Origin of the sequence: Bacteroides uniformis (assembly GCF_025147485.1) — a bacterium.
In the GTDB taxonomy this organism is placed as follows: domain Bacteria; phylum Bacteroidota; class Bacteroidia; order Bacteroidales; family Bacteroidaceae; genus Bacteroides; species Bacteroides uniformis.
Genome location: NZ_CP102263.1, coordinates 3676323 through 3733993 on the forward strand (window position 1 = coordinate 3676323; position 57671 = coordinate 3733993).

Genomic DNA, 57671 nt, shown 5'->3' on the forward strand with positions numbered 1-57671 from the left:
GCCCATGTCGGTCCTCTATTATATCGAGCAGGATGGGTCGTTCCTTGGCATCAAGGTTCACAAGGAAGAGGTCATCCAATATGAGCAGCGTGCTCCGTTCGATTCTCTTGAGTTCCGATTCCAGTGTGCCTTTTACTTTTGCCACCTTAAGCGTACCCATAAGTTTCGGAGCATTCGCATAATATGTCCGTATGCCCTTCTTGCAGGCTTCATACCCCATTGCTGTGGCAAGGAAGCTCTTCCCGGTACCGGATGACCCTGTGATGAAGAGGTTCTGTCCCTTGCGGATGAACTCCAGCGATGCAAGCCGCTCCATCTGATTGCGGTCAAGGCCACGCGGGATTGCATAGTCTATCTGCTCGAGGCAGGCCTTGTAGCGGAACGCCGCCCCGCGTATAAGGCGTTGGATGGCTGCATTGGCACGGTAGTCCCATTCCCTGGCAAGTAACATGTGCAGGAAAGAGTCGATTGTCATTGTTTCTGCCATAGTGGAGGTTAGGCTTTCAGTGAAGGCGGCGGCCATGCCGTGCAGCTTCATACGGTTCATCAGTTCGATTGTCAACGTGTTGCGGTCTTTTTCGACAGCTATCGGTGCGGTAAGATTATTTGTTTCCATTGTTGTCTCTATTTAAATGTTTTAATTGTGCGAAGTAGGCTGCTCCGCGGATGTTTTTGTGGATAGATGTTACGGGGACCTCATCGTCAATGTCGTCTTTTGACAGGAAGTCTGCATCATCCCCGCGTTCAAGGATCCGCCTTATCTCCTGATATCCGTATAGGCGCAGTTGCGTGGCGCATGCGCTTGCCGCCACCAACCGTTCCAGCCCGAAGGTCTTCTCCAACGCCATGATGCCTCTGCATGAACGGAACGCCGCGGGAGGATACTTCTTGAGTTCCGCCACCTTGCGCAGATACAGCAGCAGGACGTTATCTGTCTGGCCGGCCCGTTCGTAAATCTGTTCCAGATCCTTTTCATAACTTCCATGACGTCCGGGCAGTCCGTGGGCATCCTTGGTCGTATAGGAGTATGGCGTGTCATCGCGCTGGTGTGTGGTCACCAGACGCAGGCCATGATATATTTCCAGCGTGTCCGCATCATAGACAATCTCGACACGTTTGCCTATATACTCTTTCGGTACGCTGTAATGGTGAAGCCTGAAGGTGACATAGCCGTTACGCATTACTGTTGCGGAGCGTCGCTCTTTCATCTGATGGCGTATGGCGGGAAGCGGGCGGAGGCAGTCGGACTCAATCTGCTCGAACTGTTCCCGTCTGGACTGGGGACGCCCGCTCATCCTGCGTCCGTTGAAGGCCGAGAGCGATTCGGATATGGCCGCATTCAGAGACTCCAGCGAGTGGAATACAAGACCCTCGATGTCAGCGTAGACGGATCGGTAAAGTAGCTTCACGGCATTCTCCACCAAGGCCTTGTCCTTTGGATGACGTACCCGTGTGGGGTATACGGTACATCCGTAGTGTTCGGCAAATGCCGCAAACTCCTCGTTGATTACCGGCTCGTTACGGTCGCTGCGGGTTACCGCCGATTTGAGGTTGTCTGGTACGATCGCCATCGGAACCCCGCCGTAAAAATGAAGCGCGTTCTCACACGCCTTAATCAAGTCCTGTCTTGACTGGGACCAGACCGCCTCACAATAGGTATAGTGGCTGCACGGAAGTATGGCCACGAACACTTCAACGCTGCGACATTCACCGCTTTCACTGTCAACGACTTCCAGTTTGTCACCGGCGAAGTCGATATACATCTGGTCTCCGGCATAATGCTCGACATGGCCTACGACATGTGTCACCATACGGTAACGCATGAGATAGTTGCCGAAACTGGCATGTCTGTATCCGTCAGGATGGGTCTCGCGGTACTCTTCGTACAGGGTTTTCACTGTTACGCCTCGGCGGCTAAGCCGGGCAGCATACTCAGGAAGGAGTGCCTCAAGCTCAAGCTGGCGTTGTGACGGTTCCCTGTTACGGCCAACACCTTCAGAGAACATTTCCTGGATGCGAGCGGAAGGCATGGCGGCCAACTCCTTTATCGGTATACCACACTCTTGAAACAGGCGCACATATCTGCGCACCGTGTTGCGGGAAAGCTCAAAGCTCCTGCTTATCTGCTTTATCCCCATCCCCAATGCGTAACATTGGAGGATGTTTGCTATCTTTGTTGTCATAGTAGAAATGATTTTATCCCACCGGTCAAGACGGGAATCAAATCTACGAAAAATCCCCTGCCGGGCATTGCCAAGCAGGGGTATTTTTATATTGGAATCAAGGGGGTAGGATTATTTTAGCACAAGGGGGCAGAATCGCTTGGTTTTAGGGGGCAGCTTACACTGGATTTTCCAACATAAACATTTACTCTATCACCTGACCAACCACACCCAAGATTCACTTCCTCCGGAAGAAATACAACTGATTATAAATGAGGAAATAATGAAAAGCCTGGATGCGCCAAAGGATGTATTGAAGCAAATGCTTATCCAGCGATACTATGCCGGAAGAGCACAAGACAACGTTCCGCAGCCTTTTCCCATTTATACATCGGAAGGGTGGAAAATTAAAGAAAGCACTATTCTGGAATATGTGTATTGTCTGCTGGACGTGGGCGTATATGATGGAGGAATTATCTTCTGTTGCATGAAGGCATTGCTCCGTCAGAATGATAAGGAAAACGCCCAACGGCTGCAAGAGCAAGCAATCAATAAAAAGGTTTTTATCAATTACGATTCATATTGTATGTTGAAAAAGTTAGGAGCCGTCATTCCCAAACCCTACCTATTTGTCGAACATTATCCAATTATGAAGGACATATGCTATCAAATGCGGGAACGCGGCATGACCTTCGAAGAAGCCGAAAGCCGTATAAAAGAGATGGAAGATGATTTACATATTTCCATTGCACGCACACAAATCTACTGGAACAATGTCATCAGCCGCATGGCCAACAACAGAACAAACAAAAAACTGGTGCTTCAGAATACTCTGAAATTCATCGATGAACACCATGTGCCGATGAGTCCGGAAATATATTACTCCCTTTTACACACAATCACTTCCATTGAAGACTATACAAAAGTCAAAGGTTTATATAAAGGCGAATTGAATATAGGACATATCTTCGTACTTCTAAAGAAGATTCCAGAATTTGCCAAATATAGAATTGCCGAATGGGCATTTGTCGCCTGCTTGCGTCAGGAGTTTGATGAATGGTATGACATTCTATGTTCCATCAGTGAGAAAGAGCAGGAGAAAAGAATTAAAATCATGTTACAGTCCGAGCGCTACAAGCAACTGCAAGTCATCACCCCCAAAGGGTATCTTAACCAGACTTTCTTGTTCTGGTGGACTATCCGCTACGCCGTCTCAGAGACTGAAGAGCAACGGAAGGCAGAATTGGATACCCTTGTCACAATGATACCCAACCCCTTTGTACCTCAGTATCCGAAAATGATAGAGAAGTTCTTTATACCTTATCCGCAAGACTTGCTTGAAATCATTCGAGAATATATAGGCCGGATTATTTCATCCGAGCCGCAATAGCCAGCAATACCCCGAGCACCACACCCAATATCGCTGCAAACAGCACCCGCATTTCTCCCGGCAGGAGGAATGTGATGGTGTGTGCCGGATACCAGAAGAAAGGAATTGTTTTCTTGAAGACAAAATTCCATTGTGCATCCCAATTCAGATGCGTAATGATGCGGGTCATCGGGATAGGAGTGAGGAGGCTGCGAGGCGAACCGCCACAATCCAGGATATGCGTATCCGTAATCTTATGGAATGTCATGAATACCGGAGCGAAAATGGTATTCATAGCAACTGAAATGGCGAGGGCTATCCATAATTTGTCCAGGCAGAATTCTCCGTTTATAATGGCGGCGGCATTTGCCATTCCCATATATTCCATAAATTGCGGCACACCTTTGGAGAAGATTATCATGGCCGCATTGATACCCATTCCCAGCAGTCCCCACACTACGGCACGCGGCAGTACGCCAAATCCTTTTCGGTTATAGACTCCGGCACTGATACGAAGTCCCAGCATCTCACCCAGTGTAGCAAGAATTCCGAATTTAACGAAACTCATTACCATGCCATGTGCAGCGTTGAAAGACTTATACCAATTGTAGATGGATTCACTCACAAAGAATGGCAGGAATATTATCACCAGAACAAAAATAAAGAGGAAGTCTTGTTTTTTCATACAAAAGTCATGTTTTTCATAAATAATGTGGCAAACATACTAAAATTATTCTAATTTAAAAGCAAATAAGTAAATAAAAGAAGTTTTACCAAACAGAACAAAGTGTTTCCCTTAACCGAACAGTGTGTTTCATTAAAGAGAACACTTCGTTTCCCTTAAAAGAACAGTTTGTTTCGATAATGAAAACACTTTGTTTTCTATAGCTAAAACAAAGTGTTCAGCACTGTGAACTAACGAACTATCCCATTAGCTTCCTCAGAAGCCCATATCATAGTCTCGGCACAAAAAAAGTGGGATTCAGAGAAACCTCTGATCCCACTTCATCATAGTAAGCAACGGATAGTTATTTCTTATCCTTCATATATTCATCCGCTTTCTCCTTGGCACGTGCCACGCGCTTGGCTGTATCCGGATGAGAAGAGAACATCTTCTGGAACTTGGATTCCTTCGGTGCCTCCGCTGAAAGTTCAAGCAATTTGTTCAAAGCATTGTACATGGCATACGGATCGAGATTATTCTTGATGCAGAATTCAAAGCCGTAATCATCCGCTTCCGTCTCCTGCTTCTGGGAGTATTGAGCACCTGCCAATGCCTCGGCCATGGCACCCAGTTCAGAATCACTCAATTTGGATACCGTAGAACTTGCCGCACCGGCAGCATTCTTCACAGCCGAACGAAGGTAAGCATTCTTCATCGCATCTTTGGAATCCGTATGGATGACGTGACCTATCTCGTGGCCGACAACTGCCATCACTTCATCATCCGTCATGATGTCCATCAGTCCGGCACAGATGCGTACACTACCATCACCGCACGCAAAGGCATTCACATCTATTACTTCATAAACACCGAAGTTCACCTTCAAGCCGTCCACTTCCTTGATATTTCCGGTCAGCTTCTCCAGGCGCTTGCCGTAATCCGTATCGGGCTTTGTCAGCGGATTGTGCGTATCCATCCATTCCATATATTCCTTGCTCATCGCTGCAATGTCAGCATCGGACAATGAAATGGCCTTGACGGCATCTGTACCAGCTTGGACAACTTTGTTCACATTGATTTTCTTTCCACCGATTTTGAACTGCGCATAGGCAGTGGTGGTACAACTCATTCCACATACTACAGCAGTAATGATGAAGAAGTTCTTTTTCATGTACTTTACGATTTAATTTTAATCCTACTTCGCTTTGTCTATAAAAAAAACCGCCTAATCATTATTAAACGGTTTTCCGAATATCTGTTTAAATCAAGTTTACTTGATGATACCCAATTCCTTGAAACATTTAGTCAATTTTTCTACAGCATAATCCACTTGTTCGACCGTATGGGTAGCCATCAACGCTACACGCACCAGTGTATCTTGTGGAGCACATGCAGGTGGAATAACGGGGTTGATGAAGATACCTTCGTCAAAAGCCAGCTTCGTTACTATAAATGTCTTCTCTGTATCACGCACATAGAGAGGAATGATAGGAGATTCTGTCTCACCGATTTCGAAGCCTGCATCGCGGAACTTCTTCAAGGCATAGTTAGTGATGTCCCACAGACGTTGGATGCGTTCAGGTTCGGACTTGATGATGTGAAGCGCCTCGCGGGCTGCAGCCGTAGCAGCAGGTGTGCTACTTGCCTGGAATATATAGGAACGGGCATTGTGGCGCAGCCAATTGATTACCGCCTTGTCTCCAGCAACAAAACCACCGATGGAAGCCAATGACTTGCTGAATGTACCCATAATCAGGTCTACATCTTCGGTAACACCGAAATGGTCGCACACACCACGGCCTTGTTTTCCGAATACACCCAAGCCGTGAGCTTCGTCCACGTAAATGCTGGCGTTGTATTTCTTCTTCAGGCGGACAATTTCGGGCAGATTGGCCAAGTCACCTTCCATGGAAAATACTCCATCCACAACAATCAGCTTTACAGCATCCAGTTCGCATTTCTGGAGTTCTTTTTCCAAAGCCTCCATATCGTTATGCTTGTACTTCAACTGAGTGGCAAATGCAAGACGGCGGCCATCTACAATGGAAGCGTGATCACGGTCATCACAAATAATATAATCCCCACGGCCTACAACGGCAGGAATAATACCTTCGTTTACAGTAAATCCGGTAGAAAAACAGAGTGCTTCATCTTTTCCTACGAATTCAGCCAATTCCTTCTCCAGTTCAACATGTATATCGAGTGTTCCGTTCAGAAAGCGGGAACCTGCACAACCGGTGCCATATTTTTCTGTGGCAGCTATCGAGGCATCAATGATACGCTTGTCATATGTCAGTCCCATATATGCATTAGAGCCGAACATCAGAACCTTTTTACCATCCATCATTACCTCTGTATCCTGATGGCTGTTAATTGTGCGGAAATAAGGATATACGCCTTTTGCCATAAACTGCTGCGGCAGGTCGTATTTCGCAAATTTGTCTTGTAGTAAACCCATGAAATATCTTTTATATAATGAATATTTAATTCTATTAAATACAAGTCTTAAAAAACAGGGGGCAAAGATAGCAAAATATGTCGGTATATGTTCTATTTACATTAAAAAAACTACTTATACTTATTTTAAAAAGAATTATGTGGTTAATTTTTCAGATATTTATATTACTTTTGCCAGTTGGAAAACCTGCATAGCAACAACCCTTGCATGAACGAAAACAAGAAGAAAATAGCATTCATCATAAACCCCATATCCGGCACTCAGAGTAAGGAGCAGATACTGAAGTGGCTCGATGAAAAGCTGGATAAGGAAAGGTATGCACAAGAAGTGATTTATACCGAACGGGCAGGCCATGCCGTAGAGATAGCGGCACAGAAGGCACAAGAAGATGCACATGCCGTCATCGCCATAGGAGGAGACGGCACCATCAATGAGATAGCTCGCTCACTGGTACATACAAAAACCGCTTTGGGCATCATTCCCTGCGGTTCCGGCAACGGACTTGCCCGCCATCTGCAGATTCCGATGGAGCCGAAAAAGGCCATCGACATCATCAATGACGGACTGATAGACATCATTGACTACGGAAAAATCAACGATGTGCCTTTCTTCTGCACCTGCGGCGTGGGATTCGACGCATTTGTAAGCCTGCAATTCTCCAAGGCGGGAAGGAGAGGACCACTCACTTATCTGGAAAAGACTCTGCTCGAAAGCCTGAAGTACCGTCCGGAAACCTATGAACTGGAAATGGACGGCAGCACCCTGCGATACAAGGCGTTCCTAATAGCCTGCGGAAACGCATCGCAATATGGAAACAATGCGTATATTGCCCCACAAGCCACCTTGAACGACGGACTGCTGGACGTCACCATACTCGAGCCGTTCACTGTGCTCGATGTACCGTCGCTCTCTTTCCAGCTCTTCAACAAGACCATTGACCAGAACAGCCGGATTAAGACGTTCCGTTGCCAGACACTCCGTATTCACCGTTCTAAACCGGGGGTAGTCCACTTTGACGGCGACCCGATGATGATGGGAGAGAATGTAGATGTAAAGATTATGAAGAAAGGACTGCAGGTCATTGTTCCCCGGGATGCGGAAAAAGACACTTCGAATGTCTTGCAGCGGGCACAAGACTATATCAACGGACTGAAACAAATTAATGATGCTTTTGTGGAAGACATCGCCCATAAAAACAAGATGATACTGGATAAAGGCAAAAGGCAATTCAAGAAACTGACAAAAATGTAATGTTGTAAAAAAGGTACTAAAGGAGTTTCTGAAAATAACTTTCCCCTTTTGATGCGCCATATAATATGTTTTATGTATTTTTGCAAAGCCAAAATAGTAAATAAGTAAATCGTCAAACAGTAAATAAAAAGATGTATAGATCACACACCTGCGGAGAACTCCGTATCTCCGATGTTAACAAGCAAGTGACGCTGGCAGGTTGGGTACAGCGCAGCCGTAAGATGGGAGGCATGACTTTCATTGACCTCCGCGACCGTTACGGAATTACCCAATTAGTGTTCAACGAAGAGGTGAATGCCGAACTTTGCGAGCGTGCCAACCGCTTGGGCCGTGAATTCGTAATCCAGGTTAAAGGTACCGTAAACGAACGTTTCAGTAAAAACCAGCATATCCCGACGGGAGACATTGAAATCATCGTATCGGAACTGGATGTTCTGAACTCATCGCTGACCCCTCCCTTCACCATCGAGGAAAATACGGACGGTGGCGACGATATCCGCATGAAGTACCGTTATCTAGACCTGCGCCGTGCCAATGTACGCAGCAATCTGGAGCTTCGCCATAAAATGACAATTGAAGTACGCAAATACCTGGACAGCCAGGGATTCATCGAAGTGGAAACTCCGATTCTGGTAGGCTCCACACCCGAAGGTGCACGCGATTTCGTCGTTCCTTCACGCATGAACCCGGGACAATTCTATGCCTTACCTCAAAGCCCGCAGACACTGAAACAGTTGTTGATGGTTTCCGGTTTCGACCGTTACTTCCAGATAGCCAAATGCTTCCGTGACGAAGACCTGCGTGCCGACCGCCAGCCGGAATTCACACAGATTGACTGCGAAATGTCTTTTGTGGAGCAGGATGACGTCATCAACCTCTTCGAAGGCATGGCCAAATATCTGTTCAAGGAAATCCGTGGCGTAGAGATGAACGAGCCGTTCATGCGCATGCCATGGGCAGACGCCATGAAATATTACGGCAGCGACAAGCCCGACCTCCGTTTCGGCATGAAGTTCGTGGAACTGATGGACATCATGAAGGGACACGGATTCCCGGTATTCGACAATGCCGCCTACATCGGCGGTATCTGCGCAGAAGGCGCCGCACACTATACCCGCAAACAGCTGGATGTACTGACCGAATTCGTGAAAAGACCGCAAATCGGTGCCAAAGGTATGGTATACGCGCGCGTAGAGGCAGACGGCAACGTAAAATCAAGTGTCGACAAGTTCTATGCGCAGGAAGTATTGCAGGAGATGAAGGCTGCTTTCAACGCCAAGCCGGGTGACCTGATTCTGATTCTGAGCGGTGACGATGCCATGAAGACCCGCAAGCAACTGAACGAGTTGCGCCTTGAAATGGGTAACCAACTGGGATTACGCGACAAGAACAAGTTCGTCTGCCTTTGGGTGGTTGACTTCCCGATGTTTGAGTGGAGCGATGAAGAAGGCCGCCTGATGGCTATGCACCACCCGTTCACTCATCCGAAAGACGAAGATATTCCTTTGCTGGATACAGACCCGGCAGCTGTCCGTGCAGATGCATACGATATGGTGTGCAACGGTATTGAAGTGGGTGGAGGTTCCATCCGTATCCACGATGCACAGTTGCAGGCCAAAATGTTCGAGATTCTCGGATTCACTCCGGAGAAGGCTCAGGAGCAGTTCGGCTTCCTGATGAATGCCTTCAAATACGGTGCACCTCCTCACGGTGGTCTGGCATACGGTCTGGACCGTTGGGTCAGCATCTTCGCAGGTCTCGACAGTATCCGCGACTGCATTGCATTCCCCAAAAACAACAGTGGACGCGATGTAATGCTGGATGCACCTTCAGTTATTGACCAGAAGCAGCTGGACGAACTGAATCTGATTGTTGAAGTGAAAGAGTAAAAGCAGGTACAGAGTAGGAGAGTGAAAGAGTCTGCACGCATTTTTCGTTTTGCGGTAATCGGCACGCTGAATGCCTTGATTATGGCTGTTACCGTTTGGGTAATGATGGACGAACTGGACATCAACTATATGCTCTCCAATGTAACCGCATATATACTTGCACAGATACACAACTTCATCTGGTGCAAGTACTGGATATTCCCTACAGAAAAAAAGAGCAACACTTGGCGACAAGTGCTGCTCTTTTCCATAGCTTTCGGAATGGCTTACGGAGCGCAATTCCTTTTCCTCATAGGGCTGGTGGAGGGACTGGACTGCAATGAATACCTTGCCCAGTTCCTGGGATTATTCATCTACGGAAGTGTCAATTTCCTGATGAACAAACGGGTGACATTCCGTTAGTTCTCCCCCAGAGATCCCCGTCGTTATCAGTCAAGAAATCGTTTTGTCAATCCGGCATAGGCATCAATTCTGCGGTCGCGCAGGAAAGGCCACCAACGGCGTACATTTTCCGAGCGTTCCAAGTCCACCTCTACAACGATATTTTCCGGCCGTTCGTTTCCTGCTTGGGCCAGGAACTCGCCTTGCGGTCCGGCCACAAAACTATTTCCCCAAAACAAGATACCATTGGTCTGCATGGAAGGATCCGGCTCATGTCCCACACGGTTCACTGAAACAACCGGCAAGCCGTTGGCCACAGCATGTCCACGCTGGGAGATAATCCAAGCATTGAGCTGACGCGCCTTTTCATCATCCGTATCACTGCTTTCCCAACCGATAGCCGTAGGATATATTAGTATTTCAGCTCCCTTCAGCGCCATCAGACGTGCTGCTTCCGGATACCATTGGTCCCAGCACACCAAAACTCCCAATTTGCCCAAAGATGTCTGAATAGGTTCGAAGCCTATATCACCGGGAGTAAAATAGAATTTCTCATAATAGGCGGGGTCATCAGGAATATGCATCTTCCGGTATTTCCCGGCAATGCTGCCGTCACGTTCAAAAACAACCGCTGTGTTATGATACAATCCGGGAGCGCGTTTCTCGAACAGAGAAGTGACCAGCACAATATCGTTGGCAGCAGCCAACTCTGAATAGAATCCCGTAGAAGGACCGGGAATCGGTTCTGCCAAGTCGAACAACTGCGTGTTTTCCGTCTGACAGAAATACAGAGAGTTATGCAGCTCCTGCAAAACAACCAATTGAGCCCCATGCGCCGCACATGCCTCTATACTTTTGGCCAAATTCATTAAATTAGTCCTGAGGTCCTTGGTATTGGCCTGCTGGATAATACCTACTTTTATTTTTCTTGTCATCTTATTCTATGGTTTATTGTTTTACTATGTATAATCGACATTACTTCAACACCCCTACGGGATATTGCATGGTAACACAATGCAAAGAGCCGTGTTGCTTAATCAAAGCACGGCAATCTATCCCGATAATTTCATAACCGGGAAAAGCCTCCCGCAACACTTCCCCCGCGCGGGCATCATTCTCCGGCTGGCGATAGGTGGGGTAAAGCACTGCATCATTCAGAATCAAGAAATTAGCGTAAGTGGCAGGAAGCCGTTCCCCTTCCTCTTCTATCTTATCGGCCATGGGCAAAGCCAGCAAACGGTAAGGTTCCCCCTTCAACGTACGGAAAGTCTTCAGTTGCTCCTCCATGCGATGCAGTTCTTCGTAATGCTCATCATCCGCATCCTTGCATTGTACATAGGCTATCGTGTCGGCAGGGCAGAAACGGGCCAGCGTGTCTATATGACTGTCCGTATCGTCACCTGCCAAATAACCGTGGTCCAGCCAAAGAACACGTTGCAGGTGAAAAACGGAACGAAGATATTCCTCAATTTCCACCCGGTTCATCTGTCCGTTCCGGTTAGGCGAAAGCAGGCATTCGGAGGTGGTGAGCAACGTACCCATGCCGTCACTTTCGATGGAACCGCCTTCAAGGACAAACCCCAAGCGATTTACATACTTTCCTTTCATCACTTCCGACTCCACCGCACGACGCGTAATCAAATTATCCTTATCGGATGCAAACTTCAATCCCCACCCGTTGAACTTAAAGTCGAGCAGAGATACACCGTCAGCATCCAGTAGGGTGATGGCTCCATGGTCGCGTGCCCAAGTATCATTCGTCTCACACTTCAGGAAACGGACATTTTCCATATTCACCCTGCCGAGAATCTGTTTCTTCACCTCATCCGGTTCTGGGGTTACAATCAGCAATGTCTCCCGGGCGGCTATTTCGTGGGCAATGGCTACAAAACATTCCTGCACTTCGTCCAACATATAGGTCCAGTCTGTACCCGCATGGGGCCATGTAAGCTGTATGCCGCTTTGCAAAGCCCATTCGGCAGGCAAGTGGGGAGCACGTGTCTCTACCTGAAAAGTCATATTCTTGCCAAAACGCACCTGACAGTCCTTCTCTGCGGCACCACCCAGCGGCAGTCCTACAAAATATCCCATATTATTTATCTTTTCTAATTCGTTACTTTTTAAGTTAGCAGAGAGAGGGAGAATAAACCTTAGGTTTAGAATTGCCAAACCTCTACTTCAGACTTCTAAACCTCTACTCTATGATTGTAAACCTCTACTCGTCAATTATCACTTATCTTCCTTCGGTTTCCGGTCGAAGAATGGATTCTTGGAGGATGCACTCACCGGAATGGCAAAGACAGTCTTGCATCCTTTCAGCCAATCCAAACGCTGAGCGGCAAGTCCGGCAGAAAACATGACACGGGTATCCACCCTCAAATCGGCAGCCATGGCACAAGCCGAACCTACAGCTATCCCTACATCCACCGTATTCAAAGCACAAGGTACTCCCTCCGGACGACCGGCACAAGTGGGAAAACCGCAGTGTCCGCAATTCAAACCTTGCGTCTGCTCGCGCGTACCTATTATAATTACACATTCAGCCTGCAAAATGTTGTCCGCATCACGGAGAAAGAACTTCATACCGTGCTCTTCAACCATAGCGACCATCTTTTCAGACAGCTTCTTAATGTCTTCACCCGTAACCAGCGCAGCTTCAATCACATCAATACCTTTTCCTTTCGGTGCCGTGCGCGCAGCAGTCAGCATTTGCCTTGCCACGTCAAGCACATGTTCGTGGCGGCAATCCCGTTCATTCTGTATCATAGTCTTTCTTTCCTGAATTAATTAGTGCGTCAAAGATAGCACAAATATTTTTTTGCACTATCTTTGCGATACAGAAAGATTAAAGGAACACCATGCTGCAAATAGAAAATGCCAGTATCGCCTACGGCAACGATATACTTTTCTCGGGTTTCAACCTGCAATTGGAAAGGGGAGAGATAGCCAGTATCTCCGGCCCTTCGGGATGCGGAAAGTCGTCACTGCTGAATGCCATACTTGGATTTACTCCGTTAAAAGAAGGACGCATCGTCTTGAACGGCATTCTGCTGGATAAAGGAAACGTCGACGTTGTCCGTAAGCAGACTGCATGGATTCCACAAGAACTGGCATTGCCGCTGGAATGGGTAAAGGACATGGTACAATTGCCCTTCGGTTTAAAGGCAAACCGGGGTACACCCTTTTCTGAAACCCGTTTATTTGCATGTTTCGAGGATTTGGGTCTGGAACAAGAGTTATATTACAAACGGGTGAACGAAATATCCGGAGGCCAACGCCAACGGATGATGATAGCCGTAGCCTCAATGATTGGCAAACCACTGACCATTGTCGATGAACCGACTTCCGCTCTCGACTCCGGTTCCGCGGAAAAAGTACTCTCTTTCTTCCGCAGGCAGACAGAAAATGGAAGTGCCATACTGACCGTATCCCATGACAAAAGATTCGCCAACGGATGTGACCGACATATAATCATGAAATAACATACACACTATTGGGAACCATAGATATATCATACCTCAGCCTGGGCATCGGATTATTGCTATTATTAATACCGCTGTTTTACATCTGGAAGTTCAAGACCGGACTGTTGCGCGCTACTGTGATAGGTACGGCACGCATGATTGTCCAGTTGTTCTTCATCGGCATATACTTGAACTACCTCTTTTTATGGGATAACCCGTGGATAAACTTTCTATGGGTAATTGTCATGATATTTGTAGCATCGCAGACGGCATTGGCACGAACACAATTGAAGAGGAAGATTCTGCTCCTGCCCATATCCGCAGGTTTCTTATGCAGTGTAGTATGTGTAGGCTTGTACTTTATCGGAATAGTACTGAGAGTGGAAAACGTATTCAGCGCCCGGTATTTCATCCCTATTTTCGGCATACTGATGGGCAACATGCTATCCAGTAACGTCATAGCCCTCAACACCTATTATAGTGGACTGAAACGGGAACAACAGCTTTACCGGTATCTTCTCGGCAATGGTGCTACAAAAGCGGAAGCACAGGCACCTTTCATCCGCCAAGCCATCATCAAATCCTTCAGTCCGCTGATTGCCAATATATCCGTGATGGGGCTGGTTGCTTTTCCGGGAACCATGATTGGCCAGATATTGGGTGGCAGCAGCCCGAATGTGGCCATCAAATATCAGATGATGATTATGGTCATCACCTTTACCGCCTCCATGCTGTCACTGATGATTACAATCTCTCTGGCTTCCCGCAAGTCGTTCGATGCCTACGGCAAGCTACTGCCGGTGATGGTAGAGAAGAAGGGAAAAAAGGAGCATAAATAACTTCAACGGTGGTGGGCATCCAGTTTTCCGGGGAGATAGCGTAGCTGCACATATTGTACGCCCGGTTTCACAAAGCCGCTGTCCAACATCACTTTCTTTACACGGAATTCTTCAAGCCTATACTGCAGGTAACTTTTGATGCGTTGACTTTGCGGCTTGGTATATGCCAGCAGATTAACTTTTCCCAGCGAATCAATCTCTACCCTTGCCTTGACGGTGCGTAGAGAAAGAGGACCGTCTTTTTTCTTAGCCTGATAATCTTTATCCTTGTCTACCCAAAAGATAGCCGTAGCCTTGGGAGTAGTATCTACCGGCTCCTCCATATCCTCAGATACATCTTTACCGGAACAGTTCGTATCCTGACAAGACAATAACGATAAAAGGAAAAGAAACAAAACAAGTAATGTTTTCATAATAAAGGAGATTAATGTGTCCAACTAATCAAACGTACCCGATGAAGCATATATTATCGGATATATAAAATGTTCTTCACCTTCCGTTTGCGGTTGTTCAAACAATTGTTTGTAGATAGGTTCCGGCTCTGTTTCAGAGAAAAAATCTGCATCAGCAGGATAAATACCATAATACCACCAGGGAGTTCCTTCCATATTATAAGGCTCAATACCCTCGATTACAAACTTATATAATCCAACTGTATCACCATCTTTTATAATGCTTGTATAGGTTCCATAATTGGTCCCCATATTATATCTCAATCCTTTTAAAGGAGCATATTCTTCTTCAGTAAACTCGCCTGCTACATATTTTTTTCTTTTGCATGCAAAAGGAATCTCATATTTTCCTCCATCAGGAGAAAGAATAAAAGGATTGGGTCCATCAACCTCTATTGTATATTCATATTCTACTCCGACTTTTGATAACACCTCGACCAGTTCGTATGCAATATTACTGGCATCGGCGGGAGGGTTGAGCAAAGTTGTTTTTTTCACCAATAAGGTGTATTCATACCCCTTGCTATAATCAAACCCGGCAATTCCTAAAAAGTCCAACGCTTCATATTCATTTTTACCTTCCTCCTTTACCAACATACAATCAATGAAATGATCACTTCCCCAAGGCTGGTAAGTGCCAATCTCGGAAGAGACCTTCATTTTAATGTTTTCTACATTGTCTTGTGGAGTATCACTGTTACAAGAGGTCACACCAATTATAATCAAGAGCGATAAAATTCCGAATAGTTTTTTAGTTTTCATAGATTTAGTTTTATAATAATCGCTCGCAAAGATAGTCTTTTTCGTGATAAAACATTTTTCGATAAGAGTTTTTGTTGGAAGAAAACCGTCTATTACTCAAATTTGTTACTGATATTTTATAAAAAGAATAAAAAACATTCTCAATCCATTGCTTTTTACTATATTTGCAACCAAATTTTCTGTTCACAATGAAAATTAAGGAATTAGTAAGCGCCCTTGAACGGTTCGCGCCTCTGCCATTGCAAGACGGATTTGATAATGCCGGCCTGCAAATCGGATTGACAGATGCGGAAGCAACAGGGGCTTTGTTGTGTCTTGACGTTACTGAAGCTGTACTGGATGAAGCCATTGCATTGGGATATAATGTGGTTATATCACATCACCCTCTCATTTTCAAAGGGTATAAATCCATCACGGGCAGGGATTATGTGGAACGTTGTATCTTGAAAGCCATCAAGAATGACATCGTTGTTTATGCTGCGCACACTAACCTGGATAATGCACCGGGAGGAGTGAACTTCAAGATTGCCGAGAAAATCGGTTTGAAGAATGTCCGTATCCTGGAAGCCAAGGAAAATGCGCTGGTAAAGCTGACCACATTTGTACCGACCGCCCAAGCGGAAGACGTGAGGAAAGCCTTGTTCGACGCTGGATGCGGCAATATCGGCAACTATGATTTGTGCAGTTATAACATGGAAGGCGAGGGGACATTCCGAGCCCGGGAAGGTGCCACCCCATACTGTGGAGCGATAGGGGAGCTGCATACCGAACGTGAAGTACGTATTGAGACAATCATACCCGCCTACAAAAAAGCGGCAACTGTCAAGGCACTGCTTGCGGCACATCCATATGAAGAACCGGTCTATGATATTTATCCCTTGCAAAACTCATGGCCACAAGCCGGAGCCGGTGTCATTGGCGAATTGGAAGTACCGGAGACAGAACTTGAATTCCTGAAACGGATAAAGAAAACCTTCGAAGTAGGGTGTCTCAGACATAACAAACTCCTCGGGCGGGAAATACAGACTGTTGCATTATGTGGCGGCGCCGGCGCTTTCCTAATGCCGCTTGCCATCCGCAACCGTGCAGATGTCTTTATCACCGGCGAGATAAAATACCATGACTATTTCGGACATGATACCGATATATTATTGGCTGAAATAGGGCATTATGAAAGTGAGCAATATACGAAAGAAATATTTTATACAATAATCCGGGATTTGTTTCCTCATTTTGAGGTCCAAATGACCAAAGTGAATACAAACCCCATAAAATACATGTAAGTAAAATGGCTAAAGAAGCAAAAAAAGATCCTCAGGAATTAACCGTAGAACAGAAGTTGAAAGCTTTGTTCCAATTGCAGACAATGCTGTCCAAAATCGATGAAATCAAGACGTTGAGAGGTGAACTTCCACTGGAAGTACAGGACTTGGAAGACGAAATAGCCGGTCTGAGTACCCGTATAGACAGAATCAAGGCAGAAGTTGCCGAGTTGAAATCCTCCATTGCAGGAAAGAAAGTTGAAATTGAAACCGCAAAGGCTTCTGTAGCTAAATATAAAGACCAGCAGGACAACGTACGCAACAACCGCGAATATGACTTCTTAAGCAAGGAAATCGAATTCCAGACATTGGAAATCGAACTCTGCGAAAAGCGTATCAAGGAATTTGCCGCACAAGAGGAAGAAAAATCTCAAGAAGTAGCAGAAAGCACTGCTGCTCTGGAAGAAAGACAAAAAGACCTCGACGTAAAGAAGAGCGAACTGGACGAAATCATCTCCGAGACCAAGCAAGAGGAAGAGAAGCTGAGAGACAAAGCCAAAGAACTGGAAACAAAGATTGAACCCCGTCTGCTTCAGTCCTTCAAACGTATCCGTAAGAATTCACGCAATGGACTGGGTATTGTATACGTACAGCGTGATGCTTGCGGTGGTTGCTTCAACAAGATTCCGCCCCAGAGACAATTGGACATCCGCTCACGCAAGAAAATTATCGTTTGCGAATATTGTGGCCGTATCATGATTGACCCGGAATTAGCAGGTATAACTCCCGAACAGAAAGTGGAAGTTGTAAAGGAAAAGCCAGTAAGAGCCAAAAGAAAAATCGTACATATCGGCTCAGATAATTAAAAATAGAACATTTTCTATATATAAAACGGCAATAGTAAAGCACCTATTGCCGTTTTTTTGTTAAATAAGCTCATAAAAACCTGCTATTAGAGAAAAAAGAAGTAGTTTTGTTGCTTGAAAAATTAATAGAATTAAATTAAAAAGCATGAGACTAAACAAATTATTCATACTCTATTCACTTTTCGGAATATTGATGGCATCGTGCATAAAAGATGAAGCACCCAATGCTGAAGCTGATATAACAGGCATCTCTTTTGAAGAAGATGTACTGGCAAGCGCTCGTTTCAATTTAAATCCGTCTTACAATGATAATCTGCAGGCCTACCCCATATTAGTAAAAGTAAAAGAGGGCACTCCTTTAAACAAACTATCCCCCCTGTTTGAGTTGACGCCGGGCGCTACCATTAGTCCGGAAAGTGGTAGTGAACACGATTTCTCTGACGGAAAAAGGGTAAAGTATACCGTAACTTCTGAGAACAAGGCTTGGCAGCGAGTATATTCCATCGGTGTACGCGAACAATCGGTATCAGACATCCCAAATGAATTCCATTTTGAAGACATACGACTTATCAATGGAATTAACCCCAAATACAAATATCAGGAGTTCTATGAAGAACAAGACGGATTGGAACTGACATGGGCCAGTGGAAATGAAGGATTCAACTGGGCAGCCAGTTCATCAGCTACTGAAAATTACCCTACGTCACAATATGACAATGGTAAAAACGGAAAGTGTGCCAAATTAGAAACTCGGCTTACCGGCTCTCTGGGAGCAATGGTAGGTATGCCGATAGCTGCTGGAAATTTGTTTATCGGTGAGTTTGATATGACGAATGCTCTCACCAGCCCATTGAAAGCCACACATTTCGGCACTCCTTTCTGTTATAAGCCCTCACGTCTAAAAGGTTGGTACAAGTACAAAGCCGGTGAACGTTTTTATGAAAACGGTGGATACACCGACCGTAAAGATGTGATGAACATCTATGCAATCTTTTATGAAGGCGAAAGTTACAACGAAGCAGGAGAAGTTACGGAAGTAATATTGGATGGAAATCTGCCAAACCAGAACTATGAACATCCCAGTATGGTAGCTTTAGCTCTAATATCCAATCCCCACGAAACCGATGATTGGGAAGCTTTCGACATTCCTTTTGACTATCAGAGATATGGAAAAGAAATAGATGAAACCAAACTGGCAAAAGGAAAATATAAACTAAGTATCATTTTTGCATCCAGCAAGAACGGTGCAACTTTCGAGGGTGCGCCCGGAAGTACCCTTTTAGTGGATGATGTGGAACTGATTTTCGAATAAGAACCCTGTAGAATTGGAATACAACATGATAAAGAAAATAGTAGCATTTATCGCATTGGCAGTTTACATGCAAACCGCCCTATACGCTCAAGAGAATCAGAATCGTACGCTTATAAACGCTGCCCTGCACGGATGGGAATATGAGATAAGGGCCGGTGTCAGCATCGGTGGTACTTCCCCGCTTCCATTGCCCGTAGAAATACGGAGTATCGATGCCTACAATCCTACTTTAGCTCTTATGCTGGAAGGAAATGCCATCAAGTGGTTAGGAAAAACTAAAAAATGGGGAGTAATAACCGGGGTAAGACTGGAAACCAAAAATATGATTACCAAAGCGACAGTAAAGAACTATGGCATGGAAATCATAGGAAATGACGGTAACCGCTTGAAAGGTAACTGGACGGGAGGAGTAAAAACCAAAGTACGCAATGCCTACATTACTGTCCCCGTACTTGGAGCATATAAAATCAACTCACGATTGCGAGCCAAAGCAGGTGCATATGTATCCTACCTGATGGATGAGGAATTCTCCGGATATGTATATGAAGGTTATCTGCGTGAAGGTAATCCTACCGGAAAGAAAGTCAACTTCTCCGACGGTGCCATTGCCACTTACGACTTTTCGGATGATTTGCGCAAGTTTGCCTGGGGCGTGCAAGCTGGTGTAGACTGGCGTGCCTTCAAACATCTGAGTGTATTTGCCGACCTTACATGGGGATTGAATGATATTTTCAAGAAAGATTTCAATACAATTACCTTTGCCATGTATCCCATCTACTTGAATGTGGGTTTCGGATATGCCTTCTAAGATACTCGGGTATACCGAGTAAATACTCATAAACAAATAAAGGTTTAGGTTGTTATCAATCCCATAAAAAGATAACCACCTAAACCTTTATTTATGAATATAAAAGCTTGGAGCACCGCGTTGCTCATATTATGCCTATGTCCTGCGGCTATGGCACAGAAAGCCAACCGCTATCTTGAGAAACCACTCCCACAAGGCTGGGGAAAGGATGTCTCCCATGCCATTCCCGGAGATGACAATCTGTTCAGCAGACAGATACCACCCATTGACGACAAGTGGTGGAAAGCCTTCGATGACCCGATGCTGGATTCATTGATTACGGTAGCCTCCACTCAAAACTATTCCGTACTTTCTGCCATGGCCCGTATGGATATGGCTAAATCCAACCTGCGGATAGAACGCGGCAGCTTTTTCCCTTCCATCTCATTGGACGGAGGATGGGCACGGCAGCAAAGCAGCGGCAATGTCAACGCACTTCCGCAATCCATTACCGGTGCATACAGTGCCTCGCTCAACGCCAGTTGGGAGCTGGACGTATTCGGAAGTATCCGCCAACGGGTAAAGGCACAGCGGGAAACCTTCATGGCAAGCAAGGAGGAATATACCTCTGTCATGGTATCCCTCTGTGCCCAGATAGCTTCTGCCTACATCGGACTCCGCGAACTGCAGCAAGAGCTAAGTGTAGTGACCCACAATTGCCATACCCAGGCAGCCGTACTTAACATTACCGAAGTACGCTACAAAACCGGACTGGTGTCCAAACTGGACGTTTCACAAGCCAAATCCGTATATTACAGTACCAAAGCCTCCATCCCACAACTGGAGGCAGGCATCAACCAATACATCACGACGCTCGCAATCTTACTCGGTACTTACCCCCAGCATATCCGCCCCATATTGGAGAAGCCCGGCAAACTGCCCGACTATATGGAACCCATAGGCATCGGTGTTCCTGCCGACCTGCTGCTCCGCCGCCCCGATATACGGCAAGCCGAACGCCAAGTCAACGCGCAGGCGGCAACACTCGGCGCATCTCAAAGTGACTGGCTGCCGCAAGTGTTCCTAAAAGGTTCCATCGGCTATTCCTCCCATGACTTGAAGGACTTGACTAAACGGAACAGTATGACGTTTGAAATTGCTCCAAACATCAGCTGGACCTTATTCAGCGGTACCAAACTGGTGAATGCCACCCGTCTGGCACGTGCCCAGCTCGATGAATCCATTCACCAGTTCAACCAGACAGTGCTTACCGCCGTGCAGGAAACGGATAATGCCATGAACTCCTATCGCAACTCCATCCAACAGATTGTTGCCATGCGCGAAGTATGCAACCAGGGAGAAGAAACTCTGAAACTCTCCCTCGATTTGTACAAACAAGGACTTACTCCCTTCCAGAACGTACTGGACGCACTACGCTCACTCCTGACATACGAAAATCAGCTGGTGCAGGCACAAGGCAGCTCCTTGCTGCATCTGATAGCCTTATACCAGGCATTGGGAGGTGGATATGAAATGAATCAGAAATAAGAATATAAACTAAACCGAACCGTATATGAAAAATCAAATGTACATCACCCTGCTCATCCTGCCATTGCTGGCAACGGGATGCGGGGGAAGGAAAGAAACGGCACAAACGATGCCCGTTCCCGAGATAAGCGTGGCCCGTCCGACAGTGCAGAACATTACGCTGACGAAAGAATATCCGGGCTACCTGACTTCTGAAAAGACCGTAGACCTGGTAGGCAGAGTCAGCGGAACCTTACAGACCATCGCTTACGCTCCCGGCAGCCGGGTACGCCAGGGACAAGTACTTTTTGTCATCGAACCGACAGTCTATCAAGACAATGTGCGGCAGGCAGAAGCAGAACTCAACACTGCCCGCGCCAACCTGGAATACGCCCAAAACAACTACACACGTATGCAGGAAGCCATGAAAAGCGATGCTGTAAGCCGTATACAAGTGCTGCAAGCACAATCCAACGTGGCAACTTCGCAGGCTGCAGTGAGCAATGCGGAAGCAGCCCTGAACACAGCACGCACCAATCTGAGCTACTGCACCGTCCGTGCTCCCTTCGACGGCACCGTAAGCCGTAACCTGGTGGATGCCGGAGGCTATGTAGGCGGCAGCGTGCAGCCCGTCACATTGGCAACCATCTACAAAGACGACCATTTGTACACCTACTTCAATGTGGCAGACAACCAATGGCTCTCCATGCTGATGCAGCAGGGAGACAGTATCCCCCGGCAAGTGAGTGTCAGCCTGGGTAAAGACGAACTCCTCACTTATCCCGCACAGCTGGACTATCTTTCGCCCAACGTAGACTTGAACACCGGAACTTTGAACATCCGCGCCCGTCTCGACAACCCTAAAGGACTGTTGAAAAGCGGCCTCTACGTCAGCATCACCTTGCCCTACGGAGAGCAACAGCAGGCCATCCTGCTGCCGGACGCCTCCATCGGTACCGACCAGTTGGGGAAATACATATACGTAGTCAACGATTCGAATATAGTGCGCTACCGCCATATAGAAACCGGACAACTGATAGGGGACAGCCTGCGCCAGATAAGGGCAGGCATCACTCCCCGGGAGCGCTACGTCACCAAAGCACTGATGAAGGTAAGGGATGGAATGAAAGTACATCCCATTGACAACTAATATGAATTGATTAATACCAAAGCCTATGTTTTCAAAATTCTTCATAGACCGTCCTATCTTTGCTACCGTATTGGCGCTGCTCATCGTCGTAGCAGGACTGGTCACACTGGGCATCCTGCCCATTGCCCAATATCCGGACATCACACCACCCACCGTGCAGGTCAGTGCCGTATATCCCGGAGCCAATGCGCAGACGGTGGCACAAACCGTCGGCATCCCCATCGAGCAGCAAGTCAACGGAGTGGACGGAATGCTTTACATGTCCTCCAACTCCAGCTCATCGGGCGCTTACTCTCTTACCATTACTTTTGCCGTAGGCACAGACATTGATATGGCTACCGTGCAGGTCCAGAACCGGGTAAGCGTGGCCCAGTCGTCACTGCCTACTCCCGTTGTGGTGCAAGGCGTCACTGTGCAGAAACAGTCATCGAACATCGTGATGTTCCTCACGATGACGTCGGACAGCAAAGACTACGACGGACTTTACCTCAGCAACTATGCCAAGCTGAATCTCGTAGACCAGTTAACACGCGTGCCCGGTGTAGGCGCCGTCAATGTGATGGGAGCAGGGGACTACTCCATGCGTATCTGGCTCGACCCTGCCGCCATGCGCATCCGCTATCTTTCGCCGGCCGATGTATACCAAGCTATCCAATCACAGAATGTGGAGGTCAGCGCAGGTAACGTAGGGCAACCCATCGGCACAGACAATAAAAATGCCTATCAATACAGCCTGACCGTAAAAGGGCGCCTTACCTCACCCGAAGAGTTCGGCAACATTATCCTGCGTACCGAAACCGGAGGGAAGATACTCCGTCTGCGCGACGTGGCGCATATCGACCTGGGCTCGGCCTCTTACAGCGTAGTATCCCAACTGGACGGGAAACCCACCGCTGCCATCGCTATCTATCAGCAACCTGGCAGCAACTCGCTGGACGTTTCCAAAGGAGTAAAGGCAAAAATGCAGGAACTCTCGCAAAATTTCCCTGCAGGCATACAATACAATGTAACCCTGGACACTACGGATGTCATTCATGCTTCCATAGACGAAGTGATGGTGACGTTCCTTGAAACAACCCTGCTGGTAGTTCTCGTCATCTTCCTGTTCCTGCAGAACTGGCGGGCGGTCGTCATTCCCTGCATCACTATTCCGGTATCACTCATCGGCACACTGGCCGTCATGTCCTTGTTCGGCTTCTCCATCAATACGCTGACACTATTCGGACTGATACTTGCCGTGGCCATCGTGGTAGATGATGCCATTGTGGTGGTGGAGAACTCCACGCGTCTGCTGGACACGGGGCGCTACACCTCCCGCCAGGCTGTGACCGAAGCGATGGGAGAGATTACCGGCCCCATTGTCGGGGTAGTGCTGGTGCTGCTTGCCGTATTTATCCCGACAACACTCGTCAGCGGCATATCAGGACAACTGTATAAACAGTTTGCCTTGACCATTGCAGCCAGCACCGTACTTAGCGGATTCAACTCATTGACCCTTACTCCGGCACTCTGTGCCTTGATGCTGCAACCTACCCGGCCTTCCAAAAATCCCCTATATCGGGGGTTCAACCATCTGTACGACAAGACACAAGGAGTCTACGACCGGATAGTGGAGTACCTGCTCCAACGCCCTGTCGCTTCCATCGTTTCATATGCGGTTTTCACATTGATTGCTGTCCTGCTGTTTGTCAAATGGCCGTCCACATTTGTTCCGGAAGAAGATGACGGCTATTTCCTCGCAGTGGTACAGCTTCCCCCTGCATCGAGCCTGGAGCGCACCCAAGCCGTAGGAAAGCAGATAAATAAGATTCTCGATTCTTACCCCGAAATAAAGGACTACATCGGCATATCCGGCTTCTCCGTGATGGGAGGTGGAGAGCAAAGCAATGCGGCCACTTACTTCATCGTACTGAAAAACTGGAATGAACGCAAGGGAAAGGAACATACGGCTGAAGCCGTAGTACAGCGCTTCAATATGGAAGTATATGGCATCCAGGAAGCAGAGATATTTGCCATGGTCCCGCCTGCCATCCCCGGACTGGGAGCTACCGGAGGCCTGCAACTCCAATTGGAAGACCGCCACAACCTCGGCGCCACCGAGATGCAGCGTGCTGTAGAGACCTTGATGGAGCATTACCGCAATTATCCGGCACTGGCATCGGTCAGCAGCCAGTACCAAGCCAATGTACCGCAATATTTTTTGAATATAGACCGCGACAAGGTACAGTTGATGGGTATCCCGCTGAACAGTGTATTCACCGCCTTGGGTTACTATATGGGGGAGGCCTACGTCAACGACTATGTACAGTTCGGACACATCTACCAAGTGAAATTGGGGGCGGGCGACCGTGCCCAGCGTGTCATCGACGATGTTCTGAAATTGAGCGTTCCCAATGCATCGGGAGAAATGGTACCTTTCTCTTCCTTCACCCGGGTGGAAGAGCAGTTAGGCATGGACCAGATAAACAGATATAACATGTACTCCACAGCAGCCGTGACCTGCAATGTGGCTCCGGGCAGTAGTTCGGGAGAGGGTATCCGGCAAATGGAAAGTCTAATCAAAGAGCATCTCGGAGACGAGTTCGGCTATGAATGGACTTCGGTAGCCTATCAGGAGACGCAGGCGGGAACCACGACGACTGTCGTATTCGTCATGGCACTGCTGGTTGCCTTCCTTGTACTCGCCGCACAATACGAAAGCTGGACCAGTCCGGTAGCTGCCGTAATGGGACTTCCGGTTGCACTGCTCGGTGCCATGCTGGGATGCTATGTCATGGGGACTCCGGTCAGCATCTACACACAAATTGGAATCATTCTGCTTGTCGCCTTGTCTGCCAAAAACGGTATTCTGATTGTGGAGTTTGCACGTGACTTTCGTGCACAAGGCAATTCAATCCGCGATGCGGCATTCCAGGCCGGACATATCCGCCTGCGACCTATTCTGATGACATCGCTTGCATTCGTATTCGGGGTTATGCCGCTGCTTTTTGCAACCGGAGCAGGGGCGGGAAGCCGTATTGCACTGGGAGCCGCCGTAGTGTTCGGTATGGCACTGAATACCTTGCTTGCCACGGTCTATATTCCTAATTTCTACGAATTGATGCAGAAGTTGCAGGAGAAGTTCAGTAAGAAACAATAGGGAGGATGAGCTACAAGTTATGGATTATGGGTTATAGGCTATCACACTTATAGCTCATAATCCATAACTCATTTTAGCAACTTGCTGCTAAAAGTTGTATCTTTGCGTGCGAATTGCCTCTTAAAGAAATTGAAGTTATGAAAGCATATTTCATCGCCATACTTACCTTATTCACTTGTATAGCTACCGTCGTCCGGGCGCAGCAAATGTCTGAACTTGAAAACCGGATTGACAGTCTGCTCAATGGCAAGAAAGCCACCGTTGGTATAGCCGTATGGACAGACAAAGGAGACATGCTCCGGTATAACGACCATGTACACTTCCCCTTGCTCAGTGTATTCAAATTCCATGTGGCACTGGCCGTACTGGACAAGATGGATAAGCAAAGCATCAGTCTGGACAGCATTGTTTCCATAAAGGCATCCCAAATGCCGCCCAATACCTACAGCCCCCTGCGGAAGAAGTTTCCCGACCAGGATTTCACGATTACGCTTAGGGAACTGATGCAATACAGCATTTCCCAAAGCGACAACAATGCCTGCGACATCTTGATAGAATATGCAGGAGGCATCAAACATATCAATGACTATATCCACCGGTTGAGTATCGACTCCTTCAACCTCTCGGAAACAGAAGACGGCATGCACTCCAGCTTCGAGGCTGTATACCGCAACTGGAGTACTCCTTCCGCTATGGTCCGACTACTGAGAACGGCTGATGAAAAAGAGTTGTTCTCCAACAAGGAGCTGAAAGACTTCTTGTGGCAGACCATGATAGATACTGAAACCGGTGCCAACAAACTGAAAGGTATGTTGCCAGCCAAAACCGTAGTAGGACACAAGACCGGCTCTTCCGACCGCAATGCCGACGGTATGAAAACTGCAGATAATGATGCCGGCCTCGTTATCCTTCCCGACGGCCGGAAATACTACATTGCCGCCTTCGTCATGGACTCATACGAGACGGATGAGGACAATGCGAACATCATCGCCCGCATATCACGCATGGTATATGATGCGATGAGATGAGAGAGGCAAGGGGGCTATTGGTAGCTCCTCCTATAAGTTTTGATACTCGGGTATATCCTGCAGAAAAGTATAGCTGTTGTGCTCGTAATCTATGCGGCAACAATAATGCTGAAGCCCGTTGCTGACAATCAGATAATCCACTTTCAGCACCATGTTGTAGCGGGTAATCTGGTCGAAAACCTTTTGGGTGATTTCTATTTCAGGCGCCTTGTATTCCACAATCATCCGGGCGGTAAGGTCGCGTCGATAGAGCACTGTATCACAGCGTTTCTTTGTACCGTTCAGCTGTACCTGCACCTCATTTGCCATAAGCGCCTGCGGATACCCCTTGTGAGCAAGAAGAAAGTGGACGAAGTGCTGCCGCACCCATTCTTCAGGGGTCAAGGCGACATAACGACGACGGATTACATCGAAAATAACATTTTTTCCGTTCCTTGCGGCAATTTTAGCATCGAATGCTGGTAGGTTTAACGATAACATTTACTACATTTGTAAGTTAAATAATGGTTCCCGTCTTTTGGGAACACAAATTTAATGAAATCTTATGAAAACAAAAGAAGAAATCGTAGCCAATTGGCTGCCCCGTTACACAAAGCGTAACCTGGAGGATTTTGGAGAGTACATTCTGTTGACCAACTTCAACAAGTACGTAGAGATTTTCGCAGAAAAGTTCAATGTTCCCATTCTCGGTAAAGATGCCAACATGATATCTGCCAGTGCAGAAGGAATGACCATCATTAATTTTGGTATGGGAAGTCCTAATGCCGCCATTATCATGGACTTGCTGAGTGCTATCAAGCCCAAGGCATGTCTGTTTCTGGGTAAGTGCGGCGGTATAGACAAGAAAAATAGAATAGGGGACCTCATCCTTCCCATTGCCGCCATCCGTGGCGAGGGTACCTCCAACGACTACTTCCCACCTGAAGTCCCGTCACTCCCGGCATTTATGCTGCAACGTGCCGTTTCTTCTGCCATCCGCGATTATGCCCGTGACTACTGGACCGGTACCGTATACACCACCAACCGCCGCATTTGGGAACATGACGAGGAATTCAAAGAATATCTGAAGAAAACCCGTGCCATGGCTGTCGATATGGAAACGGCAACCCTATTCAGCTGCGGTTTTGCCAATCATATTCCCACGGGAGCTCTTCTGCTGGTTTCAGACCAACCGATGATTCCGGAAGGTGTAAAAACCGATAAAAGCGACAATCTGGTGACCCAGAATTATGTAAAGGAGCATGTTGAAATCGGCATCGCATCCTTGCGCATGATTATTGATGAAAAGAAAACCGTAAAACACTTGAAGTTCGACTGGTAATCCGTTACGGGACATCCCTCGTATAGCACTTACTTTATTATATGGCAAAACAAGAAACAACCTGTGATGATATTCTAAAAGAGTTGAGAGCCAAGCAATACCGCCCCGTCTACTATCTCATGGGCGAGGAATCGTATTACATAGACCTCATCTCCGACTATATTGTAGACAACGTTCTCACTGACACCGAAAAGGTATTCAACCTGACCGTAGTCTACGGTGCAGATGTCGATATAGCCACTGTCATCAATGCGGCCAAGCGCTATCCGATGATGTCCGAACGCCAGGTCGTAGTCGTAAAGGAAGCGCAGGCCATCCGCAACATGGAGGAGCTTTCATACTACCTGCAAAAACCGTTGAACTCCACCATTCTTGTTCTATGCCACAAACATGGGGTGCTGGACAGAAGAAAGAAGCTGGCGGCCGAAATAGAGAAGGTGGGAGTTCTATTCGAATCCAAGAAGGTGAAGGATGCCCAGTTACCGGCATTCATCACCTCATACATGAAGCGCAAAGGTGTAGACTTGGATCCTAAAGCCACCTCCATGCTTGCCGATTTCGTAGGTACGGACCTCAGCCGCCTTACAGGAGAACTGGAAAAACTGATTATAACTCTTCCAAAAGGTCAGACACGCGTCACCCCCGAACAGATAGAACGTAACATCGGAATCAGTAAGGATTATAATAACTTTGAACTTCGCAGTGCCATTGTAGAAAAAGACATACTAAAGGCCAATAAAATAATAAAATATTTTGAAGAAAATCCGAAAACAAACCCTATCCAGATGACTTTATCTTTACTTTTCGGCTTCTTCTCCAACTTGATGTTGGCTTATTATGCACCCGAAAAGACGGAGCAGGGTATTGCCAGTTTCATAGGATTAAAGACTCCCTGGCAGTCGCGCGAATACCTAAGTGCCATGCGCCGTTACAGCGGAGTAAAGACCATGCAGATAATCGGAGAAATTCGATATGCAGATGCCAAATCCAAAGGAGTAGGAAATTCCTCCCTAAGCGATGGAGATATCCTCCGGGAATTGGTCTTTAAGATTCTACATTAACTTCCATACAGCATCCTTTTCCATAAAAGGGGAAAAGCATAAAACAGACTGATTTAATATCATTATGTCATTTTTAGGGGGATTTATCCCCCTTTTTTCTATTTCGGTCCTTAGCATAGACAGTAAAATAGGAGATAATAATCATATTTACAGTAAATTACGTTCATTTATAAGCTCTGAGAATCGTGTTTTTATAACGAATCGACCAATTATACAGAAATAAAGCAAGGATTTAAGTCTTGAAGACTAGAAAATAAATAAAGCATCTTATTTTCTTATTTATGTCACATCTTTTCTCCTTTAGTAAAAAGAAGAGATGGAGCAATTCAGCTTTAAATCGTCATATATGAAATCTGTTACACTTTTCAAGAGTACAATAGTTGTAATACACAACTAGGATAATTGACTATTGTGAATTTAATACATTACATAAATATCTATATGACGGGTGTATTATAACATATGTGATATTACACTTGAAAAACACAAATGTAATAAGTAATATTTAATATCGCAAACTGATGGTTTACAAAAATAATAGAGTAGGGGTTAACCCATATAATTATAAGCAATAAATATGTATATATCAATTACATACGACGATTAATCAAATTATTAAATTATATATTATATAAAATGAGCGACAAACAAATGTAATACAGCATTTACCATCAAAAAATAACCATATAATATGATAATAACTAGACAAATATATTATTTTATTAAACTTACGATAAACACCTATTTTACTCGTAATTTGTATTATAGCATTTGTAATGATGAATATTGTAATAACAGCATTTCATTTGTAAACTTTAAAATATTACATTTTTAATTTGCTTTTGTGATGTCATTTTTTTACTTTTGTAATTCAATAAATAACATGTACAATTGTAATAACACATAAACCATGAGTATAAAAGACAGGTTCAAAATGGTTATGGACCGGGAGAAACTGACAGCAGGAGCTTTTGCCGAGAGTATCGGCGTGGCCCAAGCCACCATTTCTCACATCTTGGGTCCGCGTAACAAATATCCAAGTACGGAAGTCATTCTCCGATTGCATCAACGATACAACGACATAAACTTGGAGTGGCTGCTTACCGGAAAAGGTAATATGAGTAATAATCCGGATTCACCCGAAAACGATGGATTCGACTATCCTTTATTCGCCGAGAATCCGGAAAATCTGTCCAACGGGCCGGAAGAATCTAAAAATCGCAAGGAAATTGCATTAGAGACAGCCCTAAAATCGCCTAAAGAGATTGTAAAACAAGAGATTATCTACAAAGAAAGACCTCCCAGAAAAATCACAGAAATAAGAATTTTCTTTGATGACAATACCTACGAGACTTTCAAACCGGAAAATTAAGGAATGAGAATGGAAATAGACTAACGCCCCGGCATAAAAAAGAAACGGGTTCATTTTATTCTGCACTCGGTTTACACTATCTTTGCACCCGAAAGAAAAACATCCCTCTTTATAGATATGAAAAAGTATATTTTAGATCTGACAGTGACAGAGAACCTCCGCTTGCATGCCAACTACGTGTTGTTGAAGCTGACTTCTCCATCCCCACTTCCGGAAATGCTTCCGGGACAATTTGCAGAGATTCGCGTGGACGGCTCGCCTACCACTTTTTTGCGCCGCCCCATCTCCATCAATTATGTAGATAGACAACGGAACGAGGTCTGGTTCTTAATCCAACTTGTAGGCGACGGAACCAAGCGATTAGGAGAAGCAAAAGCAGGCGATATAATCAATGTAGTGCTTCCGTTGGGAAACTGCTTCACAATGCCTGAAAAGCCCTCAGACAAGCTCTTATTGGTAGGTGGAGGTGTAGGTACAGCTCCTATGTTATATTTAGGCGAACAGCTCGCCAAGAAAGGTTGCAAGCCAACATTCCTGCTGGGTGCCAGAAGTGACAAAGATTTGCTTCAATTGGAACAATTTGCCGCCTATGGCGAGGTGTATACCACCACCGAAGATGGCAGCCACGGAGAGAAGGGATACGTAACACAACACTCCATATTAAATAAGGTGTGCTTTGAGCAGATATATACTTGCGGCCCCAAACCGATGATGATGGCAGTAGCAAAGTATGCCAAAAGTAAAGGCATCAGTTGCGAAGTATCTTTGGAAAATATGATGGCGTGCGGCATAGGCGCTTGTCTATGCTGTGTAGAAAATACCACGGAAGGTCATTTGTGCGTATGTAAAGAAGGTCCGGTTTTTAATATAAACAAACTATTATGGCAGATTTAAGTGTAAATATTGGTGAATTACAAATGAATAATCCGGTGATGACTGCATCCGGAACATTCGGATATGGTGAAGAATTCGCCGATTTCATCGAACTATCGCGAATAGGCGGTATTATTGTAAAGGGAACCACTCTTCACAAACGTGAAGGCAATCCATATCCGCGCATGGCAGAGACTCCTTCGGGTATGTTAAACGCTGTGGGACTGCAAAATAAGGGTGTTCATTACTTTGTTGAACACATCTATCCCCGCATCAAGGACATTCAGACCAACATGATTGTGAATGTTTCGGGTTCTGCCATCGAAGACTATGCCGAAACAGCCGCAATCATTAATGAACTTGACAAAATTCCTGCCATAGAATTGAACATCTCTTGCCCCAACGTGAAGCAAGGAGGAATGGCATTCGGTGTTACCGCCAAGGGCGCCGAAGAAGTGGTGAAAGCCGTGCGCTCAGTTTACAAAAAGACACTTATCGTAAAGCTCTCCCCGAACGTTACCGACATCACTGAAATAGCCCGCGCAGCCGAAAATGGCGGTGCAGACAGTGTTTCCCTCATCAATACCCTGCTGGGAATGGCTATAGACGCGGAACGCAGGCGTCCGATACTCTCCACTGTAACCGGTGGCATGTCCGGTGCGGCCGTGAAACCCATTGCCTTACGTATGGTATGGCAAGTAGCCAAAGCGGTAAAAATCCCCGTCATAGGCTTGGGAGGTATCATGAACTGGAAAGATGCTGTGGAATTCATGCTTGCAGGTGCCTCTGCCATCCAGATTGGTACGGCAAACTTCATTGATCCGGCGGTTACAGTGAAAGTGGTAGAAGGAATAAATGACTATCTTAACAGACACGGTTATCAGTCTGTAAAGGATATTATCGGTGCACTCGAGGTATAAAGAATAACTAGAGATCGCCATTCGCAATATATATTCATAAAAAAGGACATTCATTGACGAATGTCCTTTTTCTTTTTATTTACATCAGTAAACTTACTCTCCCAACAAATCCGGACGCAATCTACGGGTCCTTTCCAACGACTGTTGCAGCTCCCATTCCTTAATCTTGGCCTCATGTCCGGAAAGTAAAATATCCGGAACCTTCCATCCATTGTAATCAGCGGGACGTGTATAGACCGGTGCGGCCAGCAGATTGTCCTGAAAAGAATCTGAAAGTGCAGACTGCTCATCGGAAATCACTCCCGGAATGATACGGATGATGGCATCTGCCATGACAGCCGCCGCCAGTTCTCCGCCAGTCAACACATAGTCGCCGATACTGATTTCCTTGGTGATGAGATGCTCGCGAATCCGGTAATCTATCCCTTTGAAATGCCCGCAGAGAATGATGAGATTCTGGGCAAGGGAAAGAGTATTTGCCATCGGCTGATTGAACTGCTCACCATCGGGGGTCGTAAAGATAACCTCGTCATAATCCCGCTCGGCCTTCAAGGCGTTGATACACCGCTCTATCGGCTCTATCTTCATGACCATTCCGGCAAAGCCGCCAAACGGATAATCGTCTACACGACGGTACTTATCTTCCGTATAATCACGAAGATTATGGATATGTATCTCTGCAAGCCCTTTATTTTGAGCACGTTTCATGATGGAGCAGTTAAAGAATCCCTCAATCATCTCTGGCAAAACTGTGATAATGTCAATGCGCATATAACTTTATTTTAGCTATTTCAAGCTGCAAAAGTACAAATATTCGGGGAGAAACCCGTATTTTTGCGTTCAAACAATCCGAAAACCCTATGACTGTAAAAGAAAAAATAGACCAGCTCCGTGCGGAATTACACCAGCACAACTACAATTATTATGTGCTGAATGCTCCTGAAATATCCGACAAGGAGTTTGACGACCTGATGCGCGAGCTACAAGACTTAGAGAAAGAACATCCTGAATACCAAGATGATAATTCGCCCACGATGCGTGTAGGGAGTGATTTGAATAAGAACTTCACACAAGTGGCACACAAATATCCCATGCTTTCATTGGGAAACACCTATTCCGAAAACGAAGTGACCGACTTTTACGAACGGGTAAAGAAAGCGTTGAATGAGGATTTTGAAATCTGCTGCGAGCTGAAGTATGACGGTACTTCCATCTCGCTGACTTACGAGGATGGCAAACTGGTGCGTGCCGTCACCCGTGGCGATGGCGAAAAGGGCGATGACGTGACGGACAATGTAAAGACAATCCGAACGATTCCACTGGTCCTCCATGGGAATTATCCTAAATCATTCGAAATCAGAGGGGAAATCCTGATGCCCTGGGTGGTTTTCGAAGAACTGAACCGGGAAAAGGAAGCACGTGAGGAACCGCTTTTCGCCAATCCGCGCAACGCTGCTTCCGGTACCTTGAAGTTGCAGAATTCCGCCATCGTAGCATCCAGAAAGCTGGATGCTTATCTCTACTATCTATTGGGAGAGGAATTGCCCTGCGACGGCCATTACGAGAATCTGCAAGCCGCCGCCAGCTGGGGATTTAAAACATCAGAGCACACCAGAAAAGCCCACAGCCTGGAAGAAGTCTTCGAATACATCAATTATTGGGACACGGAGCGTAAGAACCTTCCGGTAGCTACTGATGGTATTGTACTAAAAGTCAACAGCTTGAGACAACAAAAGAATTTGGGATTCACAGCCAAGTCCCCCCGGTGGGCCATCGCATACAAATTCCAGGCAGAACGTGCACTGACACGCTTGAATAGGGTTACCTACCAAGTAGGACGTACCGGCGCAGTCACTCCGGTTGCCAATCTGGACCCCGTACAACTGTCCGGCACCATTGTGAAACGTGCCTCCCTGCACAATGCAGATATTATCGAGGGGCTGGACCTGCATATAGGCGACATGGTGTATGTGGAAAAAGGCGGTGAAATCATCCCCAAAATAACCGGTGTCGATAAGGATGCCCGCAGTATGCTTATCGGTGAAAAAGTGAAGTTCATCACCCATTGTCCCGAATGCGGCAGCAAACTGATACGTTTTGAAGGAGAAGCAGCCCACTATTGCCCCAATGAAACCGCTTGTCCTCCGCAGATTAAAGGGAAAATAGAGCATTTCATCAGCCGCAAAGCCATGAATATAGACGGACTGGGACCTGAAACAGTAGATATGTTCTACCGATTGGGGCTGATAAAGGATACTGCAGATTTATACCAGCTCAAAACCGATGACATCAAGAACCTGGAACGGATGGGCGAAAAATCGGCAGAAAACATAGTCAACGGTATTGCGGCAAGTAAAGAAGTGCCATTCGAAAGAGTGCTCTTTGCACTGGGCATACGCTTCGTGGGAGAAACGGTTGCCAAGAAGATAGCCAAGTCCTTTACGGACATCGAAGAACTGGAAAACGCAGACCTCGAAAAGCTGAAAAACATCGATGAAATCGGTGAAAAAATAGCGCAGAGCATTATAACCTACTTCTCCAATCCTGCCAACAGAGAGCTGGTGGAACGGCTGAAATCGAACGGTCTGCAACTCCACCGGACGGAAGAAGACCTCAGCGGATACACCGACAAACTGGCGGGCCAGTCCATTGTCATCAGCGGCGTATTCACCCACCACTCACGGGACGAATACAAAGAGATGATTGAAAAGAACGGTGGGAAAAACGTCGGCAGTATCTCCTCCAAAACCAGCTTTATCCTGGCCGGAGAAAATATGGGACCTGCCAAACTGGAGAAAGCGCAGAAACTGGGAGTAAAGATTATGAGCGAAGATGAGTTTTTGGCATTGCTATCCTAACAAATTTCCACAAAAAGCTTTTTTATGGCTTATATTTGTAGGGTAAATCGAAAAAATTCGTACTTTTGCGAGTCATTTAATTAGAGATTACTTTATAATACTCATGATACAGACAAGATTGAAAGGAATGGGGGTAGCGCTGATTACTCCATTTAAAGAGGATGAAAGCGTTGATTACGATGCGTTGATGCGTTTGGTAGACTATCAACTTCAAAACAATACCGACTTTTTATGTGTGCTCGGCACCACGGCAGAAACTCCGACTCTGACTGAAGAAGAGAAAAAGAAAATCAAGAAAATGGTCATCGAGCGGGTGAACGGAAGAATTCCTATCCTGCTGGGCGTAGGCGGAAACAACACCCGGGCCATAGTGGAAACACTGAAAAATGACGATTTCACCGGAGTAGATGCCATTCTCTCCGTTGTTCCATATTATAACAAGCCCTCACAAGAAGGTATATATCAGCATTATAAGGCCATTTCTGAAGCAACGGATTTGCCGATTGTGCTTTATAATGTCCCCGGTCGTACCGGCGTGAACATGAAGGCAGAAACAACCCTGCGCATTGCACGTGATTTCAAGAATGTGATAGCCGTCAAAGAAGCTTCGGGCGACATCACGCAGATGGATGACATCATCAAAAACAAACCGGCCAATTTCGACGTTATTTCGGGCGATGACGGCATCACCTTCCCTCTGATTACCCTGGGGGCCGTCGGCATTATCTCGGTCATCGGAAACGCGTTCCCACGTGAGTTCAGCCGTATGGTACGTCTGGCACTGCAAGGGGACTATGCCAATGCATTGACCATTCACCACAAATTTGCCGAATTATTCAAGCTTCTGTTTGTAGACGGCAACCCTGCCGGAGTAAAAGCCATGCTGAATGTAATGGGAATGATTGAGAACAAGCTCCGCCTGCCATTGGTGCCGACCAGAATCACTACTTTCGAAGCCATGCGCAAGATTCTGGATGAATTGAACATCAAATGCTAAGGTCTTATACCGCCCCTATAGGATATTAATTTCCAGTATACAACATATTAATATCAGATATGCAAGGAGTTAATTTTGTGGAAACACGGAATTAACTCCTTCTTTTTTTCCTATGTGACTATATTTATCAGTACAATAATCCCAAAACAGTCTACTGATTACGTTATAAAGCAAAAAGACATCTGGTTAAATCGAGAAAAAGACATCTCTAGCTCAATCAAGACAAGACTATTATTTCAGCTAATCTATTAGTTCACAACACTGAACACTTTGTTTCAGCAGAGAAAAACACTTTGTTTTTATATGATGGAACAAAGTGTTCTGTCAAGGGAAACAAAGTGTTCTCCATAATGAAACAAAGTGTTTAGTTAAGGGAAACAGTTTGTTTCATTATAGAGAACACGCGCCAGTGCCATACAAGGGGAGAACATCAACTATATGCCATTGCTGTAAAAACAAAGAACCTCCGCAAGTTTTCTTGCGGAGGTTCTTTGTGATCGCGACAGGATTCAAACCTGTAACCGGCTGATCCGTAGTCAGCTACTCTATTCAGTTGAGCTACGCGACCCTTAAAAAAATTATGAAAACTTGTGACCGCGACAGGATTCAAACCTGTAACCGGCTGATCCGTAGTCAGCTACTCTATTCAGTTGAGCTACGCGGCCTCTTTGTTTAACGGGTGCAAAGATACGTACTTTTTCCGAATTAGCAAACGATATACAAACTTTTTTTGAAGAAATTTATTCGACAAAGCGATAATTAAACAACTGCCAGCCGATGGTCATCCCCACATTCCACTCCCTTCTCGGTGAGCTATAATGATTTACATAAGCAGAGATGGCTCCGAAGGGCAAATGACAAATAACAGAAACTTCTCCCATATACTCAAAGCGGGAGAATGCTTTTCCATAATATGCTTTATTCAATGCATTCTTTTTTATCGGAAAAATCGGTGTAAAGCCATAAAATTCTGTCCGGAACTGGAACATGTCGTTCAAAACATATATGGGTTTGATACCGGCAGCCACATACTGGTTGGCACGAAAAGCTTCATTGTACATCAGTTTACTATGCGGAGTCGGTGCAAATTCTCCTGCCTGCATCATGGTTGCCGTATAATTCTCAGAGAAATTTTTCGACGAATACAGTGCTTCTGCCATCCATCCCAGGGTGAACTTCGGCCCCATTGTGTGATATGCCTCTTTCATATAAGAAATTTGCAACCATGATTGCCGTTCTTGCGGAGAAGGACTGTACCCTTCTTGCGGATTCCCCGGTTCAAATCTTTCCCTCCCGGTAAATACCTGGGCTATCAGTTTCTCCAGATAGCCTTTTGTCGCGTATTGCCGCGTATTCAGGGTACTCCCATAGAAACCGATGGAACCTCCCAAAAGTTTGTAGGTACTTCTGTCCGAACGGTCCTTATCGAAATCTATTACGCTGGATTGAAAGTAGTTATCTTCCAGTTGGCCATATCCCAGACTGAACTCCGCACGCTTATTGGCCAAAAACGGCAAGGCAACCATCAACTTCACAAAACGTTCGTCCTTTGAATTGAATGAAGGTTTGTCATTCCTGGAAAACAGCTTGTCCTTCTTGTAGTAATCGAAGGTACTGATTGAAGCAATAAAACGAAAGGACGTAGATATGTGGGTAGGCAAATCAATCTTACCCATCAACTGGGCATTATTATAAATCTTACCCAACTGACCGTCAAAAGTGATTTCCTTGGAATAATAATTCAAGTTCTGATATCCTATTCCCAAATAGATTTGATTTGAGCTCGTGGTAGAGACACTGCCCCCCAGACGCACGGAAAAATTATCCTCCATCTTCACCTTCAAATGCAGCTCATACAAATCGGATTCCGAATCATACACAGCATGAGGAACTATTTCCGAAATCATATTATCTGCCAGCAAACGAAAATACCCGCGCTTCAAGTCTTCATAAGTAAAGACTTCATGCTCTTCATCATGGAACTCTTTTTTGATGTAGGCTTGCTGTTGGGCATTCGCCCCTTCAATAATAATATCCCGAAAACGGAATTGAGGCAGGTTACTCCGGAAGACAAGGCGCCTCAAACGCACATTATCAGCATTCACCCTACGGTGAACACGGCTTTTGATGGAATCCATCATATTAAGAGTACGGTTGTAGCCTATATCGTGCAATTCCTGCAGACGGTCAAAATCCAGCAGGTTGACATCATCGTACTTGAAGGTCATGACTATGCCCAATGAGTCCGGAATGGAATAATCGGTCTTCTGCATAATCATATTCTCCAATTGGCTCATCAGGTCATTCTCCTTCGGCTTACCGGGATTTGCCGCCACCACACTGCCAATGATGACATCCGGATGAAAATCCTCCCGCATCACATCCGTAGGGAAATTATTGTAAATGCCGCCATCATAAGCAAGCGTACTGTCTATTTCTATCGGTTTGAAGACAAATGGAAAGCTCATGGAAGCACGTACCGCATCTCCCAAATCCCCTTTACTCAATACCAATGGCTTTTTATTGTACACATCGGATGCTATACAGCGAAAAGGAACAAACAGTTTGTTGAAATTACCGCCACATGCAGCCGTAGCACGTGCAAACAATTCCACAAATACCAGGTTCATCTGTATGGGGTTGACCATGCTTGTGGGAAGTATCTGGGGCTTTATATGCAGCGAGTCCCTAAAAGCAAAACGGATATTAAAAAATTCCGGTGAAGGACGATTCTTCTTAAAATAATACTCGTATTTAGGCTCCACTTTGCCCGAATACCAACGCTTAAAGTCGGGAGAGCGCAACAGCGCCTCCATATCGTCTGGGGAATACCCCATAGCATACAGAGAACCGATGATAGCTCCCATAGAGGTTCCGGTTATATAATCAATGGGGATATTATTCTCTTCCAAAGCCCGGATAATGCCTATATGAGTCATGCCTTTTGCTCCACCGCCACTCAGTACAAGCCCCACTTTCTGAGCTTGTAAAATAAAGCCACATAGAAGAAACGAAAAAAACAATAAAACTCTTTTCATAACTATGCTATTCCGAGTAAGATAAATGTTCATTGCCCCAAATATAAACAATAGTTTCTAAAAATGCCGTATTCAACGAAGAAAATCACACCCTAATTGGTGAAAATGAATAAAAAAAGGGTATTGCGACTCCGAAGAATCACAATACCCTTGCATATATTAAATGCAAATTTAAAGGGGCTTATTTTATCAGGTCAATGCTTCTCTTGACAAAGTTGTTCAAAGCTTCACCTTTCAACATACCATTCTGCAGCAGTGCCAAATCTATCAGTTGACGGACAACCTTATTCTTGGCAGCATAATCGGCGAAGATGCCTTCTTTCTGTGTTTTCAGTTCGTCCCACTTCTTATCCAGCTCATTCACTTTATCCTTTTCGGCAGTCGGTATATCCTCATCTTTCTTGCCTTCCTGCTTCTTTTTCAGGTCAGTACGCTGCTTGTTCACTTCATCCATCTCTGCCTGAACCGGAGCAACGACAGCAGCACATTCCTTATCTTCATCTGCCAGAACTTCTTTTACCAGCTTATGGTCTGAATTCAATACCAGGTTAAACATATCCGGCATTTCGCCATAGAAGCTCATTCCAGCCTGGATATTCGCCATTTCCTTCATACGGCGCATGTACTCGCTCTGAGTTATCATGATAGGAGTGGCATTTTCGCCCAAAGCCTGCGCCGTGATGTTGAACTCCGTCTTATCCATCTTGGGCAACTGGCTCTTGAAGATGGAAGAAAGAACTTCCTGCTTGCCGGCTTCCAACGCTTCGTTCTTCTTGTCTTCCTTGACAATCAGATTATCAATAATATCGCTGTCTACACGAGTGAAGCGAACCTTTTCGAACTTCTGTTCCAACATGCTCACCACCGCAATGTCCAGCTGTCCATCCATCAACAGCACATTGTATCCTTTATTCGTAGCGGCCTCTATGTAGCTGTATTGTTCATCTTTATTGTTGGCATACAGATAAATCAGATTTCCATCCTTATCCGTCTGGTTATCTTTAATCAACGTCTTATACTCTTCGAAAGTATAATATTTGCTGTCTGTATCGGTGAAAAGGGCAAAATCCTTGGCTCTATCATAGAAATCTTCCTGCGTAAGCATTCCGTAGTTGATGAAGATTTTCAAGTCATTCCACTTTTCCTCAAACTGTTTACGGTCATTCTTGAAGATAGACTGCAAACGGTCTGACACCTTCTTCGTGATATATGTAGAAATCTTCTTCACGTTGGCATCGCTCTGCAAATAAGAACGGGAAACGTTCAATGGAATGTCCGGTGAATCGAGCACACCATGCAGCAGGGTCAAGAAGTCGGGAACAATACCTTCCACCGAATCCGTCACATATACCTGGTTGCAATAGAGCTGAATCTTATTCTTGTTCAACTCGATGTTGCTCTTCACTTTGGGGAAGTACAGAATACCGGTAAGGTGGAACGGATAATCCACATTCAGATGAATCCAGAATAAAGGTTCGTCGGACATAGGATAAAGGTCACGGTAGAACTTCTTATAATCTTCATCTTTCAATTCGCTGGGTTTCAGCGTCCACAACGGGTTGGAATCATTGATGATATTATCCTCGGCAGTTTCAACCTGCTTGCCGTCTTTCCATTCTTTCTTCTTGCCGAATGCAACCGGGATAGGGAGGAAGCTGCAATACTTCTTCAACAAAGAGGAAATGCGCGCTTCTTCAAGGAATTCCTTGCAGTCATCGTCTATGTAAAGAACGATATCCGTACCACGTTCTGCCTTATCAGTGTCTTCAATCGTAAACTCCGGACTGCCATCGCATGTCCACTTTACAGCCTGGGCGCCTTCCCGATAGGATTTAGTGATGATTTCGACTTTCTTGGCAACCATAAAAGCCGAATAGAAACCCAATCCAAAATGGCCGATGATGGCGTTGGCATCGTTTTTATATTTCTCAAGGAAGTCATTGGCGCCAGAGAAAGCTATCTGGTTAATATACTTGTCTATTTCTTCAGCCGTAAGACCTATACCATGGTCGGACACCGTAATGGTATCTTTTCCCAGCGAGACATGTACGGTTAAATCGCCAACTTCACCCTTGAACTCACCGATAGAGGAGAGTGTTTTCAGCTTCTGTGTAGCATCAACCGCGTTAGAAACCAACTCACGGAGAAAAATTTCATGATCACTATACAAGAACTTTTTAATGACGGGGAAGATATTCTCAGTAGTTACCCCAATATTACCTTTTTGCATACTACATTTATATTTTTTAGATTTATATTTTTAATTATTCCGGCAGATATAGCACAAAAAAAATGCCAGCCCATAAGGACTGACATTTTGACGGTTTTTATAAAGAACTGCTTATGCCTTCTTGATGCTCAGCTCATCTTTTTCTTTGTCTACTGATACATTTACCGTATCACCCGGCTGTAACTCTGCCGCCACTATCAGCTCGGAAAGTCCATCCTCCAAGTGGTTCTGAATGGCACGCTTCAATGGGCGCGCACCAAACTGTACATCGTACCCTTTCGAAGCAAGGAATGTCTTTGCATCATCCTCCACAACCAGCTTGTAACCAATTGCTTCAACCCGTTCGTACAAGCCTTTCAGCTCAATGTCCACAATCTTTGTGATAGCCTCCAAGGAGAGCTGGTCGAAAGTAATGATTTCATCCAAACGATTCAAAAATTCGGGAGCAAAAGTCTTGTTCAGAGCCTTTTGTATCACACTGCGCGAATGTTCATTGTCATCCGTGCGGTTTTGCGCCGCAAAACCTACGCCACGGCCAAACTCCTTCAACTGCCGCGTACCGATATTGGAGGTCATAATGATAACCGTATTCTTGAAATCGATGGTTCTGCCATAATTGTCAGTCAAACGACCTTCATCCAGTACCTGGAGCAAGATGTTGAACACGTCCGGATGGGCTTTCTCAATCTCATCCAGCAAGACAATGGAATACGGCTTGCGACGCACCTTTTCAGTCAACTGGCCGCCTTCCTCATAGCCCACATATCCCGGAGCGGCACCAATCATACGAGATACGGTGTATTTCTCCATATACTCGCTCATATCGATACGTATCAAGGCATCGGCAGAGCCAAACATATATTTTGCCAATTGCTTTGCCAAATGCGTCTTACCCACACCAGTAGGGCCAAGGAACATAAAAGTTCCGATGGGATGGTTCGGGTCTTTCAACCCTACACGGCTACGCAAGATTGCTTTGGTAAGTTTCTCTATCGCAGCATCTTGAGCTATCACCTTCGCCTGTAGTTCTTCCTTCATTCCGGCCAGTTTAAGTCCTTCTGCCTGCGCCATGCGCTGTACGGGTACACCGGACATCATTGAAATAACATTGGCTATTTCCTCTTCACCTACCGTTTGGCGGTCATCCTTCAAACGGGCTTCCCACTCAACCTTCATCTCCTCCAAGCGGACAGAAAGTTCCTTCTCACGGTCGCGGTAGCTGGCAGCCAGCTCAAAATTCTGTGACTTTACAGCTTCAGCCTTCAGGCTACGTGCCTCTTCAATCAGCTTTTCCTGTTCCTCAATTTCTTTCGGAACATTAATATTCGTCAAATGCACACGCGAACCCGCCTCGTCCAAAGCATCAATAGCTTTATCCGGGAAGTTGCGGTCGGTTATATAGCGTGCTGACAACTTGACACATGCTTCCAAGGCTTCATCCGTGTAGCTCACGTTATGATGGTCTTCATACTTCTCCTTGATATTCTTCAATATCTGAAGCGTTTCTTCAGCTGTGGTAGGCTCTACAATCACCTTTTGGAAACGACGTTCCAAAGCACCGTCTTTCTCGATATTCTTTCTGTATTCATCGAGAGTGGTAGCTCCAATACACTGTATTTCACCACGCGCTAAAGCTGGTTTCAGCATATTGGCAGCATCCATGGAACCGGCAGCAGCACCGGCACCTACAATCGTATGGATTTCATCGATGAAAAGGATGACATTCGGATTTTTCTGCAACTCGTTGATGATAGAGCGGATACGTTCCTCAAACTGACCACGGTATTTTGTTCCCGCCACCACAGAGGCCATATCAAGCATCACCACGCGCTTTTCAAACAAAATGCGCGAAACTTTCTTTTGCACAATACGCAATGCCAAACCCTCTACGATGGCAGATTTTCCGACTCCAGGTTCACCGATAAGCACCGGATTGTTCTTCTTACGGCGGCTCAAGATTTGCGCCAGACGTTCAATCTCGCGTTCGCGACCCACAACCGGGTCCAGCTTGCCTTCTTCGGCAGCCCGCGTCATGTCTACGCCGAAATTGTCCAGCACAGGAGTATCATTGGACGGCTTTCTGGATGCAGCCTGTGCAGCCGAAGCCGAACCAGCTCCCCCAGTACGGGAGGAGCGGGACATATTCATATCTTCTTCATCCTCTTCATCATCCTCGGTGAATCCCATTCCCGCATTCGGATTGGTCGATTTCATCGAAAGCTGTTCAAATACAGCCTGATAATCCACCCGGTGTTCTTCCAAAACAGTTGCAGCAAGATTGTCGCCATCTTTCAAGATAGCCAGCAATACATGTTCCGTATCGGCAGTTGCACTTTTCAGCAAACGCGCTTCAAGCATACACATCTTCAATATCTTAGCCGTCATCGGGGACAAGGGCACTTCAGCGTCCGGCAAGAGAGTATCGTCCTCGGCATCCTTTAGGAAACCCTCCAGACGACTTTTTACTCGTTTTAAATCTATATCAAGTTTCAACAATATTTCAATAGCTTTTCCTCCGCCATCACGCAGCATGCCGAGCAGAAGGTGTTCCGGACCAATATAGCGATTTCTCAATCGATTGGCTTCTTCCTTGCTATAAGTAATTATGTCTGAAACTCTTTGTGAAAATTGATTGTTCATATTTTATAATTCTCCTCAATTAAAAAGGTTATCCACGACAAAGATACGCATTTATTAATTCAGCGTATCATATTTAACTGATTTAATAGTATACAAATCCCGTGCCATAAATTTCAAATCTGTTTTTCCACTTTATACCTTATATATTAATAGCAATTTGGTGAGGAAGGGAGGGAGTACTTCCATATTTATGTTGCAGGCAACAAAGTTTATGGAGGAAAACTTTTGTATATCGTAAAAAAGCAGTACTTTAGCGTGGTTTTTCACGAACCCGAAAATGTATAATTAATAATCTTTTTAAATGCTTGAACAAGACAGAATTATAAAGATTAACATCGAGGAGGAAATGAAGTCATCGTACATTGACTACTCTATGTCGGTCATTGTTTCACGTGCCCTTCCGGATGTTAGAGATGGTTTTAAACCCGTTCACCGAAGAATTCTTTTCGGAATGATGGGATTAGGAAATACCTCCGACAAACCTTATAAAAAATCAGCCAGAGTTGTAGGTGAAGTATTAGGTAAATATCACCCTCATGGCGACTCGTCCGTTTACGGAGCTCTTGTACGTATGGCTCAGCCTTGGGCAATGCGTTACATGTTGGTAGATGGACAAGGTAACTACGGTTCAGTAGACGGTGACAGTGCTGCTGCCATGCGTTATACAGAGTGTCGTTTGCGAAAAATTGGTGAAGACATGATGACAGACCTTGAGAAAGAGACTGTTGACATGCAGAACAATTTCGATGACTCTTTGCAAGAGCCTACCGTCATGCCGGCCCGTATTCCGAATCTTTTGGTAAATGGTGCATCTGGTATTGCCGTAGGTATGGCTACCAATATGCCGACCCATAATCTATCTGAGGTTATTGACGCTTGTATTGCATACATTGAAAACAATGACATCGATATAGAAGAGCTGATGACGTATGTCAAAGCTCCTGATTTCCCGACCGGAGGCTATATATACGGTATGAGCGGTGTTCGCGAAGCCTATCTCACGGGACGCGGACGTGTCATAATGCGTGCTAGAGCCGAAATTGAGACTGGTTCGACGCACGATAAAATCGTTGTGACAGAAATTCCCTATGGTGTCAACAAAGCTGAATTGATTAAGAATATAGCCGATCTGGCCAACGAAAAGAAAATTGAAGGTATTGCCAATGCTAATGACGAATCCGACCGTGAAGGTATGCGTATCGTTATTGATGTAAAACGTGATGCAAATGCCAGCATTGTACTCAACAAGCTCTACAAGATGACAATGCTGCAGACATCTTTTGGTGTGAACAATGTTGCATTGGTACATGGCCGTCCACGTCTGTTGAATCTGAAAGATTTGATAAAACACTTCGTTGAGCACAGACACGACGTAGTCATCCGCCGTACTCAGTATGATTTGCGCAAGGCCAAAGAACGTGCACATATTCTGGAAGGATTAATCATTGCATCTGATAATATCGACGAAGTAATCAAGATTATCCGTGCTGCTAAAACCCCGAATGATGCTATATCAGGTTTGATGGAGCGATTCCAACTCAGTGAAATTCAGTCACGTGCCATTGTTGAAATGCGTTTGCGTCAGCTCACAGGATTGATGCAAGACCAGCTGCACGCCGAATATGAGGAAATTCAGAAGCAGATTGCTTATTTGGAAGAAATCCTTGTCAATGACGAACTCTGCCGCAAAGTCATTAAAGATGAACTGATTGAAGTAAAAGAGAAGTATGGTGACGAACGTCGCTCGGAAATTGTCTATTCATCAGAAGAATTCAATCCGGAAGACTTCTATGCAGATGATGAAATGATTATCACCATCTCGCACATGGGATACATCAAACGCACACCGCTGAGCGAATTCCGTGCGCAAAACCGTGGTGGGGTAGGCTCCAAAGGTACCGAAACCCGCGATGCAGACTTTGTAGAGCATATTTATCCTGCAACCATGCATAATACCATGATGTTCTTTACACAGAAAGGTAAGTGTTACTGGCTGAAGGTATACGAAATCCCCGAAGGTACTAAGAATTCGAAAGGTCGTGCCATCCAGAATTTGTTGAATATCGACTCTGACGATGCTGTAAACGCCTATTTGCGCGTGAAGAACCTGAACGACCAAGAATTTATCAACAGCCATTATGTATTGTTCTGTACTAAGAATGGTGTCATTAAGAAAACATTGCTTGAGCAGTATTCACGTCCTCGCCAAAATGGTGTAAATGCTATCACTATCCGTGAAGACGACCGTGTAATCGAAGTGCGTATGACAAACGGCGACAATGAAATCATCATTGCCAACCGTAACGGACGTGCCATTCGTTTCCATGAAAGTGCTGTGCGCGTTATGGGACGTACTGCCACCGGTGTACGTGGTATGACATTGGATGAAGACGGTCAAGACGAAGTAGTAGGTATGATATGCATCAAAGATCCTGAAGCGGAAACAATTATGGTTGTATCGGAACAAGGATATGGCAAACGTTCGGATATTGAAGATTATCGCAAGACCAATCGTGGAGGTAAAGGTGTGAAAACAATGAATATCACCGATAAAACGGGTAAATTAGTAACTATCAAGTCTGTTACAGATGAAAATGACTTGATGATTATTAATAAATCCGGTATTACCATCCGTCTGAAAGTCGCCGATGTTCGTATCATGGGACGTGCTACACAAGGTGTGCGTCTAATCAACCTTGAGAAACGTAATGACGAAATCGGCTCTGTATGTAAAGTCACTTCAGAAAATGAAGAGGAACTTATAGAGGAGGGGGAAGAAAATACCCTTGAAAGCCCTCAGAACGAGGTAAACAATGAAAATGAAGAATAGACATAATATTAATTTAAATTTTCTACAATCATGAAAAGAGTATTATTTTCAATGGTTTTACTACTTGTCGCAAGCTTTACTTTCGCCCAAGAAAAGAACGTAAAAGAGGCTAAAAGTATTGCTAACGGAGTAAATCCTGACTTTGCCAAAGCAGAGGAACTGATAAATCAGGCTTTAACCAATCCCGAAACAAAGGACAATGCCGAAACGTGGGATGTAGCAGGTCTTATCCAAAGAAAAAGAAGTGAGAAAGAAATGGAAAATGCCTATCTGAGAAAACCTTATGACACTCTTCAGGTATATAATAGCGCATTGAACATGTGTAAATTCTACTTCAAATGTGACGAATTGGCACAAATTCCCAATGAAAAGGGCAAAATCAAGAATAAATATAGAAAATCTAATTCTGCTACAATTTTAGCAGAACGCGGTAATCTGATCAATGGCGGTATCCAATTCTTTAATTTGGCCTCACAGAAAGAAGGCGATGCAGCCAATGAAGACAATAAAAAAGCATTAGATTTCTTTGCAACATACATTGATATTGCTATCAACCCGATGTTTGAAAAGGAAAATCTATTACAAACAGATACTGTATTACCCCAAATAGCATATTATGCAAGTTTAGCAGCTGCTAAGATGGAAGATTATCCTAGTATTTTGAAGTATGCTCCTTATGCGCAAGATGATAAAGAAGTTGGGAAATACGCAATGGAATTTATCTCTACTGCATTGAAAGCTGAAGGTGATACTGTTAAATGGATTGCTTCTTTAAAAGAAGGTATCCAGAAATATCCTGAACATTCATTCTTCTTCGGTCACTTGATTGATTATTATAGCAATAACAACAAATATGACGAAGCTATGCAGTTTGCTGATGATATGTTGGCTAAAGATCCTAACAATACATTCTATTTGTATGTAAAAGGCTACCTTTATCACAATATGAAGGACTATGATAAAGCTATTGAATTCTATAAAAAAACTATAGAAGTAGATCCTAATTATGCAGAAGCATACTCTAATTTAGGCTTGATTTACTGCTTACAAGCACAAGATTTCTCAGAAAAAGCAACTACAGATATTAATGATCCGAAGTATAAAGAAGACCAGGCTACTCTGAAGACTTTCTATGAAAAGGCAAAACCTTATTATGAAAAGGCAAGAGAACTGAAACCTGATCAAAAAGATTTGTGGTTAAATGGTCTATATAGAGTGTATTATAATTTGCAAATGGGCCCTGAATTCGAAGAAATTGAAAAGTTGATGTAATACTTTCATAATAATAAAAGCCTAATTAAATTATTAATTAGGCTTTTATTATTGTTATATCATTAAGTAAAGAATGTTATTTCTTAAGTGAGGGAGAGAAGAAATTAAAATTAGATTAAATTATTCCAGCGCCATATTAAACATAATGCTGATATTGGATAGAAACCATATATACCTATATTCAACACCTAATTCGGTCTTCCGTAAATTACCAACAATGGTGTATCAGAATGGAAAATCATCTTTCTGGCAATGCCAGGGTTAAATAAGCGCGAAAATATATTTCTTTTATAAGAAGTTAATGTTATAATATCAATATGATTACTTTTGATATAACTGTCTAAACTACTAAGCAGATTATCGTTCTTTACCACATCATAGTATATTTCCAATTGTGGATATTGTTTTTGAAAATATTCCTTAATACCAGCCAGTTTTATTTCATTCCATGTATTCTGAACATCTGAAAGATGTATCAGAGACACTGAAAACTTAAATGATTTCAGATTATTTATTAGCGAATCAAAAGCTATTAAATCACGTTGATCAAAATTAGTAATGAATGCAATACGCTTAGCTTCAGAAAATTGCTTGAATGGAGTATTTTCAGGAATGGCCAATACCGGTACACGGCTACGTTCAATCACTTCAGCCGTTACACTGCCGATCAAATCAATATCCTTCTGACTTTTACCACGAGTTCCCATTATGATAATGCGTGGCCGATATTCCTTGGTATAGCGGAGTACCTCTTCTTCAGGAATACCTTCACGCAAAACACAAGTATATTTAATATCTGGAAACTCGCCGGAAGCTACCTTCTCTTTTACTTTATCAGATAATGCATTCAAATCAGCATGAACTTTTTGTAAGATACTCCTTACATTCTCCTCATCACTTAGCTGATAGTTAAATACGTCTCCGTATGGCAAAGAAGTTGCATATATAGGAGTAAAATAAACATGTAGCAAAACAACTTCTGCACCTATATTCTGAGCGAAATTGAAACCGAACTCGCAAGCCTTCAAAGAATAATTGGAAAAATCCACTGGAATCAGCACTTTATTACTAACCTTCTCCAGTTTAGGTGACTTCCCCCCCACTACCTCTTCAGATAACCACGCAGAGCTTTCAGTAATTTTCAGAGCATGAGGTAAGTCACTCTCCTTAATACGTACACGTACGCCAGAAGAAACAACCGGTTGTATCTGGTTTACATTGTGAATATAAGTCTCAATACCTTCATTTTCAAGAACATTTTTCAATATTTGAGCTTTCGCGTACGTTAAGATTGCCAAAGTAACTAATTTATCTTCCATATATCATTGATTTTGAGATTAAAACAAACAAGAAATCCCAATTGTTGTCAGCAATTGGGATTCTATCTAACTTTCTCTTCTTAAGCTCGAACAGCTTCTTCAGTCTTACCTGCCATTTCATCTAAAATTTTTAAAGCTCGCTCTAAAACAGTAGTATCATCAATCATAACCAATCCACCATCTGGTCCAGGTTCCAAGTGAATCCCAACACTTTTCCCCTCCTTAAAATTGTGTCCACCGAAAAAATTTCTTACAGTGTCAACATTCAGTCCAAGTTCATCGGCTATTCTATGCATACTACCACTAGGCAATGAGTCTTTAATCTTACGTAATTCATTAAATGTTATTGTTCTCATATTCATAAATTTAATGGTTAATACTCTGTACTTTTTATTATCACGCTATAAACTTAAGGAAAAAAAAGGATAAAACAAACTATTTCTTTATCTTTTTTCAAAAAGAATATTGCCTCTCCAAAAAATAATCATTTTCAAGTATGCAGAATTATAAGTACAGAGAAAAAGCTCCTAAAAATAGACAGAAACAGCTCGTATAAAGCAGAATTATCGGGTTTATACGAGCTGTTTTTAGAATACAGGGAAAATTTAAATACCTTCTATGGCAGAAGCTGGAACCCACCCTACTTTACCATCTTCCAAACGAATTTCTTTCCATTCACGCATAGAGTTGTCTTTTATCTCAACTTTACGTCCCTCATGAAGAATGAACAGACTTGTACCACTTTCACTGGGAGTACTACGCACTGTGACACTAGGTGCCAACACTATAGCTTCGTTACGTTCCATCAGTTCGCCTTTTTGCTGAGCAGCAAACACATTACTCAATATAACAAGAACCAGGAATACTATTCCTGCAATAAATCCCACTTTCTTTCCCGTAATCTGTTTTGAAAAGAAAAAGAGATAGAACGAAACGAGTAATAGTACAAAGAACACAATCCCCAACTTAGCCCATGCGTCTACGCTAAGACAATTAATCAACGATTTAGTCCAAGATACAAAGAAAACCTCAGGAACTGGGATTACCTTATCGATTGTCTTAGAACGTGCTATCTCCAAATTTGCACGAATATCAGCATTACCAGGTTCCAACAACAAGGCACGCTCATAATTCAATATAGCTCTTGCTATATCATCTGCCTTATAATAACTGTTGCCAAGATTATAATAGACCTCTGCAGCCTCTCCCTTCTTTAACAGATTCTCATATATTTGAATGGCAGAAGCATAATCATTCCGTATATAAGCGCTGTCACCTTCAGCCTTTGTCACATTGCTTTCTTGCCTTGCAGCAGAGAATTCCGCATGTGAACCGACGGATGTAGAGTCACTAGCAGTCTGTAATGTATCTACAGATGCAGAATTCTGCCCATAGGCAGTAATTGCCATCACTAGACTAAGAGTAAAAAACAATATTTTATTCATTACCATTTCCTCCTGATTAATGTTTTATCGAGTTTTCCATTTTACTGATAACTTCCAAAGAAGCTGAATATACCTTATCCATAGCCTGGTTATCATCACCCGGAGCAAAGCGGGCAAACTCACAGTTATTCAATGCATCGAGGAATTCCTTTATCAACGCATCATTCACACCATAATTACGAAGTTCCTCTTCGATATTATCCTTAGACAAACGGGATACCGGAATGTTCAGTTTATCACTGATATACCCCCAAAGAGCTTTCAAAACCTCATCATAAAACGCATCTTTCTTATTCTCAGCCAATAATTTACCAGCTTGTTTCATACGTTTCACCGCCACTTTATTGGCTTTCTTGGTACGCATCTTTGCTACATTTGCATTGGCTGCTATTTGCTTACGATAGATGACAAAGAATGTAATGAATGCAATACCCGGTATCAAATAAAGCAACCAATACGTCAACGAACCGAAGAAGAAATCACCTTTGGGAGACAGAGTTACGTTATTCTGCTTGATAAAACGAATATCCTCGTTCAATACTTTCAACTCTTCCTTGCTTGTAAAGTTTGCAATAGTCTGAGCAGCATTACCTACTCCCTTTTCCACATGCAATTCATACTCCTCCGTAGTCAACGTCTTATACGAACGGGAATTAATATCAAAATAACTGAACTTTACGGCAGGAATCTTATAAGTTCCAGCATTACGAGGAATTGCCAGATACTCAATGACCTTACTACCGGAGAGGCCCGAATTTGTCAGACGGAATTTATTGTCCACCTTCGGATCATATACTTCAAAATCCTCGGGGAATTTAACTTCCGGATTAGAAAGCAATTTCAGATTACCGGTACCAGAAATGACAAGTTTGACAGTAACAGCATCATTGGTCTTGACATTTGTACTATTGATAGAAGAAGTTATATTGAACTCTCCCACTCCTCCCGAAAAATCGGCTGGCTTACCTGCCGGCAAGGGCTTTACGTCAATTGTCAGTTGCGGAGTCAAAATTGTCTTTTTAACTTCTACGTAATTGCTTCCTCCATTGAAAAATGCCTCGAACGGATCAGCAACTTGTGTAGCCTTTGCAATGGAAGCATCAAAGCGTGCAGCATCAATTGTCAGCTTACCGGCTTGTTGCGGGAACAACACAAACTGACGATAGATTGTAGACTGATAATTTCTACCTTTATAATGCTCCAATCCCCATCTTCTGTCATTAGGCAATTCTACTTCCTGAGAATGGAATCCTTTGAAGTCAGGCAATTTCACATTATCAAACATACGTAAGTCCACCAAGGTATATATCTTGTATGTCAGCAGAAAAGCCTCTTGTTCATACACCGTCATCTTACTGGCAGTAGCTGTAATAAACAAATCACTATTCGATACAGATGTCCCGGAAGAAGCGCGGCTGGCAGTGCCCTCACTCTGTTTGCCACCATTTCCAGAAGCTCCATTAGCAGCCTGATCTGCCGGAAGAACCCTTACTTGTACAGAATTCGAAACCATTTGGTTACCATCAGCAGTGATAGTGGCTCCTGGAATGGTAAAATCACCTTCTGCAGTCGCCATTAAAATATAAGTGAATGTAATACTGCTGGTTGAAGTCGTCTGCCCATTAATCATCTGCACGCTACTCTGTTGCGAGCGGCTGGGCCCCATCAACACATCAAATCCCTTCATAGAAGGAGCACGAAAATCCCTTACCTTTTGTGTAGTCACCGTATACGACAGTCTGAACTGGTCTCCTACCGCCACAGCGTCAGGAGCAGACGCAGTAAACGATACCTTGCCATCGGCAAAGACATTCATACCGACTGCAATCAGTGCTATCCATAAGAAAACTATTTTTCTCATATATTATTTCCTATTATGTTTGTTACCAATCTTTTTCCAGACGACCTCCTTGAAGTACCTGCTGCTTTTTCACTTTATCCTGCACATCCTTCTCGTCTTGCATGACAGAGTTCAATAGCTGTTCTGCATTTTCCTTAGACATCTCATTATCTTTTTTTTCCGGCTGAGAAGGTTGTTGTTGCTGGTCTTGATTCTGTTGCTGGTCTTTCTGCTGATCCTGCTGTTTATCCTGCTCCTTCTGTTGGTCCTGTTTATCCTGATCTTGATTCTGATCCTGGTTCTGCTGCTGGTCTTGCAACTGTTTCTGTGCCAAAGCAAGGTTATAGCGCGTTTCATCATCTTTCGGATTATTGCGTAACGACTCCTTATAGGCTTCTACCGCCTTTGCATAATCCTTCTGAGAATGAAAGATGACTCCCATATTATGATAAATCTGTGCTAAGTTCGATTTGTCCTTTTCTATCTTGGTAGCTCCCACATATTGCTCCATCGCTTCCTGCAGCTTGTTCTGCTGGGTCAATGTATTTCCCAGGTTGAACATGGAAACCGTTGACTTCGGGTTTACCTCCAAAGCCTTCCGATAGTTCACTTCTGCATCCACATATACGCTATCCTTAAAAAAACGGTTTCCCTTACGGATATAATCGCGTTCCGCCTTCTGTGCAGAAGCTGAAACTGCCACTAACAGCAGCAAAACTATTCCAATATATTTTTTCTGTAACATACGCATCATTTCTTATTAGAGAATAAATGAATGTTGCGGAACAGAGGATTCTTGCGCTCCAATATCAACATCTCAGCCAGTAACAACAGCAGAATAATCCATGCCACTGCCTGAAACTGTTCATTGAATTCCGTGTACACCTGTGTTTCCACATCTGCCTTTGCCATCTTGTTGATTTCCTGACTAATCGCTTTCTGTGCACCGTTGGTATTGTCTACGCGCACATAAATACCATTTCCTGCCTGAGCAATTTCCTGACACATCTGCTCATTCAAGCGAGTAACGATTACATTACCTTCACGGTCACGACGATAATCATTAGTACCCTCTATTGGAATAGGGGCACCCTCAGGCATACCTACCCCTAATACATTGACCTGGATACCTTTCTCTGCAGCAGCCTTAGCTGCTTCTACGGCACCACCTTCATGGTTTTCACCGTCGGTGATGACAATAACAGTACGTCCCACTCCTTCTTGAGGTGTAAAACTCCGGGCAGCCAGATTTATTGCAGCTCCAATTGCCGTACCTTGCTTGGAAATCAGCGAAGGGTCGATGGACTCCAAAAACATCTTGGCAGAAATATAATCACTCGTAATAGGCAACTGGGTAAATGCGTCACCTGCAAAAACAATCATACCGACCTTGTCATTCTGCATCTTATCTACCAACTGCGCCACCAGCCGTTTTGCCTTCTGCAAGCGGCTTGGCTGTACGTCTTGTGCCAGCATGGAATTGGATATATCCAACGCAATCATCACTTCCACTCCCTGGCGTTTTACCGTCTCCAGTTTGGAACCAAACTGCGGACGTGCCAGCAGTACCGTGAACAACCCGATAGCCGCAAAAACCAACCAAAACTTCACATCCGGACGGTATTTGGAAACATCCGGCATTAGCTGTGCCATCAGTATAGGGTCACCAAATTTACGAATGGCTTTCCTCCTCCGATAATTGGAGTACAAGTAGAAGGCCGCCAATAAAGGCAGCAGCAGCAACAAGTACAAATATGCAGGTTCTTCAAATCGAAACATCTTTTTATTTACAATTTAGCAATTTACAATTTACAATTTGGCTACGCAATGACTGATACACTAAAAGACATTCTCCGTTTTTACGGTATCTTCTTCAATATAGAGTTGCGTAACAGTACCTCCAGTAATACGCACAAGAAAGCAGCCAACGCAAACCAGCGGTACTCTTCCTGGCGCTTGCTGTATTCTTTTACATTCAATTTTGTTTTCTCCAGCTTGTCTATCTCCTCGTACACTTCCTTCAACTTCGAGTTGCTGGTGGCACGGAAATAGTTACCTTCCGTTGTTCCGGCAATCTGTGTCAAAGTCTTTTCATCAATTTCGACGGGCATATTGACATATTGCACTGTTCCGCCTACCGGATAAGGATAAGGAGCCATACCATTGGTTCCTACCCCAATAGTATAAACGCGAATGCCAAAACTCTTGGCTATTTCAGCAGCCGTCAAAGGAGAAATATCACCTTTATTATTGACACCGTCCGTCAGCAGAATAATGACTTTCGACTTTGCCTTGCTATCCTTCAAACGGGTAACGGCATTGGCAATACCCATACCGATTGCCGTTCCGTCTTCAATCAGCCCGCACTTCATATCTTTAAGCAAGTTCAACAATACGGCATGGTCTACTGTCAACGGACATTGCGTAAAGCTTTCTCCAGCAAACAAAGTTATACCTATATTGTCATTCGGACGTCCGTTAATAAACTCTGCCGCCACATCCTTCGCCGCTTCCAACCGGTTAGGTTTCAGGTCTTCGGCCAGCATACTGGTAGAAACGTCCATAGCAAGCATGATATCAATACCCTCAATCTCACTGTTCTGCCAGCTATCGGTGGTTTGCGGACGTGCCAAAACAAGAATAATCAGTATCAAGGCAATTATCCGCAATACAAACGGTACATGCAACAAATAGTTCTTATAGCTTTTAGGGGTATGGGCATACACACGGGCATCCGAAATCTGAAGCGTAGCTTCACTATTCTTCCGCTTCATAATATACCATACTATATAAGGTATAAGCAACAGCAGCAAAAATAAATATTCAATATTGGCAAAAACCATATTTATGTACGATTTAACGATTTACAATTCAGCTTCGCTCCAAACATCCCTCACTTTTCACTCATGTATATCCGATTGAAGTCACTTTTCCTGTATTAAGCAAAATAATTATACAACTCCAATCCGATATATATCAATGAACTGACAAGGGCTACAGCCAACACTACAATACCCGTTCCCAGCAAAACCTTGGTACGCAAAGAACGTTTCTCGATAATGGTAATCTCCGTAGGCTGCGGCTTGGCATTCTCCTCTTCTTTCTCCTTGGTTTCATTAATAAAGTCAATGGCATTAATCAGGTTAGCGTCATTTTCGTTCATCAATGGATTATGCTTGGCAAATTTCACCAAATCAGCAGTCTGGAACAATTCACGCAAATCCGATATTGCTTCCTTATCTTTCATTTCCAGCAACTTGTCTATGATTTCCGTAGAAGTCATTTCCAAAGCATTGAAACCAAAACGGTCTTTTATATATGTACGAAGAGCATCAGTCAATTCCGTATAATATTCCTTCGGTTCCCCTTTCTGCCATACCTTCTCATTCTTGATACGTTCTATCTCCTGCATAGCCAACTGATGGGGAGGCAGCTTAGGTTCTACCTTCACCTTACGGATAATAGGCTTATTGTCGAAGAAGCGCATTATCAGATAGACAAGTAATATCCCTATCGGGATAATCAGCGCACCACAAGCCATAAGACCATACCAGTCTTCCCAGGCAAAAGGCGCTTGCATCACTGTTTTGGGACCGAAGAACTGTTCCGGATTCTCCGGGTCTAACGGGACATTCACCGAATATACTTTCAAGGCCAACGCTTTGGAGCGATACTTCTCATTATCCACTGTCACTTCCATAGGCGGCAGATAATAAAGAGCCGAGTCGAAAGAGGTAACTGTATACTCTTGAGTTATCAATGCACGCCGGCCATCATTCAGCAGTTGCGTATCCGGCTTGGCCACATCAATAATTTCAACCCCATTCACCAGCGTATCGGTATATACCGGGAATATGGCACGCTTATCGGCATCCAGAGATACTTGAAGCTTTATCTTTGCCTGCTCTCCAATAAGAATCTGCAAAGAGTCAATCGTAGCATCTACCGTTACCGACTGGGCTACTACCCTTCCCGACCATGCTATCAATAACGCTATCAGAAATAAATATCTTTTCATTTTCCGATTAATTTCGTTTCGCAAACAAATTCATCAATGCCTTGACATAATCCTGGTCGGTACGTACCGACACATTGTCGACATTACTCTTGGTAAACGTTTCATTCAATTCCGCCTGCTTGTTCACCCACCAATCATGATGGGCACGGCGCACGGCACGCGAGGAGGTGTCAATCCACTGCTCATGTCCCGTCTCGGCATCCCTAATCTTCATCAGTCCTACGGGTGGCAATTCTTCCACACGACGGTCGTACACCTGAACGGCAACCAGGTCATGCTTACGATTGGCAATGGTCATGGCGTTCTTGAAACTTTCCTGGTCGATGAAGTCGGACAAGACAAATGCCGTGCAACGGCGTTTCATCACATTCGTCAGATATTCCAATCCCAAACGGATGTTCGTCCTCCGGCTTTCCGCATGAAAATCTATCAGTTCGCGGATGATGTAAAGTATATGCTTACGTCCCTTCTTGGGCGGAATAAACTTCTCAATCCGGTCCGAAAAGAAGATGACACCAATCTTGTCATTATTCTGAATGGCAGAGAATGCCAGTGTAGCGGCAATTTCCGTCACCATATCCTTCTTCATCTGCTTTACCGTACCGAACTCCAAACTACCGGAAACATCTACCAACAACATCACTGTCAATTCGCGCTCCTCCTCAAACACCTTGACGTAAGGCTTGTTGAAGCGGGCGGTCACATTCCAGTCAATGTCGCGTATGTCGTCGCCAAACTGATACTCGCGCACCTCGGAGAATGCCATACCTCTACCCTTGAAGGCAGAGTGATACTGCCCGGCAAAGATATTGTTGGACAATCCGCGCGTCTTTATCTCAATCTGACGGACTTTCTTCAAAAGTTCTGTTGTTTCC

General features: G+C 44.6%; 47 protein-coding genes and 2 tRNA genes (2 of these 49 cut by a window edge). 23 read left to right on the forward strand and 26 right to left on the reverse strand.

From position 1 onward, the window contains the following. Positions 1-616 carry the 5' portion of an IS21-like element helper ATPase IstB gene (gene istB / locus NQ510_RS14875; protein ID WP_005824105.1) on the reverse strand. 167 nt of this gene lie to the left of the window's left edge, so the window shows 616 of its 783 coding nt (coding positions 1-616); its start codon is at positions 614-616; its stop codon lies off the left edge, out of view. Then, positions 603-2183 (reverse strand): IS21 family transposase, encoded by a 1581-nt coding sequence (gene istA, locus NQ510_RS14880; protein WP_005829261.1) that lies wholly within the window; start codon positions 2181-2183, stop codon positions 603-605. Before istA ends, istB begins: the two co-directional genes overlap by 14 nt. Before the next feature lie 262 nt (positions 2184-2445). Between istA and NQ510_RS14885 the strand changes: the two genes are divergently transcribed. Beyond that, positions 2446-3552, forward strand: coding sequence for a hypothetical protein (locus tag NQ510_RS14885; protein WP_234129830.1), 1107 nt, complete (start codon positions 2446-2448; stop codon positions 3550-3552). Here NQ510_RS14885 and NQ510_RS14890 read toward each other — a convergent pair. The 3 genes from NQ510_RS14890 to spt form a co-directional block, all read right to left on the reverse strand. Continuing rightward, on the reverse strand, positions 3530-4216 hold the full coding sequence (locus tag NQ510_RS14890) for a hypothetical protein (RefSeq protein WP_005827835.1): 687 nt from the start codon (positions 4214-4216) through the stop codon (positions 3530-3532). The two genes, NQ510_RS14885 and NQ510_RS14890, sit on opposite strands and share 23 nt — an antisense overlap. A 343-nt stretch (positions 4217-4559) precedes the next feature. Next, a complete protein-coding gene (locus NQ510_RS14895; protein WP_005827832.1) occupies positions 4560-5366 on the reverse strand; it encodes a M48 family metallopeptidase in 807 nt (268 codons plus the stop codon). A gap of 99 nt (positions 5367-5465) precedes the next feature. Continuing rightward, on the reverse strand, positions 5466-6653 hold the full coding sequence (gene spt, locus NQ510_RS14900; RefSeq protein WP_005827830.1) for a serine palmitoyltransferase: 1188 nt from the start codon (positions 6651-6653) through the stop codon (positions 5466-5468). A gap of 207 nt (positions 6654-6860) precedes the next feature. Here spt and NQ510_RS14905 point away from each other — a divergent pair, with 207 nt between their 5' ends. The 3 genes from NQ510_RS14905 (at position 6861) to NQ510_RS14915 (ending at position 10195) form a co-directional block, all read left to right on the forward strand. Continuing rightward, positions 6861-7904 (forward strand): diacylglycerol/lipid kinase family protein, encoded by a 1044-nt coding sequence (locus NQ510_RS14905; RefSeq protein WP_005827827.1) that lies wholly within the window; start codon positions 6861-6863, stop codon positions 7902-7904. 131 nt (positions 7905-8035) lie between these two features. Further along, entirely contained in the window at positions 8036-9793 is a 1758-nt protein-coding gene (aspS, locus tag NQ510_RS14910) for an aspartate--tRNA ligase (protein WP_005827825.1), read from the forward strand. 21 nt (positions 9794-9814) lie between these two features. Then, positions 9815-10195, forward strand: a complete 381-nt coding sequence (locus NQ510_RS14915) for a GtrA family protein (protein ID WP_005827823.1) — start codon at positions 9815-9817, stop codon at positions 10193-10195. A gap of 26 nt (positions 10196-10221) precedes the next feature. Here NQ510_RS14915 and NQ510_RS14920 read toward each other — a convergent pair whose 3' ends face one another. From NQ510_RS14920 to NQ510_RS14930, 3 genes are all read right to left on the reverse strand, one after another. Then, positions 10222-11109, reverse strand: a complete 888-nt coding sequence (locus NQ510_RS14920) for a carbon-nitrogen hydrolase (RefSeq protein WP_005827821.1) — start codon at positions 11107-11109, stop codon at positions 10222-10224. A gap of 40 nt (positions 11110-11149) precedes the next feature. Further along, entirely contained in the window at positions 11150-12265 is a 1116-nt protein-coding gene (locus NQ510_RS14925; RefSeq protein WP_005837171.1) for an agmatine deiminase family protein, read from the reverse strand. 138 nt (positions 12266-12403) lie between these two features. Continuing rightward, positions 12404-12940, reverse strand: a complete 537-nt coding sequence (locus tag NQ510_RS14930; RefSeq protein WP_005827817.1) for a ferredoxin domain-containing protein — start codon at positions 12938-12940, stop codon at positions 12404-12406. 92 nt (positions 12941-13032) lie between these two features. On the opposite strand from NQ510_RS14930, the gene NQ510_RS14935 reads away from it, so the two are divergent. Together NQ510_RS14935 and NQ510_RS14940 are read left to right on the forward strand one after the other, a co-directional pair. Next, positions 13033-13656: an ABC transporter ATP-binding protein gene (locus NQ510_RS14935; protein WP_005827815.1), complete on the forward strand. Its 624-nt coding sequence runs from the start codon at positions 13033-13035 to the stop codon at positions 13654-13656. 11 nt (positions 13657-13667) lie between these two features. Further along, on the forward strand, positions 13668-14477 hold the full coding sequence (locus NQ510_RS14940) for an ABC transporter permease (RefSeq protein ID WP_005827813.1): 810 nt from the start codon (positions 13668-13670) through the stop codon (positions 14475-14477). 2 nt (positions 14478-14479) lie between these two features. Here NQ510_RS14940 and NQ510_RS14945 read toward each other — a convergent pair whose 3' ends face one another. Both NQ510_RS14945 and NQ510_RS14950 read right to left on the reverse strand, forming a co-directional pair. After that, positions 14480-14890, reverse strand: coding sequence for a DUF4891 domain-containing protein (locus tag NQ510_RS14945; protein WP_005827811.1), 411 nt, complete (start codon positions 14888-14890; stop codon positions 14480-14482). Positions 14891-14914: 24 nt separating this feature from the next. Next, positions 14915-15691: a DUF4377 domain-containing protein gene (locus tag NQ510_RS14950; RefSeq protein WP_005827810.1), complete on the reverse strand. Its 777-nt coding sequence runs from the start codon at positions 15689-15691 to the stop codon at positions 14915-14917. Between the two features lie 188 nt (positions 15692-15879). Here NQ510_RS14950 and NQ510_RS14955 point away from each other — a divergent pair, with 188 nt between their 5' ends. From NQ510_RS14955 to NQ510_RS14990, 8 genes are all read left to right on the forward strand, one after another. Then, positions 15880-16974, forward strand: coding sequence for a Nif3-like dinuclear metal center hexameric protein (locus NQ510_RS14955; RefSeq protein ID WP_005827806.1), 1095 nt, complete (start codon positions 15880-15882; stop codon positions 16972-16974). A 5-nt stretch (positions 16975-16979) separates the two neighbouring features. Then, positions 16980-17819, forward strand: a complete 840-nt coding sequence (locus NQ510_RS14960; RefSeq protein WP_005827804.1) for a zinc ribbon domain-containing protein — start codon at positions 16980-16982, stop codon at positions 17817-17819. Between the two features lie 145 nt (positions 17820-17964). Next, positions 17965-19131, forward strand: coding sequence for a PCMD domain-containing protein (locus tag NQ510_RS14965; RefSeq protein WP_005827802.1), 1167 nt, complete (start codon positions 17965-17967; stop codon positions 19129-19131). Between the two features lie 25 nt (positions 19132-19156). Beyond that, positions 19157-19939 carry a porin family protein gene (locus tag NQ510_RS14970; RefSeq protein ID WP_005827800.1) on the forward strand — a complete coding sequence of 261 codons (783 nt, stop codon included), beginning with the start codon at positions 19157-19159 and terminating at the stop codon, positions 19937-19939. Positions 19940-20032: 93 nt separating this feature from the next. Further along, positions 20033-21466, forward strand: coding sequence for an efflux transporter outer membrane subunit (locus tag NQ510_RS14975; RefSeq protein WP_005827798.1), 1434 nt, complete (start codon positions 20033-20035; stop codon positions 21464-21466). A gap of 25 nt (positions 21467-21491) precedes the next feature. Continuing rightward, a complete protein-coding gene (locus NQ510_RS14980; RefSeq protein WP_005827796.1) occupies positions 21492-22595 on the forward strand; it encodes an efflux RND transporter periplasmic adaptor subunit in 1104 nt (367 codons plus the stop codon). A 25-nt stretch (positions 22596-22620) separates the two neighbouring features. Continuing rightward, positions 22621-25734: an efflux RND transporter permease subunit gene (locus NQ510_RS14985; protein WP_005827794.1), complete on the forward strand. Its 3114-nt coding sequence runs from the start codon at positions 22621-22623 to the stop codon at positions 25732-25734. Positions 25735-25871: 137 nt separating this feature from the next. Beyond that, positions 25872-26762 carry a CblA family class A beta-lactamase gene (locus tag NQ510_RS14990; RefSeq protein ID WP_005827792.1) on the forward strand — a complete coding sequence of 297 codons (891 nt, stop codon included), beginning with the start codon at positions 25872-25874 and terminating at the stop codon, positions 26760-26762. A gap of 30 nt (positions 26763-26792) precedes the next feature. Here the strand turns inward: NQ510_RS14990 and NQ510_RS14995 are convergent, their stop codons facing one another. After that, positions 26793-27242, reverse strand: a complete 450-nt coding sequence (locus tag NQ510_RS14995; RefSeq protein WP_005827787.1) for a type I restriction enzyme HsdR N-terminal domain-containing protein — start codon at positions 27240-27242, stop codon at positions 26793-26795. Positions 27243-27306: 64 nt separating this feature from the next. Here NQ510_RS14995 and NQ510_RS15000 point away from each other — a divergent pair, with 64 nt between their 5' ends. From NQ510_RS15000 to NQ510_RS15020, 5 genes are all read left to right on the forward strand, one after another. Further along, a complete protein-coding gene (locus NQ510_RS15000) occupies positions 27307-28083 on the forward strand; it encodes an AMP nucleosidase (protein WP_005827785.1) in 777 nt (258 codons plus the stop codon). Between the two features lie 41 nt (positions 28084-28124). Next, on the forward strand, positions 28125-29144 hold the full coding sequence (holA, locus tag NQ510_RS15005) for a DNA polymerase III subunit delta (protein WP_005827783.1): 1020 nt from the start codon (positions 28125-28127) through the stop codon (positions 29142-29144). A 910-nt stretch (positions 29145-30054) separates the two neighbouring features. Further along, positions 30055-30516 (forward strand): helix-turn-helix domain-containing protein, encoded by a 462-nt coding sequence (locus NQ510_RS15010; protein ID WP_005827779.1) that lies wholly within the window; start codon positions 30055-30057, stop codon positions 30514-30516. Between the two features lie 117 nt (positions 30517-30633). After that, the gene (locus tag NQ510_RS15015) at positions 30634-31410 is read left to right on the forward strand and encodes a dihydroorotate dehydrogenase electron transfer subunit (protein WP_005827777.1); all 777 of its coding nucleotides are present in this window, start codon (positions 30634-30636) and stop codon (positions 31408-31410) included. Beyond that, positions 31398-32309, forward strand: coding sequence for a dihydroorotate dehydrogenase (locus NQ510_RS15020; protein ID WP_005827775.1), 912 nt, complete (start codon positions 31398-31400; stop codon positions 32307-32309). The genes NQ510_RS15015 and NQ510_RS15020 overlap by 13 nt, the downstream gene beginning before the upstream one ends. 93 nt (positions 32310-32402) lie before the next feature. On the opposite strand, the gene trmD is transcribed toward NQ510_RS15020, so the two are convergent. After that, positions 32403-33080, reverse strand: a complete 678-nt coding sequence (trmD, locus tag NQ510_RS15025) for a tRNA (guanosine(37)-N1)-methyltransferase TrmD (protein WP_005827773.1) — start codon at positions 33078-33080, stop codon at positions 32403-32405. 89 nt (positions 33081-33169) lie between these two features. On the opposite strand from trmD, the gene ligA reads away from it, so the two are divergent. Next, positions 33170-35167: an NAD-dependent DNA ligase LigA gene (gene ligA / locus NQ510_RS15030; RefSeq protein ID WP_005827771.1), complete on the forward strand. Its 1998-nt coding sequence runs from the start codon at positions 33170-33172 to the stop codon at positions 35165-35167. Positions 35168-35270: 103 nt separating this feature from the next. Beyond that, positions 35271-36164 carry a 4-hydroxy-tetrahydrodipicolinate synthase gene (dapA, locus tag NQ510_RS15035; RefSeq protein ID WP_005827769.1) on the forward strand — a complete coding sequence of 298 codons (894 nt, stop codon included), beginning with the start codon at positions 35271-35273 and terminating at the stop codon, positions 36162-36164. A 494-nt stretch (positions 36165-36658) separates the two neighbouring features. Here dapA and NQ510_RS15040 read toward each other — a convergent pair. From NQ510_RS15040 to NQ510_RS15060, 5 genes are all read right to left on the reverse strand, one after another. Beyond that, positions 36659-36732 (reverse strand) — tRNA-Arg (locus tag NQ510_RS15040). Positions 36733-36755: 23 nt separating this feature from the next. Next, positions 36756-36829: transfer RNA gene (locus NQ510_RS15045), tRNA-Arg, on the reverse strand. A gap of 75 nt (positions 36830-36904) precedes the next feature. Further along, on the reverse strand, positions 36905-39202 hold the full coding sequence (locus NQ510_RS15050) for a patatin-like phospholipase family protein (protein ID WP_008664510.1): 2298 nt from the start codon (positions 39200-39202) through the stop codon (positions 36905-36907). A gap of 181 nt (positions 39203-39383) precedes the next feature. Further along, positions 39384-41432 carry a molecular chaperone HtpG gene (htpG, locus tag NQ510_RS15055; protein ID WP_005827766.1) on the reverse strand — a complete coding sequence of 683 codons (2049 nt, stop codon included), beginning with the start codon at positions 41430-41432 and terminating at the stop codon, positions 39384-39386. 111 nt (positions 41433-41543) lie between these two features. Next, positions 41544-44072 (reverse strand): ATP-dependent Clp protease ATP-binding subunit, encoded by a 2529-nt coding sequence (locus NQ510_RS15060; RefSeq protein ID WP_005827762.1) that lies wholly within the window; start codon positions 44070-44072, stop codon positions 41544-41546. A 301-nt stretch (positions 44073-44373) separates the two neighbouring features. Here NQ510_RS15060 and gyrA point away from each other — a divergent pair, with 301 nt between their 5' ends. Beyond that, on the forward strand, positions 44374-46902 hold the full coding sequence (gene gyrA / locus NQ510_RS15065) for a DNA gyrase subunit A (RefSeq protein ID WP_005827761.1): 2529 nt from the start codon (positions 44374-44376) through the stop codon (positions 46900-46902). A 30-nt stretch (positions 46903-46932) separates the two neighbouring features. Next, complete coding sequence (locus tag NQ510_RS15070) at positions 46933-48174, forward strand: tetratricopeptide repeat protein (protein WP_005837195.1); 1242 nt, start codon at positions 46933-46935, stop codon at positions 48172-48174. 188 nt (positions 48175-48362) lie between these two features. Here the strand turns inward: NQ510_RS15070 and NQ510_RS15075 are convergent, their stop codons facing one another. The 9 genes from NQ510_RS15075 to NQ510_RS15115 all read right to left on the reverse strand — a co-directional run. Beyond that, entirely contained in the window at positions 48363-49493 is a 1131-nt protein-coding gene (locus NQ510_RS15075; protein WP_005827758.1) for a universal stress protein, read from the reverse strand. Positions 49494-49573: 80 nt separating this feature from the next. Continuing rightward, on the reverse strand, positions 49574-49849 hold the full coding sequence (locus NQ510_RS15080; protein WP_085929906.1) for a DNA-binding protein: 276 nt from the start codon (positions 49847-49849) through the stop codon (positions 49574-49576). A gap of 249 nt (positions 49850-50098) precedes the next feature. After that, positions 50099-50944 carry a tetratricopeptide repeat protein gene (locus NQ510_RS15085; RefSeq protein ID WP_005827754.1) on the reverse strand — a complete coding sequence of 282 codons (846 nt, stop codon included), beginning with the start codon at positions 50942-50944 and terminating at the stop codon, positions 50099-50101. A gap of 10 nt (positions 50945-50954) precedes the next feature. Further along, entirely contained in the window at positions 50955-52799 is a 1845-nt protein-coding gene (locus tag NQ510_RS15090) for a BatD family protein (RefSeq protein ID WP_005827753.1), read from the reverse strand. 22 nt (positions 52800-52821) lie between these two features. Beyond that, entirely contained in the window at positions 52822-53532 is a 711-nt protein-coding gene (locus NQ510_RS15095) for a tetratricopeptide repeat protein (protein ID WP_008664501.1), read from the reverse strand. Continuing rightward, positions 53529-54557 (reverse strand): VWA domain-containing protein, encoded by a 1029-nt coding sequence (locus NQ510_RS15100; protein ID WP_005827751.1) that lies wholly within the window; start codon positions 54555-54557, stop codon positions 53529-53531. Before NQ510_RS15100 ends, NQ510_RS15095 begins: the two co-directional genes overlap by 4 nt. 80 nt (positions 54558-54637) lie before the next feature. Next, entirely contained in the window at positions 54638-55621 is a 984-nt protein-coding gene (locus tag NQ510_RS15105; RefSeq protein ID WP_005827750.1) for a vWA domain-containing protein, read from the reverse strand. Between the two features lie 95 nt (positions 55622-55716). Further along, positions 55717-56796 (reverse strand): hypothetical protein, encoded by a 1080-nt coding sequence (locus NQ510_RS15110; RefSeq protein ID WP_005827749.1) that lies wholly within the window; start codon positions 56794-56796, stop codon positions 55717-55719. Between the two features lie 7 nt (positions 56797-56803). Further along, positions 56804-57671, reverse strand: partial view of a DUF58 domain-containing protein gene (locus NQ510_RS15115; RefSeq protein WP_005827747.1) — the 3' portion only. Its footprint extends 2 nt past the window's final position; the window shows 868 of its 870 coding nt (coding positions 3-870); the start codon is cut by the window's right edge — 1 of its three bases falls inside, at position 57671; it ends in the stop codon at positions 56804-56806.

Excerpts from the sequence above, each read along its gene's own strand:
- istA (WP_005829261.1), bottom strand. The coding sequence starts at position 2,183 with ATGACAACAAAGATAGCAAACATCCTCCAATGTTACGCATTGGGGATG.
- NQ510_RS14885 (WP_234129830.1), top strand. The coding sequence starts at position 2,446 with ATGAAAAGCCTGGATGCGCCAAAGGATGTATTGAAGCAAATGCTTATC.
- NQ510_RS14890 (WP_005827835.1), bottom strand. The coding sequence starts at position 4,216 with ATGAAAAAACAAGACTTCCTCTTTATTTTTGTTCTGGTGATAATATTC.
- NQ510_RS14895 (WP_005827832.1), bottom strand. The coding sequence starts at position 5,366 with ATGAAAAAGAACTTCTTCATCATTACTGCTGTAGTATGTGGAATGAGT.
- spt (WP_005827830.1), bottom strand. The coding sequence starts at position 6,653 with ATGGGTTTACTACAAGACAAATTTGCGAAATACGACCTGCCGCAGCAG.
- NQ510_RS14905 (WP_005827827.1), top strand. The coding sequence starts at position 6,861 with ATGAACGAAAACAAGAAGAAAATAGCATTCATCATAAACCCCATATCC.
- aspS (WP_005827825.1), top strand. The coding sequence starts at position 8,036 with ATGTATAGATCACACACCTGCGGAGAACTCCGTATCTCCGATGTTAAC.
- NQ510_RS14920 (WP_005827821.1), bottom strand. The coding sequence starts at position 11,109 with ATGACAAGAAAAATAAAAGTAGGTATTATCCAGCAGGCCAATACCAAG.
- NQ510_RS14925 (WP_005837171.1), bottom strand. The coding sequence starts at position 12,265 with ATGGGATATTTTGTAGGACTGCCGCTGGGTGGTGCCGCAGAGAAGGAC.
- NQ510_RS14930 (WP_005827817.1), bottom strand. The coding sequence starts at position 12,940 with ATGATACAGAATGAACGGGATTGCCGCCACGAACATGTGCTTGACGTG.
- NQ510_RS14935 (WP_005827815.1), top strand. The coding sequence starts at position 13,033 with ATGCTGCAAATAGAAAATGCCAGTATCGCCTACGGCAACGATATACTT.
- NQ510_RS14945 (WP_005827811.1), bottom strand. The coding sequence starts at position 14,890 with ATGAAAACATTACTTGTTTTGTTTCTTTTCCTTTTATCGTTATTGTCT.
- NQ510_RS14950 (WP_005827810.1), bottom strand. The coding sequence starts at position 15,691 with ATGAAAACTAAAAAACTATTCGGAATTTTATCGCTCTTGATTATAATT.
- NQ510_RS14955 (WP_005827806.1), top strand. The coding sequence starts at position 15,880 with ATGAAAATTAAGGAATTAGTAAGCGCCCTTGAACGGTTCGCGCCTCTG.
- NQ510_RS14960 (WP_005827804.1), top strand. The coding sequence starts at position 16,980 with ATGGCTAAAGAAGCAAAAAAAGATCCTCAGGAATTAACCGTAGAACAG.
- NQ510_RS14965 (WP_005827802.1), top strand. The coding sequence starts at position 17,965 with ATGAGACTAAACAAATTATTCATACTCTATTCACTTTTCGGAATATTG.
- NQ510_RS14970 (WP_005827800.1), top strand. The coding sequence starts at position 19,157 with ATGATAAAGAAAATAGTAGCATTTATCGCATTGGCAGTTTACATGCAA.
- NQ510_RS14975 (WP_005827798.1), top strand. The coding sequence starts at position 20,033 with ATGAATATAAAAGCTTGGAGCACCGCGTTGCTCATATTATGCCTATGT.
- NQ510_RS14980 (WP_005827796.1), top strand. The coding sequence starts at position 21,492 with ATGAAAAATCAAATGTACATCACCCTGCTCATCCTGCCATTGCTGGCA.
- NQ510_RS14985 (WP_005827794.1), top strand. The coding sequence starts at position 22,621 with ATGTTTTCAAAATTCTTCATAGACCGTCCTATCTTTGCTACCGTATTG.
- NQ510_RS14990 (WP_005827792.1), top strand. The coding sequence starts at position 25,872 with ATGAAAGCATATTTCATCGCCATACTTACCTTATTCACTTGTATAGCT.
- NQ510_RS14995 (WP_005827787.1), bottom strand. The coding sequence starts at position 27,242 with ATGTTATCGTTAAACCTACCAGCATTCGATGCTAAAATTGCCGCAAGG.
- NQ510_RS15000 (WP_005827785.1), top strand. The coding sequence starts at position 27,307 with ATGAAAACAAAAGAAGAAATCGTAGCCAATTGGCTGCCCCGTTACACA.
- holA (WP_005827783.1), top strand. The coding sequence starts at position 28,125 with ATGGCAAAACAAGAAACAACCTGTGATGATATTCTAAAAGAGTTGAGA.
- NQ510_RS15010 (WP_005827779.1), top strand. The coding sequence starts at position 30,055 with ATGAGTATAAAAGACAGGTTCAAAATGGTTATGGACCGGGAGAAACTG.
- NQ510_RS15015 (WP_005827777.1), top strand. The coding sequence starts at position 30,634 with ATGAAAAAGTATATTTTAGATCTGACAGTGACAGAGAACCTCCGCTTG.
- NQ510_RS15020 (WP_005827775.1), top strand. The coding sequence starts at position 31,398 with ATGGCAGATTTAAGTGTAAATATTGGTGAATTACAAATGAATAATCCG.
- trmD (WP_005827773.1), bottom strand. The coding sequence starts at position 33,080 with ATGCGCATTGACATTATCACAGTTTTGCCAGAGATGATTGAGGGATTC.
- ligA (WP_005827771.1), top strand. The coding sequence starts at position 33,170 with ATGACTGTAAAAGAAAAAATAGACCAGCTCCGTGCGGAATTACACCAG.
- dapA (WP_005827769.1), top strand. The coding sequence starts at position 35,271 with ATGATACAGACAAGATTGAAAGGAATGGGGGTAGCGCTGATTACTCCA.
- NQ510_RS15050 (WP_008664510.1), bottom strand. The coding sequence starts at position 39,202 with ATGAAAAGAGTTTTATTGTTTTTTTCGTTTCTTCTATGTGGCTTTATT.
- htpG (WP_005827766.1), bottom strand. The coding sequence starts at position 41,432 with ATGCAAAAAGGTAATATTGGGGTAACTACTGAGAATATCTTCCCCGTC.
- NQ510_RS15060 (WP_005827762.1), bottom strand. The coding sequence starts at position 44,072 with ATGAACAATCAATTTTCACAAAGAGTTTCAGACATAATTACTTATAGC.
- gyrA (WP_005827761.1), top strand. The coding sequence starts at position 44,374 with ATGCTTGAACAAGACAGAATTATAAAGATTAACATCGAGGAGGAAATG.
- NQ510_RS15070 (WP_005837195.1), top strand. The coding sequence starts at position 46,933 with ATGAAAAGAGTATTATTTTCAATGGTTTTACTACTTGTCGCAAGCTTT.
- NQ510_RS15075 (WP_005827758.1), bottom strand. The coding sequence starts at position 49,493 with ATGGAAGATAAATTAGTTACTTTGGCAATCTTAACGTACGCGAAAGCT.
- NQ510_RS15080 (WP_085929906.1), bottom strand. The coding sequence starts at position 49,849 with ATGAGAACAATAACATTTAATGAATTACGTAAGATTAAAGACTCATTG.
- NQ510_RS15085 (WP_005827754.1), bottom strand. The coding sequence starts at position 50,944 with ATGGTAATGAATAAAATATTGTTTTTTACTCTTAGTCTAGTGATGGCA.
- NQ510_RS15090 (WP_005827753.1), bottom strand. The coding sequence starts at position 52,799 with ATGAGAAAAATAGTTTTCTTATGGATAGCACTGATTGCAGTCGGTATG.
- NQ510_RS15095 (WP_008664501.1), bottom strand. The coding sequence starts at position 53,532 with ATGATGCGTATGTTACAGAAAAAATATATTGGAATAGTTTTGCTGCTG.
- NQ510_RS15100 (WP_005827751.1), bottom strand. The coding sequence starts at position 54,557 with ATGTTTCGATTTGAAGAACCTGCATATTTGTACTTGTTGCTGCTGCTG.
- NQ510_RS15105 (WP_005827750.1), bottom strand. The coding sequence starts at position 55,621 with ATGGTTTTTGCCAATATTGAATATTTATTTTTGCTGCTGTTGCTTATA.
- NQ510_RS15110 (WP_005827749.1), bottom strand. The coding sequence starts at position 56,796 with ATGAAAAGATATTTATTTCTGATAGCGTTATTGATAGCATGGTCGGGA.